Origin of the sequence: Sinorhizobium sp. BJ1 (assembly GCF_002531555.1) — a bacterium.
GTDB lineage: Bacteria > Pseudomonadota > Alphaproteobacteria > Rhizobiales > Rhizobiaceae > Sinorhizobium > Sinorhizobium fredii_B.
Genome location: NZ_NWTH01000019.1, coordinates 1 through 57252, shown reverse-complemented (window position 1 = coordinate 57252; position 57252 = coordinate 1). Strand labels below are relative to the sequence as shown.

Genomic DNA, 57252 nt, shown 5'->3' with positions numbered 1-57252 from the left:
AACCGGGACGCGCGGCGAGGTCTTGCGGACGTCAATCGGGAGCAGGAGGTCTGGCCAAACAAGTAGCAAGCGGCGCCTCCGATTGCGGTCCCCCTGGGCTTCCCCGCCAGCTGCCCTACTTGCTTAGCAAGGCTTCTCCCGAATGAAGGTTGCGCCATGCTCAAGTGGGCTCTTATTTTCCTCGTGATATCGCTGATTACGGGTTTTCTCGGCTTTTCCGGCGTATCCGCCGCAACGGCAGGCATCGCCAAGATCCTCTTCTACTTGGCACTGGTCATATTCCTGATCTTCCTGATCCTTGCCCTCATGGCCGGCAGCGCCGTGGTGTAGCCTCATCTTGCCCTAGACCCCTTCGGAGAGGCACAAGGGCGGTCTGAAGGTGCGGGGCATAGAGGATAAGATGCTGAGGTTTTCAAGGAGAGCTGGCCAGGACCAGGACCAAGCCGCGGGCCGATCGATGCAGATCGCACTCGCGCCGGGATCGGCAGCGATCGCGCAGCCTTCCCGGCTTCCGACGCTTGCCGCAACGGCCGCCACGGTTGCCGTTCTCTATTTCGCCAGCGAAGTGTTTCTTCCATTGGCGATCGCCCTTCTGCTCACCTTCGCACTGGCGCCCGTGGTTTCGCGGCTGCGGAGAGCCGGTTTGCCCCGCTCGGTCGCCGTCATCGGCACGGTCGCGACAGCCTTCCTGTTCCTCTCCGCATTCAGCGTCGTCCTGGCCGTGCAGGTCAGCGAAGTGGCGCAGAACCTCCCCACCTACCAGTACAACATTATCGAGAAGATCAGGGTTCTGAAGGAGGCCGGATCAGAAAGCCAGATCTTCGAACGCCTCAGCCGCGTCGTGGAAAGGATCAGCACGGAAATCAGCCGGCCCAAGCCCGAAACGCCCGTATCGCCCGCTCCGGAACCCGAGCAAGAACCGCTTCTTGTGGAGATATTCTCTCCTCAGCGCCCGCTCGAAACCCTGAGGAACATCATCGATCCGCTGCTTGGTCCTTTGGCCACGACCGGTCTCGTCATCGTCGTCGTCATCTTTATGCTCTTCGAAAGGGAGGACCTGCGCGACCGCTTCATCCGGCTGGTCGGCTATGGCGACCTGCACCGCACGACCGAAGCCCTGCAGGACGCCGGCGCGCGGGTCGGCCAGTATCTGCTCATGCAGATGGTGGTGAACATCACCTATGGGATACCGCTTGCCATCGGCCTCTGGTTGCTTGGCATACCAAATGCGGTCCTCTGGGGAATGCTCGCCATCGTGCTCCGCTTCGTCCCTTATATCGGCCCCGTCATCGCGGCAGTCCTTCCCCTCTTCCTCGCCTTCGCTGCGGCTCCCGGTTGGAGCCTGCTGGTGTGGACGGCCGCCCTGTTCATTGTCCTCGAACTCCTCAGCAACAATGTCGTCGAACCCTGGCTCTACGGTTCGCGGACCGGCCTTTCGCCGCTTGCGATCATCGTCTCCGCGATTTTCTGGGCCTGGCTCTGGGGTCCGGTTGGACTGGTGCTGTCGACGCCGCTGACCGTTTGCCTCGTGGTCCTCGGCCGCCATGTCCCGCAGTTCGAGTTCCTCGAAATTCTTTTGGGCAACGAGCCGGTGCTCGATCCCAAGGAGCGGCTCTATCAACGCTTGCTGGCCGGCGATCCGGATGAGGCGACCGACAACGCCGAAGAAATGCTCGAGGAGAAATACCTCGTCGAATTCTACGACACGGTCGCAATTCCCGCCCTGCTGCTCGCGGAACACGACCGCGCCCGCGGGGCTCTTATCGATCCGCAGGTGGCTCAGATTGCCCAGAGCGCACGCACGCTCGTCGCCAATCTAGAGGAAATCGCCAGCGAAGAGGAAGAAGAGGAGGAAGAAGACGAAGACGCCGGCGAAAATAACAGCGAAGCAGACGATCAGACGGACGACTATGACTTGCCTCTTGGAGATGGAAAATCCGTCCTCTGCATCGGCGGACGCGGCGATCTCGACGATGTGACGGCAGCAATGCTCGCCCAGGTCATCCGGATCCAAGGGGCGGACGTGGCCTCCGCGAGCCATAAGGACCTGAAGCCGGGCACGATCCGAACCCTTCCCTTCCCGGGGCGCAACGCGATCGTCGTGAGCTTTCTCGATCAGGATTCGCTGCGTCATGCCAAGTTCATCGTGCGACGACTGAAACGCATTGCGCCGCTGGCGCGGATCGGCATCGTGCTCTGGCGGGAGGACGGTGCGTCAAGAGCCGACCTGGTCGAAGAGTTGCAGGCGGATTTTGTTGTGCCTGCAATCGCCGAGGCCGTACGTGAGGCCCTTTCCGACGCGGTCGCCCGGCCATTGAAGGCAGTGCGCGCGAAGATTGCCCCGCGTCACCATACGCGCAGACGGCGGGGCTCGGCAGCAGCGAAAGGGGCTCCCGCCGACCAGGACGCGGTATAGGACGCCGCGTTTCAGATCAGGGCATCAGGCAGCGCAGGCGGCCGCGTCACGCGAGGCGGGCAGGCCGGTGGCGCGGGTTCGTTCCATCAGCGCTTCCAGTATCGCGCGGTCCTGGAATAGCTCCTGGCCAACGAGATACTCGAGCGGTCCGCGAAGCGTCTAATCCAGCGAGGTGACCTGCTGCAGTTCGTCTGACACCCCGCCGGAAAGATGGCTCCAAAACTCAGCGAAAAGCCTAATTGAGCGCGGCCGTCTCCAGGCTTTCACACCGAAACTCGCATCCGCAGGGCAAAAAGCGTATAAAGTTCATAGCTATGTCCCGGGAGCGTCCAAACGCCCGGAACGTTCCGACAGCGCTGGAGTTCTGGGTACTCGGGGTAAGAACCTGGAGTGAAGTCATGGAACAGATGAACGCGCGCAAACTTGCAGACGAATATCTGCGTCTCGGCGGCCACCGTCGCGTGGTCATCGACGATAACGAGACGTCGATCAGGAACTGGGAGCCCGAGCCTGACGAGGCCGAGGCATTCTGGAAGACCAATGTGGAAACGCTCAGCCCTGAGCGACAGCGCGAAGTAGAGCTCCTTCTGCCGACGATCAATCGTGCCTGAGCAACGCTGTCTTCGAAGTCCTTCCTGGCAGTTGGAACCGAAAAACTTCGTTCTGAATTGTAGCTGAAGAACCGCGTGCATCGAATGCGACGGACGCGGCGGCCGGAACCATGGACATGAACACAGCTCGGGAAGCCAATTTCGATCTGACGCTCCCTGCCGCCGGCGAATGGTGGACGCAGCACCGCGGGCTGTCGCCGGTCGTCGCGACCGCCATTCACAACGGCCACGCGATGCGCGATGCGGTGAAGCGGCTCTGTAGACTCAGCGAGGAAGAGCGCCTTCGCGAGGAGGATCCGTTTACCGAGTTCATCATCCGCGATGTGCCGAACCGTATCGTCGTTCACCGGTCGCGCTTCGAGGTCGATATCAACCGGCCGCGCGACGGCGCGATCTATCTGCGGCCGGAACAGGCCTGGGGTCTCGACGTCTGGTCGGGCGAACTGCCCGGCGAGATCACTGATGCGTCGCTCGCTATGCACGACGAATACTATGCGATGCTGAAATCGTACCTCCGCAGCATCGAACGCTGCCACGGACCTTTCATCGTCCTCGACGTGCACAGTTACAACCACCGCCGGGCCGGTCCCAAAGCCGAGCCGGCGCTCATCGCCGAAGCGCCGGACGTCAATATCGGCACCTTTTCCATGGACCGGCGGAAATGGGCACCGGTGGTCGATAGTTTCGTGGAAGCGGTGCGGTCCTTCGACTTTCCCGGCGGGCCACTCGATGTGCGGGAAAACATCGCCTTTCAGGGCCGTGGCTACCAGGCACGCTTTATCCACGAGCATTTTCCGGAAACGGGCTGCGCGATCGCCGTCGAATTCAAGAAGATCTTCATGGAGGAATGGACCGGAGAACCATTCGCCGAAACACTCGGCGCCCTCAGAAAGCTGCTCGCGTTGACGCTGCCAGTGCTCGCCGACACATTGGAGTCGGCACGATGAAACAGGCAAGCGCAGGTGTCTCTGCGGCACGGAGCAATCTGGATTGGCTGGCCGACGTGCTCGTGTCGATCGAAGAGGGCAAGGCGGTGCGGCAGGAGCTGCCGAGCGGCGGTCGCCTCCACATCGATCGGGCCCTGCCCTTTCTCTGCGTCCATGTTTCGGATGACGACCGTGCTCTCGTCGCACGCGAGATAACCCAGGCGAACGCTTCCTACCTGATCGCGCAGGACAGAGCTACCGCAGCGGCGATCGTGGAAGCCGTCGGAGCACTGCTCGAGCGCCGCTTCGGAGCGTTCATGGTGATCGAAATGGGGGAACTCGCCTCTGACGAATTGCTCACCGACAAGGCGCCTTTCCTTCCGCCTTTCACAATCGAAGTCACGGCAGGAAAAGACGCGTCCATCCGTGCAGCCGCACGAGCCTTCATCGCGGCCTTCGAGGCGATCCAGGTCAAGTTCCGCACGCCGCGGGTCGAAATCCGCTACTGGTCGGAAGAACGGAGAGCTGCGGGCGAAGCGCTCGATATTCCGTTCCCGTTGATGCGCGTGCGCTTTGCGCCGGTGTACCGCCAGCAGGAGTCGGACAAGATCTATCCTGAGCTTCGCGAGCGCTTGATCGCTGCCCTCTTCGATGCAGGCCTGCGGGCCTTTGCGGCATTCGCCAGCGCAACGGGGAGCCTCGCCACCTCCACGCATCGCGCCCTGGGGCGAAAGGCCTTCATCGACGCCGTCGTGCGCACCGACCGTTGCATCGACGAAGTTGCATCCACCTTCGATTTCCTGCTTGCCGTGACGCCGATCAACGCCCAGGCCGCATGGACAGAATTTACCGCAAGCGGTTGCGGCCGCGCGCCGCGATTTCTTTATCGGCCTCTGACCCTGGAGGTAGAGGCGGCGAAGCGAAAGCTCTTTTCCATTCCCTTCGAGCACCTCGAGGATCCGGTGCTTTACCAGCTTTACCGCGAGAAACAGCAGGAGCTCGATCTCCAACTCTCGATGCTTTCCGCGCGGGAGACGGCAAAATTCATCGAATTCGGCCGTGCGCTTTACGGTCCAGTAGAGGCCACACTGCTGCGGGCGGCAGGTGAAGTCCTCGCCCGCACCGACAAAAGCGGTACCGAGGCCGGCGGTTCCGCGTCGTCAGTCCGGGTGTGCGCCGATTGCTACTTCGTCGAACGCCGGGCGCGCGAAATGATCGCCGAATATGCGCGCCGTTGCAGTGACTTCGAGGCGCGCGTTGAAGTGCGGGACGATCTTCCTTCAGGCTTGCTCGTATCGGGCAGACGATTGCTGATCGCTCGAAGCACACTCATGCCGGTCGATCGTGTCGAGGCGATCCTCAGCCACGAGATCGGCGTTCACCTGCTCACCTATTTCAACGGCTCCGCGCAGGGGCTGCGCCTCTTTCGCTCGGGTCTCGCCGGATATGAGGGCATGCAGGAAGGCCTGGCGGTCTTTGCAGAGTTTCTGTCCGGCGGAATGACGGGCGAACGACTTCGCCTGATCGCCGCGCGGGTGATTGCCTGCGCCGCCATGCTCGACGGCGCGGCTTTGCCGGAGGCCCACCGGCTTCTCGTCCACGAGCACGGATTGCCGGAGACGGATGCCTTCAATGTTGTGCTGCGGGTCTACCGCGGCGGCGGCCTCGTCAAGGATGCGATCTATTTACGGGGGCTCCTGCAACTGCTGGACCATCTGGCAGATGGTGGGGTTCTCGAACCTTTCTGGATGGGAAAGATCGCGGCCTCGCACTTCGGGGTCATGCAGGAACTCAGTGCGCGCGGCCTGCTCGGCGGACCGGCGGTGCGTCCCATGTTCCTCGACCATCCGCAAGCACCGGCGCGGCTTGCGAGAGCGCGAACCGGAATGTCTCCCCTCGACCTTTTGGACAATTAGGAGCCGTCCATGCGCATCGCCTTTTTCGTCAACTCCATCGAGGGCGAGACGACCTATTATACGACGACGTCGCTGGCGCTGGCGGCACTCTCCCGCGGGCATGAGGTTTGCTACGTCACGCCCGGAGATTTCGTGCTTCGGCCGGACGACAGCCTGCTCATCCGCGCGACCACCTTGAGCGGCGCCAAACCGAAGAAGCCTGAAACGTTGCTCACGAGCCTCAAGAGTACGCAGGAGAAGGCCACCATGGACATAGGCGAGATCCAGGTGCTGTTTCTTCGAAACGACCCATCCGAGGACGCGGACCGGCGCCCTTGGGCGGTCTATGTCGGCACCAATTTCGGACGGTTGGCCGCGGCTCGGGGTGTCATCGTGGTCAACGATCCAGACGGCTTGGCGCTGGCGCAGAACAAACTCTATTTTCAGGAGTTTCCGGAGACCGTTCGGCCAACGACGATGATCTCCAGGAGCATCGAGGAAATCCGCAGCTTCATCGAAGACCACCCGGACGGGGTCATCCTGAAACCGCTGCAGGGCTCCGGTGGCAAGAATGTCTTCAAGATCCAGTCCAAGGGCGAGGCCAATCTCAACCAGATCTTCGAAGCGGCGAGCGGGGCCGGATACCTGATCGCCCAGACGTATCTCCCCGACGCGGTCGGCGGCGACATCCGGCTTTTCCTGATGAACGGGCGACCGCTCGAGCGCAAGGGGGTCCATGCTGCTTTCCGCCGCGTACCGGCGAAGGGAGACGTTCGCTCGAACATGCATGCCAGCGGCACGGCCAAACCGGCCACCGTCACGCCGCAGATACTCGCCATCGCTGAAAAACTCCGGCCCAAATTGATCAAGGACGGCATGTTTTTAGTCGGGCTCGACATCGTCGGCGATCACGTCCTCGAAGCCAACGTCTTCACCCCTGGCGGGCTGCCCGAGATCGCAGCGATTCACGGCGTGGATTTCAGCGAGGACATCATCGGAGCACTGGAGGAAAAGGTACGGATCCAGCAGCTCTATCGGGGTGCCATATCCAACCGAACGCTGGCAACGCTTTGATACCCAGCGCCGTGACTACCCTCCGTAGAGTTTGAGGCGGAATTTTTCGTGGATGAACGCCGGCGCCAATAAATGTGAGTTTACAAAAGTAATATTATATGATTTTTTCTCGACAGCTGCATGGAAAGCAGCTTTCTTTGGGAGGAAATCATGAAATTCGTGAAGGCACTTGCTAGTGCAACGATCCTTGCTGCCTGCACCTTTGGCAGCGCCTCGGCCGCCGACCTCGTTGTCGGATTTTCCCAGATCGGATCGGAGTCGGGCTGGCGCGCCGCCGAGACGACGCTGACGAAGCAGCAGGCCGAACAGCGCGGCATCGACCTGAAATTCGCCGATGCGCAGCAGAAGCAGGAAAACCAGATCAAGGCGATCCGCTCCTTCATCGCCCAGGGCGTCAACGCAATCCTTCTCGCGCCGGTCGTTGCCACCGGCTGGGACGAGGTCCTGCAGGAAGCCAAGGACGCCGAAATTCCGGTGATCCTGCTCGACCGCACCGTCGACGCATCGAAGGACCTCTACCTGACGGCGGTGACCTCCGACCTCGTGCATGAAGGCAATGTCGCCGGCAAGTGGCTGGTCGATACGGTGGCCGGCAAGCCCTGCAACGTCGTCGAACTTCAGGGCACGACCGGCTCTTCGCCGGCGATCGACCGCAAGAAGGGCTTCGAAGCGGCGCTCGCTGGCAAGGACAACCTGAAGATCGTCCGCAGCCAGACCGGCGACTTCACCCGCACCAAGGGCAAGGAAGTCATGGAAAGCTTCCTGAAGGCGGAAGATGGCGGCAAGAACATCTGCGCGCTCTACGCCCATAACGACGACATGGCCGTCGGCGCCATCCAGGCGATCAAGGAAGCCGGCCTGAAGCCGGGCAAGGACATCCTCGTCGTCTCGATCGACGCCGTTCCGGATATCTTCCAGGCCATGGCCGCCGGTGAAGCCAATGCCACGGTTGAACTGACGCCGAACATGGCAGGCCCTGCCTTCGATGTGCTCGCCACCTACCTGAAGGACGGCAAGGAACCAGCCAAGTGGATCCAGACGGAATCGAAGCTGTATACCCAGGCTGACGATCCGATGAAGGTCTACGAGGAAAAGAAGGGGCTCGGTTACTGATCTCGTTTACGGCTCGCGCGGCACACCCGCGCGGGCCCCCTGTTTCGCGGCGCCGGTTTCGACCGGTCGCCGCGGAAAGAACGCCTGATCCTTGGCGAGGAATGGTGCGCATCCGTCCCAACGTGCGTTTGCGCCGCCTTCCAATGCAGAGACGGTTTCCATGCAGACCAGCAACGACAATATCCTTTCGGCCGTCCGGATCGAGAAGGGGTTTCCCGGAACGAAGGCTCTCGACAAGGTCGATTTTCACCTGCGGCGCGGCGAGGTGCATGCGCTGCTCGGGGAAAACGGCGCCGGCAAATCCACGCTCATCAAGTGCCTGACCGGCGCCTATCGGCGAGACGGTGGCAGCATCCTGCTCGACGGCGCAGAAGTCGATCCGCGCGACACCTTCGAGGCCCAGAGGCTGGGCATCGGGACCGTCTATCAGGAGGTCAACCTCCTGCCGAACCTTACGGTCGCCGAAAATCTCTTCCTCGGACGCCAGCCGCGCCGCTTCGGCATGGTCGATACGCGGACCATGAACCGCAAGGCCCGCGAACTGCTCGCCGAATACGAACTCGATCTCGATGTGACGCGGGATCTCGCGACCTATTCGGTGGCAATCCAGCAGGTCGTGGCGATCGCCCGCGCCGTCGATCTCTCCGGCAAGGTGCTGATCCTCGACGAGCCGACTGCAAGCCTTGACGCGCACGAAGTTGCAATGCTCTTCCGCATCGTCCGGCGTCTCAAGGCCCGCGGGCTCGGCATCATCTTCATCACCCACTTCCTCGAGCAGGTGTACGAGATTTCCGACCGCATCACCGTATTGCGCAACGGTCAGCTCGTCGGCACGCGCGACACGTCCGACCTCAACCGGCGCGACCTGATCGCCATGATGATCGGACGCGAGCTCGCGGCCGAGATCCATTCCGCTCGCGCAACCACTGCCGAAGGCCGGCTGCGCTACCGCTTCAGGAATTACGGTCGCCGCGGCCGCATCAATCCATTCGATCTCGACGTTCGGGCCGGCGAGGTCGTCGGCATCGCCGGCCTGCTCGGCTCGGGACGCACGGAAACGGCCGAGGTGCTTTTCGGCGCCCACCGCGCCGACAGCGGCACTGCGGAGATCGACGGCCAAACGATCGATCTGTCGTCGCCGCGGGCGGCCATCCGCCGGAAATTCGGCTTTTGTCCGGAGGACCGCAAGACGGCCGGTATCGTCGGCGACCTGTCGGTCCGCGAAAACATTGTGCTCGCCCTGCAAGCGAGACGCGGCTGGACGCGGCCGCTCTCGCGCGCCGAGCAGAACCGGCTGGCAGACCACTATATTCGCGCGCTCGACATCCGAACTGCAGACCGCGAGAAGCCGATCAAGCTGCTCTCCGGCGGCAACCAGCAGAAGGCTATCCTCGCCCGCTGGCTTGCGACCGAACCCGAATTCCTGATCCTCGACGAGCCGACGCGCGGCATCGACGTCGGCGCGCATGCCGAGATCGTCAGGCTGATCGAGACCCTGCGCGAGAAGGGCCTGTCGCTGATCGTCATCTCATCCGAAATCGAGGAGCTGGTCTCCTACAGCACGCGGGTCGTCGTGTTGCGCGACCGCAGCCATGTCGCCGAACTCGGCGGAGACCGTATTACCGCGCATCAGATCGTCGAAGCGATTGCCGCGGCCAACGAGCGGGAGGCATCGTGACATCGACCGTCCGGACCTATCTTACCCGGCTGCTGCCGCAGCTGATCGCGCTGGCGATCATTCTCGCCGCAATTTCAATAATTTTCCCCGGTTTCCTCAACCTTCAAATTCAGAACGACCGACTTTACGGCAGCCTGATCGATATCCTCAACCGCGGCGCTCCCGTCGTATTGGTGGCGATCGGCATGACGGTCGTCATCGCCACCAAGGGCATCGACCTCTCGGTCGGTGCGGTCATGGCGATCTGCGGAGCGGTGTCCGCCTCGCTGATCACCTCCGGCCATTCACTTGCCGAGACGCTGCTCGTCACGCTTGCCGTCGGCATTCTTTGCGGCATCTGGAACGGCATACTGGTCGCCGTCCTCGATATCCAGCCGATCATCGCGACGCTGGTGCTGATGGTCGCCGGCCGCGGCATCGCCCAGCTCATCACCGAGGGCGCCATCCTCACCTTCAACGATCCCGGCCTCATCTACATCGGCAGCGGTTCCTTCGCTTGGCTGCCGATGCCGGTCATCATCTGGCTGGTCTTCGGGGTCCTGGTCGCGCTCGTCGTCCGGAAGACGGCGCTCGGGATGCTGGTCGAGGCGGTGGGCGTCAACAGGCAGGCGAGCACGCTCTCGGGCGTCCTCACGCCGGTACTGCTTGTCGCCGCCTATGTTCTTTCCGGCCTGTGCGCAGCAATCGCCGGCGTCATCGCCGCCGCCGACATCAAGGGTGCCGATGCCAACAATGCCGGGCTCTGGCTGGAGCTCGATGCAATCCTCGCGGTCGTGGTCGGCGGCACATCGCTGCTCGGCGGACGCTTCAGCATCGCCGCCTCGGTGCTCGGCGCCATCATCATCCAGTCGATCAACACCGGCATTCTCCTTTCGGGATTCCCGCCGGAATTCAACCTGATCATCAAGGCGGCAATCATCGTCTTCATCCTGGTGCTCCAGTCGCCGCGTTTCCGCGCCGCCTTCACATTCGTGAGCATTCCCCGCGCCGCCGGCAAACCGACCGAGCGAGAAGCAAAATGAAGCAGAAATATCTTCCGCTTACGGCAACGATCCTCATCTTCCTTCTGAGCTACGCCCTCTGCGTCGCGCAGTACCCGAACATGCTTTCGACGCGAGTGATCGGCAACCTCCTGACCGACAACGCCTTCCTGGGCATTGCCGCCGTCGGTATGACCTTCGTCATTCTTTCGGGCGGCATCGACCTCTCGATCGGTTCCGTTATCGCCTTCACCGGGGTCTTCCTGGCGGTGCTTCTGGAACACACCAGCATGCATCCGCTTGTGGCCTTCGTTTTGGTGCTCGCGATCACGACACTCTTCGGAGCATTGATGGGGGCGATCATCCATTATCTCGAAATGCCGGCCTTCATCGTCACCCTTGCCGGCATGTTCCTCGCCCGCGGCATGGCCTTCGTGCTGTCGATCGATTCCATCCCGATCAAGCATCCGTTCTATGCGACGCTGAAAGGCCTCTATTACAAGCTGCCGGGCGGCGGGCGGATCACCCTCATCGGCGGTCTGATGCTGCTCATCTTCGCCGCTGGCATTCTCATCGCCCACCGGACCCGTTTCGGCACGAATGTCTACGCGCTTGGCGGCGGCACTGCGACGGCGAAACTCATGGGCGTGCCGGTCGCCAGCACGACGGTCAGCATCTACGCGCTTTCGGGACTGCTTGCGGGTCTCTCCGGCATCGTCTTCTCGCTCTATACGTCGGCTGGCTATTCTCTTGCCGCCGTCGGCGTCGAACTTGATGCGATCACCGCGGTTGTCATCGGCGGAACGCTTTTGACCGGCGGGTCCGGCTTCGTCGCGGGGACATTGGTCGGCATCTTCATCCAGGGCCTCATCCAAACCTACATAACCTTTGACGGCACGCTTTCGAGTTGGTGGACCAAGATCCTGATCGGCCTGCTTCTCTTTGCTTTCATCCTTCTGCAGAAGGGGATCATCCGCCTGTCCCGCCCAGAACGGCAGCACGCATGACGAGGTGGAGGGCCGCCTAGATGCCGTCGTCGGGTTTCGGCAATCAGCCGGGCAAGAGGACCAGCCACCGGCTCGTCGTCGACGAGCTTGGCCAGGCGATGGTCTCCGGCCAGTTTGCCGTCGGCGAGACGCTTCCCGGCGACACCGACTTAGCCGCGCGCTTCAACGTCTCCCGCACGGTCCTGCGAGAGGCAATGAAGACGCTCGCCGCCAAGGGCCTTGTCGTGGCGCGGGCGCGGATCGGCACGCGCGTCATGCCGCGGGCCAACTGGAACCTGTTCGACGGCGATGTGCTCACCTGGCATTTCAATTCCGGCGTCGACGAGGAATTCCTGCGCCATGTCAGCGAAGTGCGCCTCGCGCTCGAGCCCTATGCCGCAAGCCTTGCCGCCCGCCGCGCGACAGATGCGGATATTGCCTGGATGATGCGGCTTGCCGTAGCCATGGCAGACGCCGGTCACAGCGGCCAGACACTCGCAAAAGCCGACCTCGATTTTCACCTGCGCCTGCTGGAGGCCTCGCTCAATCCGTTCATGCGGTCTGTCGGCAGCTTGATCGAGGCCGCGCTTGTCGGCGTCTTCAGGCTCACCAGCCCGTCGGCGGATGACAGCGAAATCGACCGGGTCGCCATGGCACATATCCGCATCGTCGAGGAGATCGGCCGCCGCAACGAGCAAGGCGCGCGCAGCGCCATGGAACACGTTATCCGGGTCGGGCAGGAACGGCTGATCTTGAACCTGAGGGCGCGAGAGTCGTCCTCATAAGCTCTGCAGGCTTGGTCGCCGCGCCCGTGTCGGCAAGGCCGCGGCGACCGGCGCCCTTTCCGCCTCGATCCGATTCCCCGTCGCCGCATCGAACAAATGCAGTTGCTTCGGATCGATCGCAAGGCCGATGACGTCGCCGCTTTTCACCTCGCCGCGTCCGGTCTCGACCACGGTCAGTTCAGGCTGCGTCGCCGAGGTGACGTAAGTGGCAGAGCCGGTCGACTCGACGACGCCGACGGGGATATCGAAAGCCCCCTCGCCGGCGGCGACGATCCTCACATGCTCCGGGCGGATGCCGACCGCGACGGCGAGACCGGGCGGCAGACGAGTGGCAAGCGCCAGCCTGGCGCGCGTCCTGTCAAAATCGAGGATCACGTCTGCCCCTCCCTCACCGACGACAGCCGGGATGAAATTCATTGCCGGCGAACCGATGAAGCCTGCGACGAACCTGTTGGCAGGTTTGTCATAGAGGTCGAGCGGCCGTCCCTGTTGCTCGATGACGCCATCGCGCATGACGACGACGTGGTCGGCCATGGTCATCGCCTCGATCTGGTCGTGCGTCACATAGACCGAAGTGGCGCGCAGCCGATCGTGGAGCGCCCGGATCTCTTTGCGCATGTGCACGCGAAGGGCGGCGTCGAGATTCGAAAGCGGCTCGTCGAACAGGAAGGCCTTCGGATGGCGGATAATGGCGCGGCTCATCGCCACCCGCTGGCGCTGGCCGCCGGACAGTTCGCGCGGATAGCGTTTCATCAGATGCGAGAGGCCTGTGGTCGCGGCCACTTCTTCGGCAGCCTTGCGCGCCTCCGCCTTCTTCACGCCGCGGATGCGCAGGCTGTAGGTGAGGTTCTCCTCGACGGTCATATGCGGGTAAAGCGCGTAGGACTGGAAGACCATCGCAACGTCGCGCTTGCGCGGCGGCACATTGTTCATCAGGGCACCGGCAATCTTCATCTCGCCGGTGCTGATCTTCTCGAGGCCCGCGAGCGAGCGAAGCAGCGTGGACTTGCCGCAGCCGGAGGGACCGACGAGGGCGACGAAGGTTCCCTCCTCAATCGCGAGGTTGATGTCCTTCAGCGCGTGGAACGCACCATAGTATTTGTTGACGCCGTTGAGCTCGATCTGAAGGGTCATTTGAGGGCTCCCGATGTGAGGCCGGAAACGATGCGGCGCTGCAAGAGGACGAAGGCTGCGAGAACGGGCGTCACGTAGATCGTCGCGTAAGCCATGATGTTGTTCCATTCATTGGTGTTCGGTCCCATGAAGGAGTTGAGGCCGACGCTTGCGGGCTGCAACTCGACCGCCTGGATCATCGACTTCGAATAGACGAATTCGCCGAAGGCCTGCATGAAGATCAGGATGGCGCTGACCAGGATGCCGTTTCTCGCAAGTGGCAGGACGATATTGAAGAAGGCACCGATACGCGAATTGCCGTCGACGAGGGCCGCCTCTTCAAGCTCCATCGGGACACTCATGAAGGTCGCCCTGACGAGCACGACGAAGAAGGGCATGCTCTTTGCGGCGATCGCCAGGATGACGGCGAACCGAGGCGTGTCGAGCAGGCCGAATTGCGAGAAGCCGACGAAGATCGGAGTCACCATCAGCGAGGCGGGCAGCACCTGAAGCATCAGGATCAGGAACAGCCCGACATCTACCCAGACATTGCGGTAGCGCGCCAGTGCATAGGCGCAGCCGACGCCGAGCACCGCGATGAGCGAGACGGCGCCAGAGGCGATGACCAGCGAGTTCCAGAGATAGCGTCCCATGTTGCGGCTTTGCCAGACGTATTCGTAGATTCCCCATTGCGGTTCGCTCGGCAAGAACTTCGGTGGTGTCGCGAACATAGCCGATCCGGTCTTCAGCGCGGTGATGTACATCCAGTAGAGCGGGAACAGGTAGATGGCCGCGAGCACGAGCGCGACGGCGAACATCAGCCGATTGCGGAAGGTGTCACTCATCCTCGTACCTCGTGGCGGGTGGAGCGCACATAGACGACGGAAGCGAGCATCACGAAGACGATCATGATCACCGAGATCGTTGCGCCCTTAGCGAAATCATATTGGCGGAAGGAGAGGTCCCAGGCCCAATATTGCGTAACGTTGGACGAGTTGTTCGGTCCGCCGGAGGTGATCGCGGCGAACAGGTCGAACTGCTGCAGGGTAAAGATCAGGCCGAGCGCGATGATCGCGCCGATCGTCGAGCGCATCATCGGCAAGGTAATCGTCCGGAAACGTTGCAGCGCGTTGGCTCCATCGAGCTCCGCCGCCTCAAAGAGATCCTTCGGTATGCCCGAAAGCCCGACCGAAAGCAGGATCATGTTGAACGAGGTACCGAGCCAGATATTGGCGATAATTACCGCCCAGAGCGAATAGTTCGGATCGGAGCGCCAGAAGATATTGCCGCCAGTGACACCGATTTCCCGCAGGAAGAAGTTGAGGACCCCGAAATCGCCAGAGAGGATCCAGTTCCAGATCGCGCCAACAACGAGGCCCGGCATCACCCAGGAGACGAGAAAGAGGCCGCGCAGCCAGGAAGCGCCCGGAAAATTCATCCAGAAGAACAGGGCAAGGCCGAAGCCGATGACGAATTGGCCGGCAATCGAGGCGCCGACGAAGAGCGCCGTATTAAGGAGAATTGGGCGGGTTTCGGGCTGCGAGAAGAGGTCTACATAATTCTTCAAGCCGACGAACGGCCGCGAGAAGCTGCCGAGGCTGAACATGTCGACCTCCTGGAGGCTCATCACCACGTTGTAGACGAGCGGCAGCCCGGACATGATGAACAGGAAGGCGAGCGGCAACAGGACGAGACCGATGTCGAAACCTTTGCCGTCCGTCACGCTGGCTAGAATTCTCTTCATGGGCTATCCCCGCAGGCGATCCCGGCCGCGGCCGGAGATCGCCTCTCTCGGGAGGAAATTCAGGCGGATGTGAGAACCCGCCGGTGAATGGCGTCGCCGGCTTGCAGGCGACGCCTTCTCAGCCTAGGACCGCCTTGATCTTCTCGGCCGCCTGATCCAGCGCTTCCTTGGAACTCATCTGGCCGGTCAAGGCCGCCTGGATAGCGTCCTGGATCGCTTTCGAAATCTTCGGCCATTCCGGGTGCGGGCCGCGGGGCTTGGCATATTTCAGCTGCTCCACAAAGACCTTGAGAGCGGCATCCTTCAACGGCACGCCGGCCGGCGGGATGGAGATGTCGGAGCGGGCCGGCAACTGGCCGAAATCCTTGAACATCCGGTCGTCCTGCGAGACGAAATATTCCAGCACCTTGAAGGCCTCCTGCGGGTGCTCGGTGTTCGAGAAGATCGCCCAGTTGAAATCCCCCATCGCCGAGGAGCGTTCCGCGCCCGCTTGCGGCACGGGGAGCAAGGCGACACCCCAATCGAACTTCGCCTCCTTTAGCATGCGATCGAGTTCCCAGGGACCGGAGATCGCCATTGCGGCATTGCCGGAATTGAAGGTACCGGTCGAATCCCATTGGCCGCGCGTCAGCGAATCCGGCGAGGCGAGCTTCTCGTCGAGGATCGTCTTCCAGATGTCGAGCGCCTTGACCGCACCTTCGGAATTGATGTGGTCGTAGCTGCCACCCGCCATCTGCGCCCAGGGCAGGAACTGGAAGGTGCCCTCCTCGTTCGCCTTGGCCGAGAAAGCGAGACCGTAGACATTCGCGGCCGGGTCCGTCAGCTTGCGCGCCGCCTCGACGAGTTCGTCCCAGGTCTGCGGCGGCTTGTTGGGATCAAGACCCTTCGCCTTGAACAGGTCCTTGTTGTAGTAGAGCGCGATGGTATTTGTCGCCTTCGGGATGCCGTACAATTTTCCGTCCCACGTCACCGAGGCGAGCGGCCCCGGAAAATAATTCTGCGGCTTCACCACCGAGGACTTCGAAATCATGTCGGTGAGGTCGAGAAAGGCGCCGCGCGAGGAAAACAGCGCGTGCTCCGGATTGTCTACGGCGATGATGTCCGGTGCTTGGCCGGTCGAATAGGCGCGCATCGCCTCGCTGACCACGTCGTCGAACTGTATCTGCCGATACTCGACTTTAATTCCTGTGTTGAGCTTGTTGAAATCGTTGATCAAGTTCGGCGCTGGCTGAATATCTCTGTCGAGCGACCAGACGCTGATCGTCACGTCTTCCGCGCTTGTGGAAAAAGCCGGCAACGAAAGGCTGGCAAGGGCGAATGCGCCCAGCATTGCATATCTGCTGATACCCATGGACTCCTCCTCTCATGGTTTTCCCGCAGCCGGCATCCTCCATGCCGGCCGTCAGGCATGTCACGTCTCAAGCAGGGTCGACGACGAAGTCACCTCCCCGGCAGGTCTTCAGATAGTTGAGCGCGTGCACCTGGCCGGTCATTTCGAGCGCGTCGCGATAGACCGGATCGTGCCAGCCTTCGATGTCGATCGAGCCGGACCAGCCGGCGAGCCTCAGCTCGGAAATGATGTCGGTCCAGTTGCTGTCGCCGAAACCCGGCGTGCGCATGAAGACGAACTTCTCCTTGCCGAAAATACCGTGCTCGCGGATGACGTCCCAGCGGATCGTCGCGTCCTTGCCGTGCACGTGGAAAATCTTGTGTGCCCATTTGCGGATCTGCGGCAGCGGATCGATGAGATAGACCATCTGGTGGCACGGCTCCCACTCGAGCCCGATGTGATCGTCCGGCGTCTCGTTGAAGATCAGCTCCCAGGCGTCGGGATTGTGGGCGATGTTCCAGTCGCCAGTCTCCCAGTTGCCGTCCATGGCGCAGTTCTCGAAGGCGATCTTGACGCCCTTGTCGGCGGCACGCGCAGCGAGCTCTCGCCAGACCTTGCGGTAACGCGGCAGGCTGTCGGTAAGCGGCCGGTTGCGGATGCGGCCGGTAAAGCCCGCGACACAGGTCGCGCCGAAATGGTGAGCATTGTCGATGCAGTCCTTCCAGCCCTGAAGCGTCTGCAGGTCGATATCGGTCTCCTCGAGCGGATTGCCGAACATGCCGAGGGTCGAGATGGTGATGTCACGGCCGCCGATCGCCTCGCGGCAGCGTTTGCCGAGCTCGGCAAGGTTCTGCCCGTTGGTGGTCTGCCAGAAGAACGGCTCGAAGCTTTCGAAGCCCAGGTCGGCGATCTCGGCGATGCGTTTCGCCGCCTCGCCCTTGGTGGCGCTGGCCATCGTGCCGATGCGGATGGACTTGGCGGGATTGCTCATCGGATGCCCCATTCAGATTGTCACGCGCTGCCGGGTACGGGCGCTCTCGATCGCCGCGAACACCATGGCAAGGCTGTTGATATTATCGTCGCTTGCCGTCTCCGGCTTCTGCCCGCTGCGGATAGCCGCGACAAAATCGGCAATGACGCTGGCGTGGCCGTGCGTTTGCCGCGGGTCGGCGGGCTCCGGAATTTCGAGTGGAACCGGTTCGCGCAGCAGGCCGTCGCCATCGGCGACCGTATTGGCACGAAAGCTTTCAGCGCCGTCCCAAAGCAGGGTGCCTCGCGTTCCGGTGATACGCCACGCGCTCTCCCAGCTCGTATTGGCGCCCTCGGCGCACCAGGAGCCGCGATAGGTGAAAGTGACGCTATCCGAGAGCTCGAAGATCGCGGTCGCGGCTGCGCCGTGCCGATACCAGGAGCCGCGCGGGTTCTCCTCATGGCAATAGACGGCGAGCGGCTTCTTGTCGGCGATGAAGCGGGCGGCATCGAAGGTGTGGATCGCCATGTCCAAAAGCAGCACATTGTCCATCTCTTCGCGAAAGCCGCCGAAATGGGCACCGACGAAGAAGTCGCAATGAAGGCCGGTCAGTTCCCCGAGCCCACCCTCTTCCACGAAACGGCGGATGCGCCGGACGCCGGAAATGAAGCGGCGGTTCTGCACCACCGCGTGCAACCTGCCCGCCTCGTCGGCGAGGCGGATCAACTCCCAGCCGGCATCGAGCGAAGCGGCCATCGGCTTTTCGCTGAGCACGTGGCAGCCATGCCTGAACCCGGTGGCGACCACGTTACGACGGGCGGCCGGTACGACAATGTCGAAAAGAATGTCGGGCGTCGTTTCGGCAAGCACCGCGTCGAGATCGGATCCGATAACGACTTTCCCGAGGTCGAACTTGGCAGCTAGCGCGAGGGCGACCTCCGGCTTCACGTCGACAAGGCCAACGATCGCGATCGCCGCCTGAAGGTCGGGGTCCGCGGCGATCGCCTTCACCCACCCTCTGGCCATGGCTCCGCACCCGCACAGAACAGCGCGCAATATCACGATTCTCCTCCCACAAACCTACATTTCGCCTTGTTTTGGCGTCCGTAAACGTTTACGGAACTATGCGGAGTTTCCGAAACATGTCAATAGGAAATTCGGAACCGCGCGTGGGCAGAGGAGGAAACGCTCCGAAATGAAGGGCATTCGACGGCTTGCGCAGCATCTCGACATCTCGATCGGAACGGTCTCCCGAGCACTGAACGGTCGTCCCGACGTCAACGAAGAGACGCGCAAGCGGGTGCTGGCGGCCGCCCAGGAACTCGGCTATGTGCCGAACCAGTCGGGGCGAAGCCTGCGCCAGGGTACGACCAACATCATCGGCTTCATGATGCAGACCGGCGCGGAGATCACCGGTCAGGGCGATACCTTCTTCATGAGTGTCTTCGATGGGGTCCAGGCCGTCTTCGCCAGGCACAAGCTCGATCTCGTCGCCCTGCTCTGCTCATCGCAGGAGGACCCGGCCGACTACCTGCGCCGCGTCGTGGCCCGCGGCTTTGCCGACGGGGTGATCCTTTCCGCCACGCAACGGCACGATCCCCGTGTCGAACTGCTTTCCGAGTGCAACATTCCCTTCGTCACCCTCGGCCGAACCCTGACCGATGCCGGCCAGCCCTGGCTCGACCTCGATTTCGAGGGCATGGCGCAGGCTTCGATCGATCGGCTCGTCGCGCGCGGGCATCGGCGCATCGCCATCACGCGGCCGCACGACGACGTCAACCTCGGCTATGTCTTCGTCGAACGTTGCCGCGAGGCACTGGCGGCGCACGGCCTCGCCCTCGATGAGGACCTGATCTTTCGTTCAACTCCCAACGAAGCCGGCGGATATGAGATCGGCCGCGACCTTCTGGCACTCAACGAGCGTCCGACCGCAATCGTGCTGATCAACGAAACGATCTCGATCGGCTTTTACCGAGCCCTGTCGGAGGTCGGCGTCCGACCCGGGCGCGATATCGCGGTCATCGGGCGCTACAGCCCGCATGCCCAGTTCCTCTCGCCGTCACTCACCTGCTTCCGGCTGTCGCTGCGTGACCTCGGCGTTGCGCTCGCCGAAACGCTGCTGTCGACCATGCCCGCCTTCAGGCATCACTATCCGCATACGACGTCGAGCAGGCTCTGGCCAATGGAACTCGTCGAAGGCGCAAGCGATGCTCTCGACGCCGGCCCTGAGTAGCCAAGCGGCCCGCCCTGCAACTCAAAATTGTTTTCCATCATGCGCAGCCGGCAAGACGTTAATTCGCCAGATTTGAAATGTAACGCCGGCTGATGCGGATCATTTTTGATGATCCAGCCGTTTGTAAGCATCAATGAACGTTGCCCGCCCCCAGCCCTGTCTCGCGTTGAGAGAATTGGCGGCCGTGCCTTGTCGATCACGATGTTCCGCGTTGGTTCGACCGAAATCGGGAAAGTAATTCGATTCCAAACCATTAGCGCGGATTTCGAATGTAGTGTCTTCTCTTTCGACTTCCGCTGTAGCAGGAGATCGCAATGCGCGGATTTTTCTTTTTGCTGGTCGGATTGTCGATAAACACCTTTGCTTATGCTCATGATGCACCGAGCGGCTGGAAATATCCGAACTCCTGCTGCTCGAATTTCGACTGCCGTCACGTCAACCAGACGGCGGTAAGCGAACGCCCGCAGGGCTACATCATCAACGCGACCGGCGAGGTCCTTCCTTATTCCGACAGACGAGTGCGCATATCGCCGGACGGCGAATATCATTGGTGCTCGGCGGCGGGCGAAGACCACGGAAGAACGATCTGTCTGTTTGTCCCGGCGAGGGCCTATTGAGAGCTCCGAGCACCTATCCGACGAGTCAGAAATACATCGTCATGACGATGTCCTGATCGAAGTCGCCGAAACCTTTGCCGAAGATGTTCAGTCCGCCGGGGTTTTCGGCCTTTTCATCGATGCCGATGCGGAAGCGAATGGAATGGTGGTCGGCGATGCCGAGCGACGTGATCGTTTGGGTCGACACCAGGGCGCCGTCGATCCAGGTGCCCCGGTCGTCGATGCTCCAGGTCTTGAGCTTGCCATATTGAGAGCCGCTGAGTTTCCACCAAGCCGGTGAATAGAGGCCGCGGCGGTCGCCGTAATCGCCGGGCGAAGTCCAGTGACCGGCCTTGATGCCATTGATCCAGATCGAGATATCGGAAGGCCAGTTGGCGTTGGTGGCAGGTGTTTCGGAACTCAGTTCGGCGGAGAATTCTATTCTGCGGACCGGTCGCCCGGTTACCTTGGCGTTGTTCGGAAACTTGTATTCCACATAACCGCGCGTGAACCAGAGGAGGGCCGCCTGCATGCGCTGCGGATCGAGAAAAACCTCCTGGACATCGAGCATGCCGATGACATTGTTGACGGAGCAAAGGCCGCAAGGCGCTTCCGCTTCGAATTCGGTGAAAAGGCCGATCGGCATGCTGACAGTCACCACGTCGTCCGAACGGCTGGTCCGATCGTCGAACCGGATCAGGATCTCGCCATAGATGCTCGAGCAGAGCTTCTGGTTGCCCTTGGACGCCTTCATCGTATGCGTCTGGATGAGGCCGGCGCTTTCCAGCGCCTTGAGGTTCGTCGCGGTCGTCGACTGCGGCAGACCCATATGGGCCGCGATATCGTTAACGTTCAGCGGCCCCTTCTGACGCAACAGATTGAGAATTTCGATACGCGTCGCCGAACCCAGCGCCTGGACAACCTCGACATCCTTGATCGGGTCCACTGTTAGAAGCTTCGTCTCCATTCTCTGCTATTGCTGCTCCGGTTCAGGCGCTGGCCGATCCCTGTAGATAACACGCCGATCCGCCAATTGTCGCATTGTTTTCATTTCGGAAACGACGCCGACAAGCCATGTCGCATGCGCCGAAAACCAGCTTCATCCCTTTATGCCCGATGACAGCATCAGCGCCTGCGTCACCCGTTTTTGAAACAGGAGATAGGCAAGCGCGACCGGCATTGCCGCGAGAATGGCGACTGCCATGTCGCGCGCATACTTCACGCCAAAGGCATCGTCGACCTGGGTGATGCCGACGGTGACGGTCATCATCTCTTCCGAATTCGTCACCAGGAAGGGCCAGAGAAAGGCGTTCCAGGCCATGATGTAGGTGATGATCGCAAGCGCCGTGGTGATGCCCCAGTTGAGCGGCAGGTAAAGCCGGAATAGGATCTGGAAATCGCCGCATCCGTCGAGCTTCGCCGCCTCGCGCAGCTCCTTCGGCACGGAGTCGAAGAACTGCTTGTAGACGATCACCACCACGGGAATGATCAGCTGCGGCAGGATGATGCCGCCCCAACTGTTGATCAGCCCGAAACGATACATCAGCACGAATTGCGAAACGACGAGCGCCTGCGAGGGAACCATGAAGCTCGCGAGAATGATGCCGTAGAGGAGCCTCCGCCCGGGAAAGACGATCTGCGACAGCGCATAGGCGCACATTACGCTGATCAGGATGACGATGATCGTGACGCTCACCGAGGTGACGAGCGAGTTCACGTACCAGGCCGCAAGATTGGTCTCGAACAGGGCGAAATAATAGGCCGAGAAGTTGAAGACATCCGGAATGAAGGTCGTCTTGGAGACGACCTCGTGCTCCGGTTTGACGGAGGTCACCACCGCCCAATAGATCGGGAAAGCCCACATGCAGGCGACGCACAGGGTGAGCGCCAGAAGCAGGATATTGCCAATGCTCTTGCGTTGCATAACCTAGCGTCCCCTAACGCGCAGAAGCTGATACTGCAGCACCGAAACGGTGACGATGATCAGGAACAGGAAGACCGCCACCGCCGAACCGAGACCGCCATGGTTCAGGCGGAACGCCTCGCGATAGACGAGTTGCAGCAGTACATAGGTCGAGTTGAACGGACCGCCTTCCGTCATCAGGTAGACCTGATCGAAGATCTTGAGCTGCAGGATGAGCTGTAGCGTGAGCACGAGGGCGGTAACGGGCCAGATCAGCGGCCAGGTGATACGCTGGAAGCATTGCCAGCGTGTCGCGCCGTCGAGCGTTGCCGCCTCGTAGTAATCCGCCGGAATGTTGCGCAAACCGGCAATGAAGAGCAGCAGGTTGAAACCGTTGGTCCACCAGATGGTGACCAGCGCCACCATCGGCATCGCCCAGATGGGATCACGGAAAACGCTGATGCGCCGGCCGGTGAAGAACTCGATCAGATATTGGGCGATGCCGAATTGCTGATCGAGCACCCACTCCCAGATCTGCGTGACTACCGACACCGGCAGGATATACGGCAGGAAGAACAGGACCAGCACGAGGCTTTGCAGCCAGCCCTTGAGGCGGACGACCATCAGCGCCAGGCCAAGACCGATCAGCGTGTTCGGCACGACGGTCAGCACGACGAAATAGCCGGTATTCCACACCGACGTGAAGAAGAGTTTCTGATTGAGCAGTTTGGCGTAGTTGTCGAAGCCGACCCACCGGCCTTCGCCGATTAGCGGCGCGTCGGTGAAGCTCAAGGCGAACATATTGTAAACCGGATAGGCAAATACCGTCAGGTAGGTGATCACGAATGGCGCGATCATCAGAACGGCGGTCGGCGCCTTGCTCCGTCTCTCTTTCATCAACACCGCAATCGTCCTCCACTGCCGCCGGCAAGACCGACCGGGGTCGCTCCGATCGGTCTCGCGCACCATCGGCCCTACATCTGGCTCTTCAGTTCCTCGCGCAGCTGCTCGATGGCATCCTGCGGGTCGAGCTGGCCGTTCAGGGCGGGCACGATGAAGTTCTGCGTTGCCTCGTAGATCGGCCCACCGACGCCGGCGAGCGGCGAAACGGGGTCGAAGACAGCGGTGTCGGCGAGCTTGGCATAGGTTGCATTCGGTTGCATCGCCTTGAACTCGGCGCTTTCGGTCACCGGCTTGTAGGCCGGGATATGTCCGGCGCCTGCCCAGGAGAGGCTATGCTCGTTCATCCAGGCGACGATCTCGAGCACGGCCTTTAGTTTTTCCGGCGCAATCGGCCTGGCTTCGCTGTTCGGCACGGCAAAGGCATGCGAGTCCGCCCAGGTCGACTGTTGCCCCATCAGTACCGGAATTTGGACGGCGCCCCATTCGAAGCCGAGATTGCCGGTCTTGGCGAGGTCCACCATCGTCGGCACTTCCCAGACGCCGTTGATGTGCATCGCCGCCTTGCCCGAGGTGAAGAGCGCGATGGAGGCCTCGTAGGAAATCAGCTGCGGCGAATATCCCGACGACACCCAATTGGCCATCGTCGTCAAGGCCTTCACCCCGGCATCGCCCGGCAGGATCTCGTCGCCTTCGATGAATTTGCCGCCCTGCTGGGAAAGCAAGGTGTAGAACACCCGCCACATCGAACCGCCCTCGTCCGTGTGCAGCGAAAGCGGATATTGGACCTTGCCGGTCGCCTTGATCTTTTCGAGCGCGGCGTTGAAATTCTCCAGACCCTCGAGCCCCTTCGGCAGCCCGTCCTCGCCCAGCAGGCCGGCCTCTTTCAGGATTGTCTTGTTGTAGTAGAGAACGATGGAATGAACGTCGAAGGGAATGCCGTAGACCTTGCCGTCGGCCGTCGCCGACTCCCAGCTCGCCTCGACATAGTTCTCCTTCTTGATGCCCGCCGCGGTGAGCTCCTCCGGCGCGAGAGGCCGCAGGATTCCCGACGGGATCGCCAACGGAAAGCGCGACAGGTGATAGGTCATGACGTCCGGCTGCTGGCCGACGGCCGCCGAGGTCTGGATCTTGCTGTAGAACGGAACGCCCCATTCGAGCGTCGTCGCCTTGATCTTGATGTCGGGATGGGTGTCGTTGAACTCCTTGATCAGCGCCTTCATGCGAACACCGTCGCCGCCGCTCAAGAAATCCCACCAGGTGATATCGGTCTGCGCATAGGCGGCTGCGGAAGGCAGGATCGCCAGGGCACTCGCAACGGCAAGTCTCAGTAGCTTTTTCACGTTTCTCTCCTCCTTTTCATGCCCAGTCTGGCGGCTCACGCCGCATTGCTCATCGCCCGGACTCCTCCTGTCCGAATGACACGCCGCATTATTGGTGTCGCGCGTGTTCGCTGTGTATCTGATTTTCGGATATCAACGCAGGCGTTCACCCCGCTGGCTGAAGGCGAACATCTCCTTGGGGGCGAGGCTCAGGCGGATCGCCTGCTTGGGATGCGGCCGCTCTTCGCCGCGGCATTCGACGGTCATCTCCGCGCCCGTCGCCGTCAGCGCATGCAGGTAGCCGGTTCCACCCAGTTCCTCGATGAACTCCGCCGTCGCCTTGAGAGGGACGCCTTCCTCCCTGTCACCAAGCGCGATATGTTCCGGTCTTACGCCCAGGAAGATTCCCTCGCCCAGGGGAACACCGGCGCGCGCCGGAATGTCGAAGGGAACGCCGGGAGCATCCTCAAGCTCGACCGTCAGCCGGCCGGCTGCTGCAGACGTGACCCGCGCCTTCAGGAAGTTCATGCCCGGGGAGCCGATGAAGCCCGCAACGAACATGTTGTCGGGATTGCGGTAGAGTTCGAGCGGCGCGCCGACCTGCTGGACAATTCCCGCCTTCAGGACGACGATCTTGTCTGCCAGCGTCATCGCCTCGACCTGGTCATGGGTGACGTAGATCATCGTTGCGCCGATCTGGCGATGCAGGCGGGCGATTTCCATGCGCATCTTCACCCGGAGTTCCGCATCGAGATTGGACAGCGGCTCGTCGAACAGGAAGACGCGCGGCTCGCGGACGATCGCCCGACCGATCGCCACACGCTGGCGCTGTCCGCCGGAAAGCTGGTTCGGCTTGTGGCTCAGATAATCTTGAAGCCTGAGGATATCCGCCGCAGCCCTGACCTTCGCCTCGATCTCCGCCTTGGGACGCCGGGCAATCGAGAGACTGAAGGCCATGTTGTCGAAGACGGAGAGATGCGGGTAGAGCGCATAGGACTGGAAGACCATGGCGACACCACGCTTCGACGCCTCCCTTCGGGTGACATCCTCGGCCTCGATCCTGATCTGTCCGCCCGTCGTCTCCTCGAGCCCGGCGATCATGCGCAAGAGCGTCGATTTCCCGCAGCCGGACGGGCCGACGAAAACGGCGAACTCGCCCTGCTCTATCTCGATATCGACATCATGGATCACTTTCATGGCGCCGAACGACTTGCTGACGCCGGTCAATTTGATTCCGGACATTGAACCTCCCCGATGGTTACGTCAGGTCCAGGGCAGTTCCTCCAACCGCCCCGGGCCAAAGCCGGCTCATGCCGAAGCGATGGACAACAGAACGAAGTGATAGGATCTCGGCGGCAGCGATCCGACGAGGGAGCCGGCCTCGTCAACCGCAAGCTCCCTCCCCGGTTTGGGCACGATCCGGTTCTGATCGCCGACCGAATTGCTCGCCTTGAGGTCGTCTCCCTCAAGCATGTGATGCTCAAGAATCCTGGCCTGCTTGAAGCCTTGAAGGTCGAGCGTGATGCCAAGCGGCTCGTCGAGGCTGCGATTGACGGCAAAGACCGCGATCGACCTCCCATCGTCCTGCAGCACTGCGGAAAGATCCAGGAACGGCACGTCCTGCGCCACATCGCAGTCGTAAGTGGGACCCGAGGTCGATACGTTGAGCGCCGTACCGCGGCCGTATTTCGAGGCATATTGCAGCGGATAGTAGATCGACTGCCGCCAGGCCGGCCCGCCGGCCTTTGTCATGATCGGTGCGATGACGTTGACGAGCTGCGCCATGCAGGCGATCTTGACGCGGTCGGAGCGGCGAATGAAGACGTTGAGCAATGAGCCGACGAAGATCGCATCCTCGAGATTGTAGAGCTCCTCGAGCAGCGGCGGCGCCTCTGGCCAATCCCAGCTGGCGATCCTTTCACCATCCTCCTTGCGATTGTGATACCAGACATTCCACTCGTCGAAGCAGATCTTCACATCGCGTTTCGAGCGCTTCTTGGCCTTGATGTAATCGATGACGCCGCCGATCGTGACGATGTAGCGGTCGAGGTCGATCGCCTTGGCGTAGTAGTTGAGGGTGTCCTGCTCCTCGTTGCCGAAGTATTTGTGCAAGGAGATGTAGTCGACGCTGTCGTAGCTGGCGTCGAGAACCGTCGCCTCCCATTCCGGGTAGGTTTTCATCTTGTCGTTCGATGAGCCGCAGACCACGGTCTCGAGGGTCTTGTCGAAATATTTGAAGGCCTTGCTCACCTCGTTGGCGAGATGGCCATATTCCGCGGCGCTCTTGTGCCCCACTTGCCAAGGACCGTCCATTTCGTTGCCGAGGCACCAGATGCGGACGTTGTGCGGGTCCTTGTAGCCGTGCTTGGCGCGCAGGTCGCTCCAGAAGGTGCCGCCCGGATGGTTGCAGTATTCGAGGAAGTTGCGCGCCTCATCCAGGCCCCGCGAACCGAGATTCATGGCGAGCATCATTTCAGTGCCCGCCAGCTTCGCCCAATCGGCAAACTCGTTGACGCCGACCTGGTTGGTCTCACGCGTCCGCCAGGCGAGGTCGAGGCGCACGGGACGTTCGGCTTTTGGACCGATGCCATCCTCCCAGCGATAGGCGGAGACGAAGTTACCGCCCGGATAGCGCACGATCGGCATGTCGAGATCGCGAACCAGCCCCAGAACATCCGACCGAAAGCCCTGCTCATCCGACTTCTCGTGTCCGGGTTCGTAGACACCGGTGTAGACGGCCCGGCCCATATGCTCGAGGAAGGAACCGTAGACGCGCTTGTCGATGGTCGAGATGGTGTATTCGCGGTTGACGGTCGCTTTCGCTCGCATGGGTTTCCTCGTTCATTGAATTCGATTTTCTGCGAAGCTATCCTGTATGATTTTTCATTTCAACTATTTTGTTTTATATCGTTATATATGATATAAAAACCGCGATAGGCGAGTTTCGCGAGCCGCTGCGGAACGATCCCGCTGGCAATTGATTGTCCAGATATCCTCGTGTGCGCTGGCCGCGTCGCACTTCGTCAATCGAGGCGATGTGAAAGCAGCCGCTGGCGGCGTACAGTCGATCTCGGCATAATTTGCCGCGGCGCTATGAAGCGCCGGAACTGGAGGGCAGGCACGGCAGGAGCGTTTCGCACATGGGTTGGTCCTTCAGGATTGGAACGATCGCCGGGACGGCACTTCGCGTGCACGTGACCTTCGCGCTGCTCCTCGTCTGGATATGGGTGATGCACTATAGAGCGGGCGGCACGGCCGCCGCGCTAGAAGGCATCGCATTCGTCCTGGCCGTCTTCGCCTGCGTCATTCTGCACGAATTCGGCCATATCGCCGCGGCGCGCCAATTCGGCATCAAGACGCCGGATATTACTTTGCTTCCGATCGGCGGCGTCGCCCGGCTTGAACGCATGCCGGAGGAGCCGGGGGCGGAGTTCGTGATTGCGATCGCCGGACCGCTGGTCAACGTGGCGATCGCCGGCGTCATCATTCTCTTCCTCAGGACCTCCGTGGGAATGGAGCAGCTTGCCGGTATCGAGGACCCGCATATGAGCTTTCTGTCGCGGCTCGCCGGAGTGAATATCTTTCTGGTGCTTTTCAACATGATCCCGGCCTTCCCCATGGATGGCGGCCGCGTCCTGCGTGCCGCGCTTGCCTCGCGCTTGAGCTGGTCGCGCGCCACGCAGATCGCTGCCATGATCGGTCAAGGTCTCGCCTTCGTCTTCGGTTTCGTCGGCCTGTTCTACAATCCGCTGCTGATCTTCATCGCAATCTTCGTCTATCTGGCAGCGACTGCTGAAGCGCAGAATGCCCAAATCCGCGAGGTCTCCGGCAGCGTTCTCGTGAGCGACGTGATGATTACCGAATTCGCGACGCTCGATCGGACTGCAAGTATCGACGAGGCCATCGAAGCCCTGCTCGCGACGACGCAGCGCGAGTTCCCCGTTGTCGATGCCTTCGGCCATTTCGAGGGCCTGCTCACGCGAAACGATATGATCCGGACCTTGAAGGAGAAGGGTGCGGCAACGGCGGTCGTCCAGGTGATGCGCCGTGACGTGCCAAGGATTCACTACCGTAAGCGCCTGGAGGAAAGCCTGCGGCTCATGCAGGAGGCGAGTTCGCCCGCAGTCGCGGTCGTAGACAGCATGGACCGTCTTGTCGGACTGATGACGCATGAAACCATTGGGGAAATGATGATGGTGCGTGCGGCCGCGGACGGCAGGTTCCGCTTCGGCCACTTGCGGCGACCCAAGCCCGAAAGCCGCACCTGAGCAATCCGCAACGCGCTACTGCATGTTTCCTCAAATCGCAGCCGATTTACGGACAAAAATACGCAGCAATCCAAGAATGCTACGCTGTAGGCTAGTTGGTCCCCGCAGGTAGGCGAGGCGCCAGGACGGCGACGCATATAGAGACAAAACCGATCAACTTCGCGGCGGCCACCGTCATGTGGCCGGCCTCCCAGCGGAGCCGTACGGCGGCGAAATCCGGCGGAATGGGACCGGGTTTCCAAGTCGCCAGTAGCGCATTGGCCGGCGCGACGATCGTGAACCACGCGCCCAGACCGGCGGCGAGCAGAACGGCACCGCCCAGTGCGAACCAGAATGCCGGCCTCTCATTTGCGAGAAGATAGGTCAACAAGAAGGCGATCAGGATGGACGCAACGTCGAGCGGTGCGCCGACTTTCGCGAACAGGGCGAACTGGCCATTGAAGACCGTCGCCTCCCGCCAGAGTTCCGGTGACCATACGGTGAGCCGCGGCGGCGCTTCGAGGACGTGAGCGAAGGAAGGACCCAAACTCAAAGCGGAGAGAAGGAGCGACGCGAACGCTGTCAGGTAAAGGACCATGACTTCAATCCTCTAGTTCAAATCTCTGCTGCGAACCCGAAACCTCATCGCGCCATGGTTGTTCCAATGAGGGGTCAGAACCCCCTGGATGACCCCTTCACGGAATGTTGTTGAAGGGAGCCTCGATCCGGGGGCGGCTTTGCGGGTACTCTTGGCCGGAAACGGAAACATGGTTTCGAGAAGTGAAGACGTTCGGCCCCCTGCCCTTCGCGCTCCTGCTCTTCCTCGCACCGGCCGAGGGCTTCGCTCTGGATATGCCTCGTTCCGGCCATGCGGTGTTTGATCGCGCCGTCGAGCTCGTCGTCGATAATTTCTATGACGCATCCGCGCTCGATCGTTTCAGCGCCGCGGTCCGCAAGCAAATGGAGGATGAGCGCGGGTCGCTGACAGCCAAGAGCTCGGAGGGTCGTGTCGACGCGGCGGTAGAGAGCGTGCTCGCCAGTCTCGGCGTGTCGCATACCGGCCGCTTCACCTCCGACACGATCGACTATTACGAACTGGCCGACATATTCCGCTTCGCCATCCGCAGCGATATCAAACGGCTGTTCCCGCCGGACGGCGAGGTTCGTTATGCCGGGATCGGCATGGTCACCCGGCACGAAGACGGGCTGCATTTCGCCAGCGATGTCTATGATGGGGCGCCTGCCGACCGGGCAGGTATTCGGGTGGGCGACGAGATCCTCTCGGTAGACGGCCTGCCTTACCGCGAGATCGCATCTTTCCGGGACAAGGTCGGGCGCACCGTCGACGTCCGGCTGCGCCGGCATCGGGAGGCGCCGCCAATCACCGTCACGGTCGCCGTCGAGCGGCTGCAGCCGCTGCGCACCTTCGAGAAGGCGATCGAGAGCAGCATCGCAGTCACCGGACCGGAGGGCCGGCGCATCGGCTATCTCCGCCTCTGGACCCTCTCCACCCGCGACGGTCTGGACATCGTCGCCCGCGAGCTCGCCAGCGGCCGCCTCAAGGACGCCGATGGCGTCGTCGTCGACCTGCGCGGGCGCTGGGGCGGCGGCCCGCCGGACGCGGCAGACCTTTTCGTCGGCGGGGTGCCGACATTCCGGCTGATCTCGCGGGACGGCAAGGACATGCTTGGCACCGTGCGCTGGCGCCGGCCGGTAGTGGCGATCATCGATGGAGGATCGAGAAGCGGCCTCGAACTCTTCGCTCATGCCCTGAAGGTGAATGGCATACCGCTTGTCGGCTCACGTACGGCCGGCGCCCTGCTCGCCGGCCGGGCCTTTCTTCTTCCCGATGACAGCCTCCTGGAAGTGGCGGTCTCGGATGCGGTCATCGACGATGGTCTGCGCCTGGAAGGTCGCGGCGTCGATCCGGACATCACCGTGCCCTTCAGCCTGCCCTATGCGGACGGGCGCGATCCGCAGGTCGACGCCGCGATGGAGGAGATGCAGCGCATTCTCGCCAAGGGCTGATGTGGCTCCGCCATCCGTAGAGCCGCTATTCGCTCTGACGGAAACTGCGGATGCGATCGAACAATACGGCGAGCACCGTCGCGCCGCCGATGAAGGTCCCCTGCCAGAAGGCGTTGATGCCGAGCAGGCCGAGACTGTTGCGGATCACCTCGATCAGCGCCGCGCCGATCAAGGCGCCGGAAGCGGTGCCGAGCCCACCCGCCAGGTTGGCGCCGCCGATGACCGCCGCGGCGATGACCTGAAGCTCCATACCGGCGCCGATATTGGTGGTGACGGCGCCGAGCCAGCCGGTCTGGATGATGCCGGCAACGCCCGCCGAAAGCGCCGAAATCATGTAGACGGTAACCTTGATCCGGCGGACCGGAACGCCGGTCAGCGTCGCGGCGTGCTCGTTGCCGCCGATCGCGAAGACGTAGCGGCCGAACTTCGTCCAGCGAAGAACGAAGCCGGTGAGAAGCGCAAGCACGATCATGTAGATCACCGGATTGGCGATGCCGAAGAACCAGGCACCGCCGCCGAGCGCCAGGAGCGTGTCGTGATCCGGGCCGAACTGGAAGACGACGGTGTTGTTGGAGGCGACCATAGCGAGGCTTCGGGCGATCGACAGCATGCCGAGCGTGATGACGAAGGGTGGAAAACCAAGATAGGCGATCATGACACCGTTGAAACCACCGATGAGGAGGGCCGTGCTGATCGAAGCGGCAATGCCGACCTCGATGCTGTAGCCGGCATTCATGACTACCGCGAGTACCATGCTACAGAGACACAGGACCGAGCCGACCGACAGGTCGATGCCGCCGGTGATGATCACCAGCGTCATCCCGAGGGCAATGATCGCCACGAAGGTGAAGTTGCGGGTGATGTTGTAGAGGTTCTTCGGCGTCGCGAAAGTATCCGTCGCGACGGACAGGAAGAGGCAGGCCAGAATGACGGCGATCAGCACCCAGAACGTCTGACTGGACAGAACCGAGGTGACCCAGCTCTGCTGTCTCTGCCCGATCGCCCGATCCAAGGTAATTGCCATGACCGACCTTCGCTTTCCCCGCGCTGTCTAGATTATACCTGTTCGATCGCGCCGGTGATCAGACCGGTGACCTCTTCCGGTGAACTTGCCGCAATCGCCTTGTCGGCAACCTTTCGGCCGCGCCGCATCACGATGACACGATCGGCAACGTCGAAGACGTCCGGCATGCGGTGACTGATCAACACCACCGCGATGCCACGGTCGCGCAAATGGCGGATCAGATTTAGCACTTCGGCCACCTGGCGGACGGAGATTGCCGCAGTGGGTTCGTCCATCAGCACGATCTTCGCTTCCGAGAGCATGGTGCGGGCGATCGCCACCGCCTGCCGCTGACCGCCGGACATCTGCTTGACCAGATCGCGTGGGCGGGTCTCCGACTTCAGCTCCATGAAGATCTCACCGGCGCGCCGGTACATCGACTTGTAGTCGAGTACGCGCAACGGACCGACTCCGCGGCGCAATTCACGTCCGAGAAATACGTTCGCCGCCGCAGTCAGATTGTTGCAGAGCGCCAGGTCCTGGTAGACAATCTCGATGCCATGCTGGCGCGCTTCGATGGGGCGATGCATGACAAGTTCGGCACCGTTGAGACGCATGGTCCCGTGGCTCGGTCGATAGTTGCCGGCGATCATCTTGACGAGAGTGGACTTGCCGGCGCCATTGTCGCCCATGAGGCCGACGACCTCGCCGGCCTGAAGCGCAAACGAAACGTCGTTAACCGCCTGGATGGCGCCGAAATGCTTGGAAATATTGGCGAGCTCGAGAACCGCCACGCTAGCCTCCCGATACCTGAATACCGCCGTGCCCGGGTCTCCTCCCCCAGGTTAGTGCGATTCCATTTACGCAAATGCGCGGAACAGCGTCAATCGTCCTACAAATAAAGACGTATATGCGCGCGAACGCATATTGTATTACAAATATTCGTTGACGCGCGAAGCGCGCGGATATTACCTATCAGCAGGAGGAGAGCATGCTGATCCTTGTCACCGGGGCAACGGGCAAGGTCGGACAGCATCTCATCGCTGGGCTGCTTGACGATCCTCGTTTTCCCAAGGCGCGCATCCGTGCGCTTTGCCACAACCGCCTGCGTGCCGAAACAGACCGTGTCGAAGTTGTCCGCGGAACGATCGCCGAGCGCGGTGTCGCCGCCCGGGCGCTCGCCGGGGTAACGCATGTCGTCCATCTCGCCACCTGCAAGGAAACTCCGGACAGCGTCATGGACGTAACGGTCAAGGGGTTGTTCTGGCTGCTCGAGGAATTCCGCGCCAGCGAGACCGCCCGCCAGTTCATCCTCATCGGCGGCGACGCCGGCGTCGGCCATTTCCACTATCGGCACGACGGGCCTGTCACCGAGGCGACGCCGCATCGGGCCTATCCGGGCTGCTACGCCCTGTCGAAGGTCCTCGAAGAGGTGATGCTGGAGCAGTATGGCATTCAGTACGGCCTCAACGGCTGCTGCCTGCGGGCACCATGGATCATGGAGAAGGATGATCTCAGGTTTTCTCTGTCCTTCGGCGACGATGTGTTCGGCGGCCCGGTCTGGAAGGACCTCGTTCCGGAAGCCAACGCGAGACGCTATGCGAAGGACGGCACGGTGCCGTTGCTGCTCGACGCCGACGGGCGACCGCTGAAGCGCAACTTCGTCCATGTCGACGATCTTGTCTCGGCGATACTGGCGGCGATCGATCATCCCCGGGCGGTTCGGCAACTCTTCAACATCTCGATGGATCGACCGGTCGATTATGGCGACGTCGCCGCCTACCTCGCCCGCACGCGCGGTCTTGGCTCCGTCGACATTCCGAGCCGCTTCCATTCCAACTGGATGGACAACAGCAAGGCTAAATATCTGCTGGGCTGGCAACCCGCCTACGATCTCGAGAAGCTTATAGATTCGGCCTGGCAATATGAGCGCTCGGAGGAGAATCCGCGCATCGTCTGGTATCCGGGCTGATTGGTGTCGCGGACACGGGGTGTCCGTGCGTTGCAAGGGAGGAAAGCATGAGGAAGGCATTATTGCTAGCCGCAGCCGTCCTGGCGTTCAGCGCCGGAACCGCTCTGGCCCAGAAGAAGCAGCTTGTCATTGTCGTGAAAGGCCTCGATAACCCGTTCTTCGAGGCGATCAACCAGGGCTGCCAGAAGTGGAACAAGGAAAACCCGGATTCGGAATACGAATGCTTCTACACCGGCCCTGCCTCGACATCCGACGAGGCCGGTGAGGCGCAGATCGTCCAGGACATGCTGGGCAAGGCGGATACGGCGGCGATCGCCATCTCGCCCTCAAACGCCAAGCTCATCGCCCAGACACTCAAGACCGCGAATCCGACAGTCCCGGTTATGACGCTCGATGCGGATCTCGCAGCCGAAGATTCGGCGCTGCGCAAGACCTATCTCGGTACGGACAATTACCTGATGGGGTACCGCATCGGCGAGTACATCAAAAAGGGCAAGCCGAATGGCGGCAAGATCTGCACCATCGAAGGCAATCCCGGCGCCGACAATATCCTGCGCCGCGCCCAGGGCATGCGCGACGCGCTGACGGGTCAAAAGGGGCTGACGGAGCTCAAGGGCGAAGGCGGCTGGACGGAAGTTGCCGGCTGCCCGGTCTTCACCAATGACGACGGCGCCAAGGGCGTGCAGGCAATGACCGACATTCTTGCCGCCAATCCCGACCTCGATGCCTTTGGCATCATGGGCGGGTGGCCGCTATTCGGCGCGCCACAGCCTTACCGCGACCTGTTCAAGCCGATGGCCGACAAGATCGCCAAGAATGAATTCGTGATCGGTGCTGCCGATACGATCGGCGACGAGGTGGCAATCGCCAAAGAGGGTCTGGTGACCGCCCTCGTCGGGCAGCGTCCCTTCGAGATGGGCTACAAGGCGCCATCGGTGATGATGGACCTGATCGCCGGGAAACCGGTCGAGGATCCGGTCTTTACCGGTCTCGACGAATGCACCAAGGACACGGTGGACACCTGCATCCAGAAATAGAGCTTAAGAGGGAGGCCGGCGGCGTGACGTCGGCCTCCCTAAGCCCGCTCAGATCTGCCAGTCGGCGTCCAGCTGATAGGCCTTGATATAGTCGATCTTCATCTGAGACCCGTCGACGAGCCCGTCACTCGGCGTGCCGGCGATACCCCCGACCGCCAGGTTGACGAGCATGTACATCGGGTCGTGCATGTCCGAGGGTGTGTCGGCACGGGCAATCGCCGCATCGTCGAAGTACCAGACAATCTCGTCCTCGGTCCAAAGCACGCCGTATTTGTGGAAGCCGCTGGTGTCAGGCACCTTCACTGCGCTCGCGATGCTGGTCTGCGAGCCGGTCTCGTTGGAATGCACGGTGGCGATGATGGTATTCGGATCCTGCCCGCGCATCTCGACGACGTCCAGTTCCGGTGGCCAGGAGCCATCGGCGGGCAGAAGCCAGAAGGCCGGCCATACGCCCTGGTCGTCCGGCATGTCGGCGCGGACTTCGAAATAGCCGTAGGTCTGGGCAAAGGACGCATGGGTCGTGAGCAATCCGGACGTGTAATCATAGCCATTAATTTGGGCTTGGATGGCTTCGGACGCCGGCGCGGCCTTGATCGTCAGAACGCCATTGCTGACGGAAAACGGGTTGGCGGAAGCGGTCGGCTGGTAGGTCGGATTGATATACCATTGCAGTTCGCCGTTTCCGGAAAGCGTGCTTCCCTTCTCCGGCGCCCACCAGAACTTTGGATCCCAGACGCCGCTATCGCCGCTACGCAGCTGAAGCGTGTTGAACTCGTCCGAGAAAGTCTGCGTCAGCGCGGAGCGATCGAGGCTCAGCCGGAACTGGTGCGCCTGCAACTGATCGGCAGTGGTGTTGGCGAACACCAGGCTCTCGCCGTCTGCCAAAGCGAGGCGCAAATTCGACCCCTCCTGGCTCGCATTGGCCAGAATCTGCTGGAAGGAGGTAAACCCATAGCCGTCCAGACGAACGGTGTCGTCGAAGTTGAAATCGGTAATGAGGTCCGTGCCATTGCCGCGCGCGAACACGAAGGTGTCGGCGCCACCTGCGCCGATCAGCACATCGTTGCCGCCGCCGCCATCGAGCGTCTGGGTTCCCGAGCCGCCCTTAATGATGTTGTCCGTGTCATTGCCGAAGGCAAACCGGCCGCTGCCGGTGACGGTCAGGTTCTCGAAATTCTGCGGAAGCGTGTAGCTCATCCACGTATTTATCGTATCGACACCCTCGCCTGCCGCCTCAGAGGCCCGATTGATCCCAGAATAGAGATAGTAGATGTCGTCACCCTTGCCGCCGATCATGGTGACATTGACGGAACTGTCGCCCCACATGGAATCATTGCCGGCGGTCCCATAGAGCGTAGGCCCCGATCCGGTTGCGGAAAACCAGGCCGTCGAGCTCCCGCTGTAATAAAGCGGCTTGCCCACGGCATTCAGCACAGTTCTGCTCATCGCATCTCTCCAGGTTTGATTGGACTCCTCCTCCGCAAGGCCCAAGGGCCATGCCCTCCTCCGGCGAACCTACCACCAGCGGTGGGGCTCCACACCCCTACGTCTTTTAGGGCGTTTTGGAACAATGCTCCGATCAGCGGCGTTGTTTGGCGTTATGCGGCGTGCGGAGGGAACTATGTGCAGTGCGGAGACGCTGCCCAAAATCGCTTTGGGCGATCTTAGTATCTTGCGGTCATCGGATTTTCGTGCAGCACTCGATGCACTGGCCGTGGCCGTCTACACCACGGATGCGGACGGCTTCGTCACCTATTGCAACCCAGCCGCAGTCAGTCTCGCGGGGCGCGAGCCGGAACTCGGCCAAGACCGCTGGTGCGTTAGCTGGAAGCTTCGCCGGCCCGATGGCACACCGCTGCCGCACGACGAATGCCCGATGGCAATGGCGCTGAAAGGGCGACAGCCCATCCGGGGAGAGGAACTGGTGGCGGTTCGCCCCGACGGGTCGACCGCGTTGCTCCTCCCGCATCCGACACCGATCTTCGACGAGTCTGGTGAACTTACCGGCGCGGTCAATCTCCTCGTCGACATCACCGACCACAAGAGCGCAGAAAAGGACTCCCGCTATCTGGCCGCAATTGTCGAATCCTCGGACGACGCCATCGTCGCCAAGGATTTGAACGGCATCATTACGAGTTGGAACAAGGGTGCCGAACGGCTGTTCGGATATACGGCCGACGAAGTCGTGGGCAAGTCGATCACCATTCTCATGCCGCCGGGTTATGAGAACGAGGAGCCCAACATCCTCAGGCGCATCCGCTGCGGCGAGCGCATCGATCACTACCAGACGACGCGCCGCCGCAAAGACGGCAGTCTCGTCGATATTTCGCTGACAGTCTCGCCGGTCCGAGACGCTCTGGGGCGGATTGTCGGCGCGTCCAAGATCGCCCGCGATGTCACCGAACAACGGCGAGCCAGCGAGACGCTGGCGGCGCGTTTGCGCGAACAGGCGGCGCTCTACCGCCTCACCGAGAGGCTGCACCGGGCCCAGGACATCTCAGAGGTCTACGAGGCGGCGCTGGATGCCATTCAGGGCGCGCTCTGCTGCCACCGGGCCTCCATTCTGCTTTTCGAAAGCTCCGCAAAGATGCACTTCGTCGCCTGGCGCGGTCTTTCGGCTGAGTATCGGAACGCCGTTGACGGGCACTCTCCCTGGACCTGCGAGGAGCGGGACCCGGAGCCCATCTTCCTCCAAGACGTTGCACAAGCTGAGGCCCTGACCGCCCTTAGGCCGACCATCGAGGCGGAAGGTATCGCAGCACTCGGCTTCATCCCACTCGTCGCAGAAGGCAGGCTCATCGGCAAGTTCATGACCTATTATGATCTGCCGCATGCTTTCACCGACAACGAGATCGACCTGGCATTGACGATTGCCCGGCAGCTCGGCTTCAGCATTCAACGTATGCGAGCCGACGAGGCGCGTTGTCTTGCGGAGCAGCAGTTGCGGCGCAACGAGGCAAACGAACGGGCACGCGCCGCCGAATTGATGGCAATCATGGAGGCCGTGCCGGCCTCCATCTGGATCTCACGGACGCCCGATTGCCGTGTCATCAGCGGCAACCGAGCCGCCTATGAGCTCCTTCGGCAGCGACCCGACACGAACCTGTCGCTGTCGGCCGCGCCCGGCGAGCGCCCCGACAGCTTCCGTGTCTTCTCCATGGGAAAGATGCTATCGCCCGACGAGCTCCCGGTGCAGCGTGCGGCGCGCGGCGAGGTCGTGCCGAACTTCGAGGAAGAAGTCCGCTTCGAAGACGGGACGTCGCGTCACCTGTTCGGGAATGCGACGCCGCTGCGGGACGCCGCCGGCGACGTGATCGGCGCGGTGGCGGCATCGGTGGACATTACCGAGCGCAAGCAGGCCGAAGAAGCGCTGCAGGAGAGCGAACGCCGGCTGCAAATCGCCCTCGGCGCCGGCCGGATGGGGGCTTGGGAATGGAACATCGGCACCGGCAAGGTCGTATGGTCGCCGGGCCTCGAGGCGCTTCATCATCTCGAACCGGGAACTTTCGGTGGTACGTTTGACGATTTCAAGCGGGACATACATCCCGATGACCTTTGCCTCGTCGAACTGGAGATCGCCAGGGCGATGGAGTCCCGCCAGGATTATCATGTCGTCTACCGGATCAGGCTCCCTGACAGAAAGATCCGCTGGATGGAGGCGTTCGGGCAGTTTTCGCCTCACGGTGCCGCGAAGCCAAGCAAGCTGGCCGGCGTCTGCATGGATATCACCGAGCGCAAGGAAGCCGAGTCGCAGCGCAACCTCCTGGTCGCCGAGCTCAGCCATCGCGTCAAGAACACACTTGCAATCGTAAGCTCGATCGCGCGCCAGTCCTTCTCCACCAATCCGGATGTGCATGACGCGCATCGGTCGTTCGATGCCCGCATCAGGGCCCTGGCGCAAACGCATACGCGTCTCGCCGAAGCAAGCTGGTCAGGCGTCTCGTTGGAAACGGTGCTTTTCGACGAGTTGGCTCCCTATCATGATGACGGCAAGAACAACGTGATGCTCTCGGGCCCGCAAACGATGCTGCCGCCGAAATACGCCCTTACCCTCGGCATGGCGGCCCACGAACTAGCCACCAACGCCGCGAAGCATGGTGCGCTTTCCGCGAAGGCCGGCAGCGTCCGCATAGAATGGTCGGCGGACCGGGAATCCGATCGGCTCAAAATCCGCTGGAGCGAATCGGGCGGCCCGGTCGTCGTCGCCCCGAAACGCAACGGTTTTGGCCGCTTGCTGCTGGAACGCGTGCTGGCCTCCGACCTTGGCGGCGAAGTCCAACTCGAATTCGCGCCGCAAGGCCTGGTCTGCATGATCGATGTCCCCTACCCTCGCGAACCCTTCCCATGACAGCCACGCAGCCATGTCGGGTCTTCGTCGTCGAAGACGAATTTCTGGTGGCACTGCAAATCGAGGACGATCTGATTGCCGCCGGATATTTGGTGGTCGGCCCGTTCACCAGCCTCAGCACATCGATCGCTGCCTCGCGCGCCGAGAGGTTTGACGTGGCGACACTGGACCTCAACCTGCGCGGCGAGTTGGTCTACCCGCTCGTCGACGAGCTGCTCGAACGCCGGGTACCAGTCCTGCTTTTGACCGGCTATGCCGTGTCGGATCTGCCGGAGCGCTTTCGCTCCCTGCCGCGCCTGACCAAGCCATTCGACGGCAGCGAGCTCATCAGCAGAGTCAGAAGCCTTGTTCCCGCTGCATGAGTCCCGGTAGGAAGCTAGCGTCGAACAGTTCGCGCGCATAGCTGTCATGGGCGACGCCGTGCTGCAGTTCGTTCTTCGTCAGTTCGTCAACGAATATCCCGTCCTTCATCACAAGCACCCGATCGCACATATGGGCAACGACGGCGAGATCGTGACTGACCAGCACGAATGTCAGGCTCCGCTCCTCGCGCTGGTCCGCCAAAAGGTTGAGGACTTCGGCCTGGATCGAAACGTCGAGCGCGGAGGTCGGCTCGTCGAGCAGCAGGATCGGCGGGGAGAGGATCAGGGCTCGGGCGATCGCCACGCGCTGCCGCTGGCCGCCGGAGAGCTCGTGCGGGAAACGATTGGCGAAGTCGGCCGGTAGACCCACCTGCCGCAAGGCCTGCAGCACCCTCTGCCGATCGTCGCGATATCCCATCGCCCTCAAGGGCTCGGCAAGCGCCATGCCGATGCGGTGGCGCGGATGGAGCGAACCGTAAGGGTCCTGAAACACCATCTGCGCCAGTTTGAGCTCTTCGCGTCCGCGGACCTTTTCGACTTCGCGCCCTTCGAACCAGATGCGCCCTGTCCAGCCGCGTTCAAGCCCGGCCAGGGAACGCAGGAGCGTGGACTTGCCGCAGCCGGACTCCCCGACGATGCCGAGGGTCTCGCCCCGCGCCACCGAAAGACTGACCTCCCTCACGACGTGATGGCGGCTCTCGCCGTGGCCGAAGGCGACATCGAGCTTCTCGACCCTGATCACGCTATCTTCTCCCCGATGCTGTCGAGCGCCTGGCGGTCCATAATGGCGAGCCGCCGCACGGGATGCCGCGCGTCCGGCATGGCCGCAATGAGGGCCCGGGTGTAAGGATGCTGCGCCTTGTCCAGGCTAGTCAGTTCCTCGACGATCCGGCCGCGATACATGACGATGATCCTGTCGCAGAAGCTCGCGACCATCCGGATGTCGTGGCTGATGAGGATGAGGCCGGAATTGTTCTCGCGCACCAGTTCGTCGAGCAGAAGGAGGACGTCCTTGCGCACGCTGACGTCCAGTGCGGAGGTCGGTTCGTCGGCGATGACGAGTTTCGGCCGCGCGATCAGCATCATCGCGATCATGACGCGTTGGCCCATGCCGCCCGAGATCTGGTGCGGATATTGCCGCATCACCCGGTCGGGATCGCCGATCCGCACCCGGACCAGCATGTCGCGCGCCGCCTTGAGCGCGGCCTTGCCCTTGAGACCGAGATGCAGCCGGGCCGACTCGGCGATCTGCTTGCCGATCGGCACCACAGGGTTCAGCGAATAGCGCGGATCCTGCATGATCAGCGCCATGTCCTGCCCGCGCAGCCGGTCCATCTGCCGCTCCGTCTTGCCGAGGATCTCCTCGCCGCAGAAGGCCATCTTCCCGGCGGTCACCCCGGCCTTGGGCGGCAGGAGCCGCATGATCGCCCGGCCGGTCGTCGACTTGCCGGAGCCGGATTCGCCGACGATGCCGACGCGCTCGCGACCAACGTCGAAGCTGACATCGGTGACGGCAGCAATCGCGTCTCGGCCGAAGCGAACGTTCAGGTCGCGGATGGAAAGGATCGGCGAAGCGTCACGATCGGGCATGGCGTGGGTCCATGATGTCGCGGAGCGTATCTCCAACGACGTTGAAGGCGAGGCTCGTCAGCAGGATGGCAATGCCCGGCATCACCGCCACCCACCAGAAATCGAGCATGAACTTGCGGCCGCTCGAGATCATGGCACCCCATTCCGGCGCCGGGGGCTGGGCTCCCAGGCCGAGGAAGCCGAGCGACGCCGCCGTCAGGATGATGCCGGCCATGTTGAGCGTCAGGCGCACGATGACCGAGGGCACGCACATCGGAGCGATGTAAACGAAGAGGATCCTGAGCGGGCTCGCCCCATAGAGACGCGCGGCCGCGACATAGTCGGCATTTCGCACCACCAGCGCCTCGGCTCGGGCAAGGCGGGCGATCGGCGGCCAGGCGGTGAGCGAAATCGCGATGATCGCCGTGGAAAGGCTGGCACCGAGCGCCGCTGCGAAGGCAAGTGCCAGGATCAGCGACGGGAAGGACAGCACGATATCGGTGGCGCGCATTAGAATCGCGTCGGTCCGCCCGCCGAAGAAGCCGGAGACGATGCCGATGACCAGCCCGATCGGCCCGACAATGATCGAGACGAAGAAGATCGTCTGGATGGTGATGCGGGAGCCGTAGAGAAGACGGCTGAAGATGTCGCGCCCGAACTCGTCGGTTCCTGCGAGATGCGCGAGGCTCGGCGGTTGCAGCGCGTTCGACAGCGCTTGGGCGGTTGGATCATAGGGGGCGAACAGCGGCGCGAAGGCGGCCACCACCAGGAGCAAGCCGATAGTTGCGAAACCGACAAGACCGAGCGGCTCTTCGGCAAGCTTGCCGACGGCGCCACGGAGAGCGGAAAGCATGCGCGCCATAATGCCCGGCGAACGCAGCACCTCGGCATCGGTCTGGATCGCGTCACTCATCGCGCCACCTCGCGGGTCCGCGGATCAAGAACTGCATAGGAGATGTCCGCAATGAAGTTGAGCAGCATGAAGACGAAACCGACGATGATGGTTGCCGCCAGCACGGCGTTCATGTCCCCGATCATCAGCGCGTTCGTCATGTATTGGCCGATCCCCGGCCAGGAGAAGACGATCTCCGTCACCACAGCTCCCTCGAGAAGATTGCCATAGGAAATCGCGAGCACGGTGATGAGCTGGACGGCTATGTTCGGCAGCACATGGTGGGCGACCGTGCGGGCCGGTCCCGCACCCTTGGCACGCGCGGCGATGACGTAGTCCTGGCTCAACTGCTCCAGCGTGAAGCTGCGGGTCATGCGGGTGATGTAGGCCATCGCCATATAGGCGAGGATGGCGGCCGGCAGGATGATGTGCGAAAGGGCGTTCCAGAAAATCTCGGTTTCGCCGACCAGAAGACTGTCGACCAGGAGCATGCCGGTGACCGGTTCGACCATGCCTTCGTAGAAGACGTCAATCCGGCCCGGGCCGCCGACCCAGTTGAGCGTCGCATAGAAGATCACCAGTCCGACAATCCCGAACCAGAAGACAGGAATGGAATGGCCGACCAGAGCCACCACGCGGGCGAACTTGTCGATGAAGCTGTCCCGGAACAGCGCGGCCGCCAGTCCCAAGGGCACGCCGGCGACAGCCGAGATGATGATCGCCAGCGTCGCCAGCTCGAAGGTTGCCGGGAAAGCCTGCAGCATGTCGCTGGCGACCGAGTTGCCAGTGAGAATGGCCTGACCGAAGTCGCCCTGGAACAGGCCCTTCAGATAGATGAAGAACTGCTGGTAGAGCGGCAGGTCGAGGCCAAGCCGCACACGCATCGCCTCGTAGGCGGCCGGATCCGCCAGCTCGCCGACGATCGCGCCGACCGGATCGGCCGGCAGGACACGGCCGATGACGAAGGTGAAGCAGAGCAGGATGAACAGGCTGACAATGAGGTGCAGGACGCGCCGTGCCAGCTCGATTGCGGTGAGTTCCTTCATGGCCGTGCCCCGACGCCGTTAGTCGGATGTCTTGGTGACGCCTTCGAGGCGCGTCAGCTGGTTCGGATGACCGACGTAGTCCTTCACCCGCGCATTGACGACGATCGGCTCGAAGCGCTCGAAAAGCGGCAGCACGGCCGGCTTCAGCTCCACGAACTTTTTCTGCATCTCGACATAGAGTTCGCCGCGTTTTTTCGCGTCCGGCTCGAGCGAGGCCTTGGCCGTCAGCGCTGTCAGCTCCGGAATGTCCCAGGCCGAGCGCCAGACGAAATTACCGGCGTTGTTCGCTTCCTTCGAATTGTCCGGATTGCTGGAGAACTGTTCCATGGAGCCGAGCACGTTGGGCATGTAGGCCCCCGTTTGAGGAATGAGCAGGTCGAAATTGCGCGCCCGGTGATCGGCGATGATGTCCGAGCCGTTGCCCTGCTGGATGTCGATCTTGATCCCGACTTGCCCGAGCGACCCCTGGATGGCGGTCGCAAGGTCGATGCGCGGCGTTTGCGCAATCGTCTTCAGCGTCAGCGAAAAGCCGTCCGGATAGCCCGCCTCCGCCAGCAGCGCCTTGGCCTTCGCTGCATCGAAGTGCCAGTCTGGATTGGGGACGGCATATTCGTAATCTTCCGGCACCGGCACGTTACGGACGCGGCCATAGGGCCCCATGATCGTCTGCTCTATGCCCTTGTAGTCGATGCTGTAGGCGATCGCCTCGCGCACCTTGGAATTGGCCAGATATTCGTTGCCGGCATTCATCGACAGAACGTAGAAACCGCCGGTCGGCACCCGCTGGACCTCGAAGCCCTGCTGGCTTTCGAAGGTCTTCAGGTCCGCCGCGCTGAGTGCGCTGGCGACGTCAATGTCGCCGCGCTCGAGCATGAGGCGCTCCACCTGGCTCTCCGGCACGTGACGCACGATGACGCGACGCATATGCGGAGCGCCGCCCACATAATCCGCGTTCGCCTCGAGAATGACCATTTCATTGGGCGTCCAGCGCTTCAGCGTGAAGGGGCCGGAGCCTGCCGAATTGGTGCGCAGCCAGGCATTGCCGTAGTCGTTGTTTTCGACGTGGTTCTTGACCTCGACGCTGTCGACAACGCTCGCGACATTCATCGCCAGCCGGTAGAGCAGCAGTTCCGCGGTGGTTTCACCGGAAAGGTCGATGCGCACCGTCTTCGGGTCCACCGCTCTGACGAGCTTGTCAACATTGTCGGCCTTGTAGCCGATGCGCTTGAAATTGGCCGCCGCCGCCTGATCCATCTTGAGCAGTCGCGCCAGCGAATAGACCACATCGTCGGCCGTAACCGGGTTGCCGGAGGCGAAAGTCGCCTCGCGTAGATGGAAGGTGATGCCCTTGTCATCGATCTCCCAGCTCTCGGCGAGTTGCGGCAGGATCTTGCGGGACCTGTCCGTCTTCACCAGCCGGTCATAGAGATTGGACATGATCTCGATGGCCTTCGCTTCGGTCGCCTGCTGCGGATCGAGCGACAGAACCTGGGCAAGCGACGTGCCGATGACCAATTGGTCGTCGGGAGTTGCAGCGTTTACGCTCGGCGCAGCGAAGCCCAGGACGATTGCCGCGGCCCCTGCAATGAGGCCCTTCGAAAAATGCTTCATTGAATCTCCTCCCTGACTTAATATAGAAGACGTATTATGTCGCTCCTATGTCATATGATGACTTAGCGAAATTGTGCGGCATTGGCAAGCGCCTTACGACTGCGGGTGTGAAAAAGCAGGGTACATGACGAGGGGACGATGACGGGCGGAAGACAGCGACTGGCGCAGCAGGTGATCGATGAGTTGCGCCGGCAGATCGAAGCCGGCCGATTGAAGGAGGGCGACCAGCTGCCGACCGAGCCGCAATTGGAGGCGAACTTCGGCGTGAGCCGCACGGTGGTGCGCGAAGCGATCGCCGACTTGCGCGCCGCCGGCTATGTCCGCCCCATCCAGGGCAAGGGCGTCTTTGTCAGCGATCCCAAAGCGAACCAGCGCTTTACGCTGACCCCCGTGGAGATAAGAAGCATCCCGGAAACCCTTGAACTCCTCGAGTTCAGGCTGGCCACCGAGAGCGAGGCCGCGGCGATTGCCGCCTATCGCCGGACTGCCGAACAAGAAGCGGCCATCGCCGCCGCCAACAGAAAGATGGCTCAATTGATCGACGAGGGGAAGCCAACTGTCGAGGCCGATTTCGAATTCCACATGGCAATCGCCGCTGCCACCAACAACCGATTCTACCTGGATGTCATGCGGCAATTCGGGCCGCGCGCCATTCCCCGTAGCCAGTTCACGACGCTGCCCGAAGCCGCAGACAAGGCCTATCTGCTTAGCGTCCACGCGGAGCACGGCGAAATTCTCTCGGCCATTGAGGACCAGAATCCCGAACGTGCCAGGCAAGCGATGCGCAACCATATCATCGGCAGCCAGCGCCGCTATCGGCGTCTCGCCGAGCAATAATCCGCTCGACAGCTCTAGCAAATTCATATTATGTCATATGACATCATGGAATTAGCATGGAAGGAGGTCTGTCCGTGTATGTAGGAACGCAGGTCGCTGCCCGCGACGACGAGGATTACCGGGTCTACGCCCAGCTTGGCGTCAAGAACATCTGCGCCGACCCGCCGGGTCCACCGGCAAGCTGGACCCTGGAAGACCTTGAAAGGCACCGCGACCATGTCGAGAGCTTCGGCCTGGTGCTCGACATGGTTCAGCTTCCCCTGCCCTCGAAACCCATCGAGAAAGCCTCCTATCCCGACATCCTGCTGGCAGGACCGGAGCGCGACCGCCAGATCGACGCCGTCTGCCGCATGATCGAGAACTGCGCCCGGGCCGGCATTCCGTCGGCAAAGTACAATCTGAACCTGATCGGCATTCCCCGCAGCGAAATGGAGCGCGGCCGCGGCGGCTCGATGAACGAAGCCTTTCGCTGGGAGCGAGTCGACCAGAGCGCCGCGCCGGGACTTGCCGGCGTGCTGTCGGAGGACGAGAACTGGGAGCGCATCGACTATTTCCTGGAACGGGTCGTGCCGGTTGCGACAAGCAACCGGGTTCGCATCGCCTGCCATCCGCACGATCCCTACACGCCGCCCGGCTATCGCGGCGTGACGCGCGTTCTAGGGACGGTCGAAGGTCTGAAGAAGTTCGTACAGATGCACGAGAGCCCCTATCATGGCCTGAATTTCTGCCAGGGCTCGATCGGCGAGATGCTGGACAATCCGCGTGAGGAGATCGACGAGATCATCCGCTGGTTCGGCACGCGCGGCAAGATCTTCAACGTGCACTTCCGCAACATCAGTGGCGGCAAGCTATCTTTCATGGAAACCTTCCCCGAGGAAGGCGACATGGATATGGTGCGCTCGCTGAAGATCTATCGCGAGGTCGGATACCAATATATGGTGATGCCCGACCACGTCCCGACGATCAGCGGCCGCGACCCGACCGGCGTCGCCTTCGCCTTTTGCTACGGTTATATCGCGGCGCTCATCCAATCGCTTTCCGCCTCATAAGTTGCAAGCCGTCCCAAGCTCATTCCTAAGCGGCATTCTCGGGAACGGCTCTTCCGACCGGCAGATAGCGTCCCCTATTTTGGGGATGCACCATGCGGCGTTCCCTGCTGACACAAGCGTTCCTTCGTGATAATATGGTATCCCATAATACGTCGCGAGCGGAAAGGGAACGTCCCATGAGCGTGTCTGATCAGCCGATGCGGGTTCTTCGTCCAGAGAAGACACTTCGCGAGCTTGCGCTGGAAAAGATGCGCGACGCTATCGTCAACATGCATTTCAGGGCGGGCGAACGGCTTGTCGAGCGCGACCTGTGCGATCAGCTCGGCGTAAGCCGGACGATCGTCCGCGAAGTGCTGCGCCATCTGGAATCGGAAGGCCTTGTCGCCATCCAACCGAATCGCGGCCCGATCGTCGCCGAGACCACCCCGGAAGAAGCCCGGCAGATCTACGAAATCCGCGGCGTGCTCGAAGGCATCGCTGCCAAGGCCTGTGCCACGCAAAAGGACCCGCGCGTGGTGGCCGAGCTCGAGCGCATCCTTGCGCGCATCCGGACAGCCTATGCCGCAAATGAGCTGCCCGCGGTCCTCACCGCCACGACGGATTTCTACCGCACGCTGTTCGAAAATTCCGGACGCCATGTCGCCTGGGGTATCGTCAATTCGATCACGGCAAGGATCAATCATTTGCGGTCGATGACGATCAAGACACCCGACCGCAACAAGCAAGGGCCGGCCCAGATGCAGAAGATCATCGACGCGATCAAGGCCGGCGATGGCGCGGCGGCCTACGAGGCGGCCAACGTGCATGTCACAAATGCCGCGGCGATTGCCGAGGCGCTTCTGGCCGAGCAGCAAGGCGGGAACAGAGGATAGAGCGATAACTGAGCTGATTGGGTTGTTGCTGAGACCACCGGCTATTACGGCAGTAACATCTCGGCCCACCCGGGTTGCACCCCTCTGCCTGCCGGGCATCTCCCCCACAAGGGGGGAGATCAGCGAGCGGCGAGCTCCCCCATCCTTTTTTCTCGAAGGAGTTAACTCATCGCAGCAACAGGCCCTGGCGCACAGCGGTCCCACCTCCGCTCCCCCCTGTGAGCCCACAAGGGGATGGCCGGCTGGGCAGAGGGAGGTGTTAACACCCGCTTTCCGGAATTTCCGCCGTTTTAGCAGAAGACGTGCGCCGTCGCCGGATCGAAGCCAAGCCAGACCCTATCACCGCGGTTGAGGCTGGAAATCGCCTCATGACCGAACGGAAGGCGGACCGCCAGAGCGTCACCCTTCGCAGTCTGAGTCGCGACATGAATGTTGTTGCCGAGAAAGGTGATGTCGCTCACCGTGACGGGAACCGCGGTCGAGCCGCCCGGCGCCGATCTCGTCAGGCTCAGGCGTTCCGGTCGCAGCATCAGCGCCGCCTTGCCTCCGGCGACCGGCCGGCCATGAACCGGTACGTTTGGAATGACCGTCGCTCCGGCCAGCGCGATATCCGCCTTGCCATTTGCGGCCGTCACCAGATCGCAGGGCAGGAAATCGCTATCGCCGATGAATTCGGCGACGAAGCGGGTCGTCGGATTGGCATAGAGTTCCGGCCCCGTGCCGATCTGGTCGATGATACCCTTCGAAAAAACGGCGATCCGATCGGAGAGCCGCAGCGCCTCCTCCTGGTCATGCGTGACATAGAGGATCGTCACTTCCGTCTGCTGGTGGATGCGGCGGATCTCGTGCTGGATCTCCTCGCGCAGTTTCTTGTCCAGGGCGGAAAGCGGCTCGTCCATCAACAGCAGCGGCGGGTCGTAGGCAAGCGCGCGCGCCAGCGCGACGCGCTGCTGCTGTCCGCCGGACATCTGCGCCGGCTTGCGGTCCTCGAAGCCTTCGAGCCGCACGAGCTTCAGCATGTCGCGCACCTTGGCGTCGACCTCCGCCTTTGGAAGCCGCCTGACCTTCAGCGGGAAGGCGATGTTCTCGCCGACGGAGAGATGCGGGAACAGCGTATAGCGCTGGAACACCATGCCGATATTGCGCTTGTGCGACGGCGTCGACAGCAGCGACTTGCCGTTCAGCACGATGTCGCCGCGGGTCGGATCCTCGAAGCCGGCGAGGATATAGAGCGTCGTGCTCTTTCCCGATCCGGATGGCCCGAGAAAGGTCAGGAATTCCCCCTGCGCCACGTCGAGATTGACGTCGTGGACGGCGGTAACGGGTCCGTATTCCTTGCGGATGCCGCGGATTTGCAGGAAAGGTTTGCTCATGATTTCAATCCTTTGCGAACGAGGGCGACAAGCACCATCAAGAGCACGGTGAGCAGGATGAGAAGGGTGGAGGCGGCGGCGACGACAGGCGTCAGGTCCTGCCGCAAGGTCGCCCAGACCTTGACGGGAAGCGTCTGCAGCGTCGGGCTCGCCATGAAGATTGCGACGACCACTTCGTCCCATGAGGTGAGAAACGAGAAGATCGCCGCCGAGAAGATGCCGTGGCTGATGGCCGGCAGCGTCACGCGGATTTTCGCCTCGAATGGGGACGCACCGCACAGCACGGCGGCGTCCTCGATCGATTTGTCGAAGCCCTCGAGCGCATTGGTGATCGACAGGATCGAGAAGGGCAGCGCCAGCACCAGATGGGAAATGACGAAACCGGTCAGAGTTCCGTTGAGGCCGATTTGCAGGAAAAAGGCGTAGAGCGCCACGGCGAGAACGACGACGGGCAGGATCATCGGCGTCAGGAACAGGGCTTTCAGCGCCTCGCGAAACATGAAGCGCCCGCGCGTCAGCCCAAAGGAAGTGACGAGCCCGAGGAGGACCGAAAGAACCGTGACGATGATTGCGATCTGGAAGCTCGTCCAGGCGGACTCCAGCCAGCGCGGATCGGCGAGAAGCTCCCGGTACCATTGGAGCGTCCAGCCGGGCGGCGGAAAAATCAGCCATTGCGACGAGCCGAAGGACAGCGCCGCGATGAACAGGATGGGCAGGAGCAGGAAGGCGGCTGTCAGCACCGTGATGCCGATCAGAACCAGCTTCCACCAGCCGAGACGATCGAAATTCAGGAGCATGTCAGCGTCCTCCCATCCGGTCTGTGCCGAAGAAGCGGAGCTGCACCGCATAGAGCGCCAGGGTGACGACCAGCAGCACCAGGGCCGCAGCACCACCCATGCCCCAGTTGACGAGCGACTGGACGAATTGCGCGATGAGTTCGGCCAGCATCATGTTCGCCGTGCCGCCGAGCAGCGCCGGGGTGACAAAGTAGCCGAGCGACATGACGAAGACCATCAGCGCGCCGGCCGCCATTCCGGGCATCGCCAGCGGCAGGAGAACGCGCACGAGCGCCTGCCAGCGGTTGGCGCCGCAGAGCGCCGCCGCCTGCAGGATAGCCGGATCGATCTTCCTGATGACGCCATAGAGGGGCAGGATGACGAAGGGCAGCATGATGTAGGTCATGCCGATCGTCACGCCCGTCAGATTGTTGACGAGCGGAAGCGGTGTGTCGATGAGGCCCAGACCGACCAGCAGCTTGTTGACGACGCCGGTGCGCTGCAACAGCACCATCCAGGCATAGGTGCGCGCCAGCAGGTTGGTCCACATCGACAGAAGCAGGATGGCGAAGATCACCGAAGCGAAGCGGCTCGGCATCACCGCTAGCGCCCAGGCGACGGGAAAGCCGATGACCAGCGAGACGAAGGTGACCAGGCCGGAAACCAGGAACGTGTTCGCGAATATCTTGAGATAGGTGGAGGAGCCCAGCAGTTCGGCATAGTTTCCGAAGCCCGGCACGGGCTCCGAGACGCTGCGCGCCAACAGAATGGCGACCGGCACGACGAAAAAAAGGACCAGCAGGCCGAGCGCCGGCAAGGTCAGATCGAAGTCGGTGAGCGTCAGGCGTGCAGGGACGTTCGATCCTGCCGCCTTCGCGTCGGTGCGCGACAACATGGCTGTCTCTCCCATTAGCGGGCACGAGGGACGCTCCTCGCGCCCTCACGCCAGATCGGCGGGAAGGACGCCTGGCCCCTCCCCGCCTTTTCTATTTATTTCGCCTGCCAGGCGTACCAGCGCTCGCCGATCGCGTCGCGGTTCTCCGCCCAATAGTTCATGTCGGCATTGACCTGACTCGCCGTCTGCGCATCCGGCAGCGATTTCGCCAGTTCCGCGTCCATCAGCTTCGGGGATTCGAGATTGATGGGCGCGTAGCCGGTGGCCTTGGCGAGATCGGCTTGCGCCTGGGCAGACGTGGCGAGCGCGATGAACTGCATCGCTGCTTCCTTATTCTTCGCGCCCTTGGGCACGACGAGCGAGTCGGCGGCGGTGATGTTCTGCTCCCAGGAGGTCTCGACATTGATGCCGCTCTGCGCCAGCGCCGTCATGCGGCCGTTCCAGACACTGCCGAAGGGCGCCTCAGCGGAAGCGAGCAGCTGCTGCGACTGCGCTCCGCCAGCCCACCAGATGATGTCCGGCTTGATCGTGTCGAGCTTTTTGAAAGCGCGGTCGAGATCGAGCGGATAGAGCTTGTCGGCAGGCACGCCGTCGGCAAGCAGGGCCGCCTCGATGACACCCGGCGCCGACCACTTGTAGAAGGCGCGCTTGCCAGGGAACTTCTCCGTGTCGAAGAGATCCGCCCAAGTCTTCGGGCAGGCATCGACCGCATCCTTGTTGCAGCCGATCACGAAGGAATAATAGAAGCTGCCGACCGAATAGTCGGTGACGAAGCGCGGGTCGAGCTTAGACTTGTCGATCACCGAGAAATCCAGCTTCTCCAGCAGGCCGTTCTTGCCGGCCTGAGCGGCGTAGTCGCCCTCGACATCGACGACGTCCCAGGTGACGGCGGCCGCCTCGACCATGGCCTTGAGCTTGCCGTAGTCGGTCGGTCCGTCCTGAAGCACGTTGATGCCGGTCTTTTCGGTGAATTTCTCGGCCCAGGCGATCTTCTGCGCGTCCTGCGTCGTGCCGCCCCAGCTCGAAAAGACAAGATCCGCGGCCGTCGCCGGCATTGCTGTTGCAATTGTCGCGGCAGTGGCCGCCAAAACGAATATCTTCTTCATGTTCCCTTGCTCCGTGGTCCGGTTTTGCTTGGTTGTTCTATGACGCGCTGCCGCCTGTCGGCGAAAAGCGCGCCGCCTTCATGATCTTGTTCTCCGCGACTTCTATGATGTCGCGTATCTTGGGGAGGAACGCCCGCCAATCCGGGTCTCCCATGAGTGCAGCGCGACGCCTCTCGCGATCGTCGAGGCTCACATAGGCCCAGATGTGGACGATCTCGTTGATCGGCCCGATCTCGGAGAAGAAGTAGGCGACGAGTTCGCCGAGATGCTTCGTCTGGATGGCGATGCCCTCTTCCTCGACCACCTTCAGGTAGGCGGGAATCGCGCCGTTCTTCAGCCGATAGGTGCGGATCTCGTAGAACATCGCCGTCACCGCATCACGAAGGGATCGGGGATGGGCTCGTCCGACGTCCTGAGCCAGACGGTCTTCGTCCTTGTGTAGTCGAGGGCGGCGGCCATGCCGCCCTCGCGGCCGTGACCGGAAAGCCCGAACCCGCCGAAGGGCGCGATCGGCGACACTGCCCGGTAAGTGTTGACCCAGACGATCCCGGCGCGGATCCCCTTCATCAGGCGGTGCGCCCTGGTGAGATTCTGCGTGAAGACCCCCGCCGCTAGGCCGTAGCTGCTATTGTTGGCGAGGGCGAGCGCCTCCGCTTCCGTTTCGAAGGACAGCACCGAAAGGACGGGTCCGAAAAATTCCTCCTCGAGCGAGGGCGAGGCGCTGCCGTCGCAATCGAGAATGCTCGGCCGATAATAGTAACCGGCACCTTCGAGTGCGTTGCCGCCCGTGATCAATTTGGCGCCGGCGGCGAGCGAGCGCGCGACCAGCGCCTCGATATGGTCGCGTTGACGCCGTGTCGCGAGTGGCCCGACTTCCGTCGCCATGTCGAGCGGGCTGCCGATGCGGACCGCTTCCGCCTTTGCTTTGAGGATTTCCAGGAAGTGATCCTTGACGCTTTTCTCGACGATCAGCCGCGAACCGGCGACGCAGCTCTGGCCGGTCGCGGCAAAGATGCCTGCGACCTGGGCATTGGCCGCACTCTCGAGATCGGCGTCCGCGAAGACGATGAAGGGGGACTTTCCGCCGAGCTCGAGCGAGGTCGAGGCGAGGTTCTCTGCCGAATTGCGCACCACATGACGGGCCGTTTCCGGCCCCCCGGTAAAGGCGATATGATCCACCTTGGGGTGACGGCTGAGCGCGGCGCCGCAGGAGGGGCCGAAACCGGTGATGATGTTGACGACGCCGGCCGGAAAGCCCGCCTGGTCGATGAGCCGGGCAAATTCGAGGAGCGGCGCCGGCCCGTCCTCCGAGGCCTTCACCACCATGGTGCAGCCGGCAGCCAGGGCCGGGCCGATCTTCACCGCCGACAGGAACAGCTGGCTGTTCCAGGGCACGACCATGGCGACGATGCCGATCGGTTCGCGGCGCAGCCAGACATCCATGTCCGGCTTGTCGATCGGCAGATAGGAACCCTCGATCTTGTCGGCGATCCCGGCATAATAGCGATAATACTCGGCGACATAAGCGATCTGCGCCGAAGTCTCGCGGATGATCTTGCCCGTGTCCCGCGTCTCCAGTTCAGCAAGTTTCTGGGCGTTCTCGGCGACGAGATCGCCGAGCTTGTAGAGAAGCTTGCCTCGCTGCGTGGCGGTCAGTTTGGACCACGGCCCTTCGTAAAGAGCGTTATGCGCGGCCTCGACGGCGCGATCGACATCGGCTTCCCGCGCCTCCGGCATCTCCGCCCAGGCGGCGCCGGTCGCCGGGTCGATGCTTTCGAACCGGGCTTCGCCATCTGAAAATTCGCCACCGATGTAAGACTGGAACCGCTGCATGTGCCCTACTCCGCAAATGCCGGCATGACCTCGGCGATGAAGCGCTCGAGCGAGGCCTTCTTGCGCTCGAAGCTCATGCCCGTATCGATCCAGAAGGAATATTCGTCGTAGCCCAACGCCTCGTAGGCCTTCAGCCGAGCGATCACCTGATCGGCAGTTCCGACGGCGAGGTTCTTGCGCATCACCTCCGGTGAGACGATGGCGTTTTCCGCCATCTCCTCTTCGGTGATGGTTTCGATGAGGCCCTGTCGGATCGGCCTTTCGTTTTTGAACCAGGCAAAGAAGTAGTTGTAATAGACGCTGAGCTCCTTGGCCGCCTGCTCGAGATCGGCTTCGTCGGTGCCTACATAGGCATGCTGCAGCAGCATGATCTTCGGGCGCTCGATCTCCGGCTTCTTGGCGCAGGCCGCCTCGAAGCGCTCCATCAGGCTGGCGATCTCGCCGTCGCCGTTCCAGAGCGGCGTGACCTGCACGTTGCAGCCGTTGGCGACCGCGAATTCATGGCTGTTGGGGTCGCGCGCCGCAACCCAGATCGGCGGATGCGGCTCCTGCACGGGCTTCGGCGCCGAGGTCGTCGACGGAAACGTCCAGAACTCGCTCTCATGCGCGTAGTCGCCTTCCCAAAGCCCCTTTATGGCAGGAATGAGCTCGCGCATCCGCTGGCCGGCGCCCCAGGCGTCGAGCCCGGGGGCGAGCCGATCGTACTCGAAACTGTAGGCGCCACGGGCGATGCCGATATCGAGCCTGCCCTCGGTGATGATGTCGGTCATCGCTGCTTCGCCGGCGAGCTTGATCGGATGCCAAAATGGCGCAATCACCGTGCCGGTACCGAGCCGGACATTCTTCGTGCGGCGGGCGAGATCGGCGAGGCTGAGGAACGGATTGGGCGCGATGGTGAAACTCATGCCGTGATGCTCGCCGGTCCAGATGGCCGAGAAGCCGCCACGGTCGGCGATCTCGCAGAGCTGGATGAACTCGCGGTAGAGGCTCTCGTCCGTCTGCCCGGGGTTGAGGCGCTCGAGATGCACAAAAAGCGAGAATTTCATGGGTCAGGCCTTTCTGGCGAAGGGGTGAACCTTGCCCTGTTTCTCATCGCCGACATAAACGCCGAAATTGCCCAGCGCGCTCTCGGCTGCAAAGCGCCTCAAGAGATCGGCGGTGGCCGGATTGTCCATGTTGTCGAGCGGCAATTCCGCAAGGGGAACAAAGCGTCCGGCCTGGGTTTCGCCGGGTTCGGCGCCGGCGCGATAGACGATGTGCTGGTGACCGGTCGTCTTGTTGTCGTAGACCGAATAGAGAAAGCCGACCTCGATCGCCAATCCCGTGGTGGCCGTCAGATAGTCCTGCAGCACCGCCAGTGCCTCACCGCCCTTGAGGGCCATTTGCGGCAGGCGCCAGCGGCCGTCGGCCTCCGGAATCAGCAGGACCGCGCCGTCGCGCTCGACGACGGCGGCAATCAGCGGGGCGCCCTCGGCGGCGGCCGAGACCGCCTTGCCGGACAGGCCCGGCGTGATGTAGCTGCCGCGCGCAAAGCCGAGCCCGGCCATGGCGCCGTTCTCGAAGGCCTCCACGCGGCCGATCAGGATGGCGTGGTCGCCTGCGTCGACAATCTCGTTCAGCGAACAATCGAACCAGGCGCTGACGCCGGCCAGGATCGGCGCACCATGCGGACCGCGCTTCCATTCGACCGCCGCGAACCGATCCTCCACCGGTTTGGCAAAGGTGTTGGACACGGCTATCTGCTTTTCCGAAAGAACGTTGACCGCAAAACCATTGGCTGATGTCATCGTCGCGAAATTGCGTGAGGTCTTGGCGATGCAGACGAGCAGAAGCGGCGGGTCGATCGACACCGATGCGAAGGAGTTCGCGGTAAAACCGATCGGATTTCCGGACGCGTCGTTCGCTGTGACGACCGTCACCCCGGTCATGAATGACCCGAAAGCGTCGCGCAGTGTGCGCGGGTCCCAAGAAGCTGCTGTCATGACTTCTCCCCTTCCCTTGAGAGCCAGTCCGCGAGAATCGCATTGACCGTATCCGGCGCCGTCAGATTGACCATGTGGCGGTGCCCTTCGATGATATGCGCCCGGCCGCACGGCGCCGCGACGGCCATGGCAAGCGCCATTTCCGGCGTCGAGTTCGGGTCCTCCGAACCGGTCAGGAACAAGGCCGGACAACGCACCTGGGGCCAGCGCGCAGCGTAAACATTGTCGCCATGCGCAAAGGCATTATAGGCGGTCGCATAGCCTTCAGGGTCGACCGTCTGCAGCCAGCTTCGCGTCAACTCATAGAACGGCGCAGTTTCGCTGCCCTCGCCGAACCAGCGCTTCAGCGGCCCATCGACATCGGCCGCACGCTCGCCGATCGTCCGGGCCCGGGCGATGACGGCTGCCTTGGCATCAGCGTCGCGTAGGTAGACGCCATTGAGAAGCGCCACGCGGCGGATGCGTGCACCAAATGTGGCCGCCGCACCGCCAGCGATCAGCGCGCCCATCGAATGGCCGGCGAGATTGACGCGGTCCAGCTTCAGATCGTCAAGAAGGACGCCCAGCCAGGCGACGAAATCTTCGAGCTTCGCGTCAGCATCCAGCCTGTCGCTCTCACCATGGCCGGGCATGTCGACGGCAATGACGCGGTGCCGGGCGGACAGGGCGACAACCTGCGGCGTCCAGGCTTCGAGCCGCATGCCGACCCCGTGGATGAGGACAAGCGGTTCGCCATGACCGATCTCCACATAGGCGGTACCATGCGCCGTTCGAGCTCGCCTGGCACCGAGACCCGTGAATTCTGTTCGCTCAGATTGAAGCATCGTCGTGGTCCAGGACTACGGCGTCAAACGCCGGCCGGGTTGGCGACATCCTGCCCGAGATCCTTAAGATCCTGGTAGCGGTCGCCAATGCGGTGATGCGGACGTCCGCCCACCGAGGCGCCAAGCGCAACGACGATCTCGTTTGCCGCCGGCGCATCGGCGACGGAGGTCTGGATGGTCAGGTAGTGCGAGCGACGCCCTTCATCATTCTTGTCCATGAGCGGGATCATCAAGGCGGCGTTTGCCGGACCGCGTGTATTGCAGAAGGCGAGGTAGGATTTGGCGCCGACGGCTTGGCGGTAATGATTGCCGAAGCGCAGCGTGTGGATCAGCGCCGATGCATGCTCGACCTCGCCGTCGAGACCGACGATCGCCGATTTTCCATAAGCCTCGACCGCCTCGCCCGACCCGACCGCGTCGATGATCATCCTCGTCAGTAGTTCACCAAGAACCGGCGCAGCGGCATGAATTTCCGGCTTCAGGTTCTCGACATAGCCGGCACCGGCCCAGGGGTTCTTCACCACGGCTATGGCCGAATAGAGTTTCAGCGGCACCGGCGCAGTCTTTCCGCCTTCGATCAGCGTCGTCTCCACCTGCAGCAGCGTCTTACGGATTTCGATGGGCATCGCCGTCTCCTCAATCTCTATTACATAGTATGGGATGCCATAATACTGGCAAGTCAAGCGGCGTTTTTGAGGATGCAGAAAGGCGAGGGAATTCAGCGTCATGAAATGAAAAAACCCCGCTCGGGGGCCGAGCGGGGCTGTCGATTAACGGTATTTTTTGAAGCTTCAGCCCATCCGTTCCGAAGCGTAGGATCCCGGGCTCGGCGGGAAGACCACGACGCGGTTGCCGTTGATGAAGCAGCGGTGGTGGATATGCGCATGGACGGCCCGGGCCAGCACCTGGCTTTCGACGTCGCGGCCGATCGACACATAGTCCTCGGCCGACTGTGCATGGGTGATGCGGGCGATGTCCTGCTCGATGATCGGCCCCTCGTCGAGGTCGGCGGTGA

Annotated in this window: 54 protein-coding genes and 1 pseudogene (1 of these 55 only partly in view); 23 read left to right on the top strand and 32 right to left on the bottom strand. The window is 62.1% G+C overall.

The features are described 5' to 3' along the window. The 12 genes from CO676_RS21980 to CO676_RS21925 all read left to right on the top strand — a co-directional run. On the top strand, positions 1–66 hold the end of the coding sequence (locus CO676_RS21980; RefSeq protein WP_097522636.1) for a tetratricopeptide repeat protein. The gene continues 2088 nt to the left of window position 1, outside the view; 66 of the gene's 2154 nt are visible here — the last part of the coding sequence; the start codon falls outside the window, past its left edge; the stop codon is at positions 64–66. 90 nt (positions 67–156) lie between these two features. Then, positions 157–330 (top strand): DUF1328 domain-containing protein, encoded by a 174-nt coding sequence (locus tag CO676_RS21975; RefSeq protein ID WP_014761973.1) that lies wholly within the window; start codon positions 157–159, stop codon positions 328–330. Positions 331–400: 70 nt separating this feature from the next. Then, the gene (locus CO676_RS21970) at positions 401–2416 is read left to right on the top strand and encodes an AI-2E family transporter (RefSeq protein ID WP_097522635.1); all 2016 of its coding nucleotides are present in this window, start codon (positions 401–403) and stop codon (positions 2414–2416) included. Positions 2417–2814: 398 nt separating this feature from the next. After that, a complete protein-coding gene (locus CO676_RS21965) occupies positions 2815–3027 on the top strand; it encodes a hypothetical protein (protein ID WP_041413943.1) in 213 nt (70 codons plus the stop codon). A gap of 110 nt (positions 3028–3137) precedes the next feature. Continuing rightward, on the top strand, positions 3138–3974 hold the full coding sequence (locus CO676_RS21960; protein ID WP_179875584.1) for an N-formylglutamate amidohydrolase: 837 nt from the start codon (positions 3138–3140) through the stop codon (positions 3972–3974). Next, on the top strand, positions 3971–5869 hold the full coding sequence (locus tag CO676_RS21955) for a flavohemoglobin expression-modulating QEGLA motif protein (protein ID WP_097522634.1): 1899 nt from the start codon (positions 3971–3973) through the stop codon (positions 5867–5869). Before CO676_RS21960 ends, CO676_RS21955 begins: the two co-directional genes overlap by 4 nt. Positions 5870–5878: 9 nt before the next feature. Then, positions 5879–6922: a glutathione synthase gene (locus tag CO676_RS21950; RefSeq protein ID WP_097522633.1), complete on the top strand. Its 1044-nt coding sequence runs from the start codon at positions 5879–5881 to the stop codon at positions 6920–6922. Positions 6923–7072: 150 nt separating this feature from the next. Next, complete coding sequence (gene ytfQ / locus CO676_RS21945) at positions 7073–8035, top strand: galactofuranose ABC transporter, galactofuranose-binding protein YtfQ (protein WP_014761979.1); 963 nt, start codon at positions 7073–7075, stop codon at positions 8033–8035. A 160-nt stretch (positions 8036–8195) separates the two neighbouring features. Then, a complete protein-coding gene (ytfR, locus tag CO676_RS21940; RefSeq protein ID WP_097522632.1) occupies positions 8196–9713 on the top strand; it encodes a galactofuranose ABC transporter, ATP-binding protein YtfR in 1518 nt (505 codons plus the stop codon). Continuing rightward, a complete protein-coding gene (locus CO676_RS21935; protein WP_014761981.1) occupies positions 9710–10735 on the top strand; it encodes an ABC transporter permease in 1026 nt (341 codons plus the stop codon). The genes ytfR and CO676_RS21935 overlap by 4 nt, the downstream gene beginning before the upstream one ends. After that, positions 10732–11700 (top strand): galactofuranose ABC transporter, permease protein YjfF, encoded by a 969-nt coding sequence (gene yjfF, locus CO676_RS21930; protein ID WP_097522631.1) that lies wholly within the window; start codon positions 10732–10734, stop codon positions 11698–11700. The genes CO676_RS21935 and yjfF overlap by 4 nt, the downstream gene beginning before the upstream one ends. Before the next feature lie 20 nt (positions 11701–11720). Further along, positions 11721–12464, top strand: a complete 744-nt coding sequence (locus CO676_RS21925; protein ID WP_014761983.1) for a FadR/GntR family transcriptional regulator — start codon at positions 11721–11723, stop codon at positions 12462–12464. Here the strand turns inward: CO676_RS21925 and CO676_RS21920 are convergent. From CO676_RS21920 to CO676_RS21895, 6 genes are all read right to left on the bottom strand, one after another. Further along, the gene (locus CO676_RS21920) at positions 12459–13598 is read right to left on the bottom strand and encodes an ABC transporter ATP-binding protein (RefSeq protein ID WP_097522630.1); all 1140 of its coding nucleotides are present in this window, start codon (positions 13596–13598) and stop codon (positions 12459–12461) included. The genes CO676_RS21925 and CO676_RS21920 overlap by 6 nt on opposite strands. Next, a complete protein-coding gene (locus tag CO676_RS21915) occupies positions 13595–14422 on the bottom strand; it encodes a carbohydrate ABC transporter permease (protein WP_014761985.1) in 828 nt (275 codons plus the stop codon). Before CO676_RS21915 ends, CO676_RS21920 begins: the two co-directional genes overlap by 4 nt. Then, a complete protein-coding gene (locus CO676_RS21910) occupies positions 14419–15321 on the bottom strand; it encodes a sugar ABC transporter permease (protein ID WP_097522629.1) in 903 nt (300 codons plus the stop codon). Before CO676_RS21910 ends, CO676_RS21915 begins: the two co-directional genes overlap by 4 nt. A 118-nt stretch (positions 15322–15439) precedes the next feature. After that, complete coding sequence (locus CO676_RS21905) at positions 15440–16672, bottom strand: sugar ABC transporter substrate-binding protein (RefSeq protein ID WP_097522628.1); 1233 nt, start codon at positions 16670–16672, stop codon at positions 15440–15442. Between the two features lie 67 nt (positions 16673–16739). After that, positions 16740–17642 (bottom strand): sugar phosphate isomerase/epimerase, encoded by a 903-nt coding sequence (locus tag CO676_RS21900; RefSeq protein ID WP_097522691.1) that lies wholly within the window; start codon positions 17640–17642, stop codon positions 16740–16742. 12 nt (positions 17643–17654) lie between these two features. Beyond that, positions 17655–18686, bottom strand: coding sequence for a Gfo/Idh/MocA family oxidoreductase (locus CO676_RS21895; protein ID WP_097522627.1), 1032 nt, complete (start codon positions 18684–18686; stop codon positions 17655–17657). Positions 18687–18816: 130 nt separating this feature from the next. On the opposite strand from CO676_RS21895, the gene CO676_RS21890 reads away from it, so the two are divergent. Together CO676_RS21890 and CO676_RS21885 are read left to right on the top strand one after the other, a co-directional pair. Beyond that, a complete protein-coding gene (locus CO676_RS21890; RefSeq protein ID WP_097522626.1) occupies positions 18817–19854 on the top strand; it encodes a LacI family DNA-binding transcriptional regulator in 1038 nt (345 codons plus the stop codon). A 314-nt stretch (positions 19855–20168) separates the two neighbouring features. Next, entirely contained in the window at positions 20169–20471 is a 303-nt protein-coding gene (locus CO676_RS21885) for a hypothetical protein (RefSeq protein ID WP_014761991.1), read from the top strand. A gap of 25 nt (positions 20472–20496) precedes the next feature. Here CO676_RS21885 and CO676_RS21880 read toward each other — a convergent pair whose 3' ends face one another. The 6 genes from CO676_RS21880 to CO676_RS21855 form a co-directional block, all read right to left on the bottom strand. Next, positions 20497–21417, bottom strand: a complete 921-nt coding sequence (locus CO676_RS21880; RefSeq protein WP_097522625.1) for a transcriptional regulator — start codon at positions 21415–21417, stop codon at positions 20497–20499. A gap of 132 nt (positions 21418–21549) precedes the next feature. Continuing rightward, positions 21550–22374: a carbohydrate ABC transporter permease gene (locus CO676_RS21875; protein ID WP_097522624.1), complete on the bottom strand. Its 825-nt coding sequence runs from the start codon at positions 22372–22374 to the stop codon at positions 21550–21552. Between the two features lie 3 nt (positions 22375–22377). Then, positions 22378–23253, bottom strand: coding sequence for a sugar ABC transporter permease (locus CO676_RS21870; protein ID WP_097522690.1), 876 nt, complete (start codon positions 23251–23253; stop codon positions 22378–22380). 74 nt (positions 23254–23327) lie between these two features. Continuing rightward, positions 23328–24596 (bottom strand): ABC transporter substrate-binding protein, encoded by a 1269-nt coding sequence (locus CO676_RS21865; RefSeq protein WP_097522623.1) that lies wholly within the window; start codon positions 24594–24596, stop codon positions 23328–23330. Positions 24597–24728: 132 nt separating this feature from the next. Next, positions 24729–25817, bottom strand: a complete 1089-nt coding sequence (gene ugpC, locus CO676_RS21860; RefSeq protein WP_097522622.1) for a sn-glycerol-3-phosphate ABC transporter ATP-binding protein UgpC — start codon at positions 25815–25817, stop codon at positions 24729–24731. A gap of 66 nt (positions 25818–25883) precedes the next feature. Continuing rightward, on the bottom strand, positions 25884–27404 hold the full coding sequence (locus CO676_RS21855; protein WP_097522621.1) for an alpha-N-arabinofuranosidase: 1521 nt from the start codon (positions 27402–27404) through the stop codon (positions 25884–25886). A 311-nt stretch (positions 27405–27715) separates the two neighbouring features. Between CO676_RS21855 and CO676_RS21850 the strand changes: the two genes are divergently transcribed. Next, on the top strand, positions 27716–28843 hold the full coding sequence (locus tag CO676_RS21850) for a site-2 protease family protein (RefSeq protein WP_097522620.1): 1128 nt from the start codon (positions 27716–27718) through the stop codon (positions 28841–28843). Between the two features lie 91 nt (positions 28844–28934). Here the strand turns inward: CO676_RS21850 and CO676_RS21845 are convergent, their stop codons facing one another. Next, on the bottom strand, positions 28935–29420 hold the full coding sequence (locus CO676_RS21845; protein ID WP_097522619.1) for a hypothetical protein: 486 nt from the start codon (positions 29418–29420) through the stop codon (positions 28935–28937). A 254-nt stretch (positions 29421–29674) separates the two neighbouring features. Here CO676_RS21845 and CO676_RS21840 point away from each other — a divergent pair, with 254 nt between their 5' ends. Then, entirely contained in the window at positions 29675–30850 is a 1176-nt protein-coding gene (locus CO676_RS21840; RefSeq protein ID WP_245424392.1) for a S41 family peptidase, read from the top strand. Positions 30851–30875: 25 nt separating this feature from the next. Here the strand turns inward: CO676_RS21840 and CO676_RS21835 are convergent, their stop codons facing one another. Continuing rightward, a complete protein-coding gene (locus CO676_RS21835) occupies positions 30876–31874 on the bottom strand; it encodes an ABC transporter permease (protein ID WP_097522617.1) in 999 nt (332 codons plus the stop codon). A 32-nt stretch (positions 31875–31906) separates the two neighbouring features. Then, positions 31907–32647 (bottom strand): ATP-binding cassette domain-containing protein, encoded by a 741-nt coding sequence (locus CO676_RS21830; RefSeq protein ID WP_014762002.1) that lies wholly within the window; start codon positions 32645–32647, stop codon positions 31907–31909. A gap of 197 nt (positions 32648–32844) precedes the next feature. Between CO676_RS21830 and CO676_RS21825 the strand changes: the two genes are divergently transcribed. Together CO676_RS21825 and CO676_RS21820 are read left to right on the top strand one after the other, a co-directional pair. Beyond that, a complete protein-coding gene (locus CO676_RS21825) occupies positions 32845–33825 on the top strand; it encodes an NAD(P)-dependent oxidoreductase (protein ID WP_097522616.1) in 981 nt (326 codons plus the stop codon). Positions 33826–33872: 47 nt separating this feature from the next. After that, entirely contained in the window at positions 33873–34862 is a 990-nt protein-coding gene (locus CO676_RS21820) for a sugar-binding protein (protein ID WP_097522615.1), read from the top strand. 48 nt (positions 34863–34910) lie between these two features. On the opposite strand, the gene CO676_RS21815 is transcribed toward CO676_RS21820, so the two are convergent. Further along, positions 34911–36308, bottom strand: coding sequence for a family 16 glycosylhydrolase (locus CO676_RS21815; protein WP_097522614.1), 1398 nt, complete (start codon positions 36306–36308; stop codon positions 34911–34913). Positions 36309–36483: 175 nt separating this feature from the next. Here CO676_RS21815 and CO676_RS21810 point away from each other — a divergent pair, with 175 nt between their 5' ends. Together CO676_RS21810 and CO676_RS21805 are read left to right on the top strand one after the other, a co-directional pair. Next, positions 36484–39210, top strand: a complete 2727-nt coding sequence (locus tag CO676_RS21810; protein ID WP_097522613.1) for a PAS domain S-box protein — start codon at positions 36484–36486, stop codon at positions 39208–39210. Continuing rightward, positions 39207–39572 (top strand): response regulator, encoded by a 366-nt coding sequence (locus CO676_RS21805; protein WP_014762007.1) that lies wholly within the window; start codon positions 39207–39209, stop codon positions 39570–39572. Before CO676_RS21810 ends, CO676_RS21805 begins: the two co-directional genes overlap by 4 nt. Here the strand turns inward: CO676_RS21805 and CO676_RS21800 are convergent. From CO676_RS21800 to CO676_RS21780, 5 genes are read right to left on the bottom strand one after another with little or no spacing between them, the layout of a single operon-like run. Continuing rightward, positions 39547–40314: an ABC transporter ATP-binding protein gene (locus tag CO676_RS21800; protein WP_097522612.1), complete on the bottom strand. Its 768-nt coding sequence runs from the start codon at positions 40312–40314 to the stop codon at positions 39547–39549. The genes CO676_RS21805 and CO676_RS21800 overlap by 26 nt on opposite strands. Further along, entirely contained in the window at positions 40311–41162 is an 852-nt protein-coding gene (locus tag CO676_RS21795; protein WP_097522611.1) for an ABC transporter ATP-binding protein, read from the bottom strand. Before CO676_RS21795 ends, CO676_RS21800 begins: the two co-directional genes overlap by 4 nt. Beyond that, positions 41149–42054: an ABC transporter permease gene (locus tag CO676_RS21790; protein WP_097522610.1), complete on the bottom strand. Its 906-nt coding sequence runs from the start codon at positions 42052–42054 to the stop codon at positions 41149–41151. The genes CO676_RS21795 and CO676_RS21790 overlap by 14 nt, the downstream gene beginning before the upstream one ends. After that, positions 42051–43079 carry an ABC transporter permease gene (locus tag CO676_RS21785; RefSeq protein ID WP_097522609.1) on the bottom strand — a complete coding sequence of 343 codons (1029 nt, stop codon included), beginning with the start codon at positions 43077–43079 and terminating at the stop codon, positions 42051–42053. Before CO676_RS21785 ends, CO676_RS21790 begins: the two co-directional genes overlap by 4 nt. An 18-nt stretch (positions 43080–43097) precedes the next feature. After that, positions 43098–44690 (bottom strand): ABC transporter substrate-binding protein, encoded by a 1593-nt coding sequence (locus CO676_RS21780; protein WP_097522608.1) that lies wholly within the window; start codon positions 44688–44690, stop codon positions 43098–43100. A gap of 138 nt (positions 44691–44828) precedes the next feature. On the opposite strand from CO676_RS21780, the gene CO676_RS21775 reads away from it, so the two are divergent. The 3 genes from CO676_RS21775 to CO676_RS21765 all read left to right on the top strand — a co-directional run bounded on the left by CO676_RS21775 (position 44829) and on the right by CO676_RS21765 (position 47448). Next, the gene (locus CO676_RS21775; protein WP_097522607.1) at positions 44829–45527 is read left to right on the top strand and encodes a FadR/GntR family transcriptional regulator; all 699 of its coding nucleotides are present in this window, start codon (positions 44829–44831) and stop codon (positions 45525–45527) included. 74 nt (positions 45528–45601) lie between these two features. Next, on the top strand, positions 45602–46576 hold the full coding sequence (locus CO676_RS21770; RefSeq protein WP_014762014.1) for a mannonate dehydratase: 975 nt from the start codon (positions 45602–45604) through the stop codon (positions 46574–46576). Positions 46577–46752: 176 nt separating this feature from the next. After that, complete coding sequence (locus tag CO676_RS21765; RefSeq protein WP_097522606.1) at positions 46753–47448, top strand: GntR family transcriptional regulator; 696 nt, start codon at positions 46753–46755, stop codon at positions 47446–47448. Positions 47449–47738: 290 nt separating this feature from the next. On the opposite strand, the gene CO676_RS21760 is transcribed toward CO676_RS21765, so the two are convergent. The 11 genes and pseudogenes from CO676_RS21760 to purU all read right to left on the bottom strand — a co-directional run. Continuing rightward, positions 47739–48821, bottom strand: coding sequence for an ABC transporter ATP-binding protein (locus CO676_RS21760; protein ID WP_097522605.1), 1083 nt, complete (start codon positions 48819–48821; stop codon positions 47739–47741). Next, positions 48818–49618: an ABC transporter permease gene (locus CO676_RS21755; RefSeq protein WP_097522604.1), complete on the bottom strand. Its 801-nt coding sequence runs from the start codon at positions 49616–49618 to the stop codon at positions 48818–48820. Before CO676_RS21755 ends, CO676_RS21760 begins: the two co-directional genes overlap by 4 nt. Position 49619: 1 nt before the next feature. Continuing rightward, positions 49620–50492 (bottom strand): ABC transporter permease, encoded by an 873-nt coding sequence (locus CO676_RS21750; protein WP_014762018.1) that lies wholly within the window; start codon positions 50490–50492, stop codon positions 49620–49622. Between the two features lie 95 nt (positions 50493–50587). After that, positions 50588–51598, bottom strand: a complete 1011-nt coding sequence (locus CO676_RS21745; protein WP_097522603.1) for an ABC transporter substrate-binding protein — start codon at positions 51596–51598, stop codon at positions 50588–50590. A gap of 37 nt (positions 51599–51635) precedes the next feature. Continuing rightward, a complete protein-coding gene (locus tag CO676_RS21740) occupies positions 51636–51962 on the bottom strand; it encodes an NIPSNAP family protein (protein WP_097522602.1) in 327 nt (108 codons plus the stop codon). Between the two features lie 5 nt (positions 51963–51967). After that, complete coding sequence (locus CO676_RS21735; protein WP_097522601.1) at positions 51968–53431, bottom strand: aldehyde dehydrogenase; 1464 nt, start codon at positions 53429–53431, stop codon at positions 51968–51970. Between the two features lie 5 nt (positions 53432–53436). Further along, positions 53437–54477: an LLM class flavin-dependent oxidoreductase gene (locus CO676_RS21730; protein WP_014762022.1), complete on the bottom strand. Its 1041-nt coding sequence runs from the start codon at positions 54475–54477 to the stop codon at positions 53437–53439. A gap of 3 nt (positions 54478–54480) precedes the next feature. Next, positions 54481–55413, bottom strand: a complete 933-nt coding sequence (locus CO676_RS21725; protein WP_097522600.1) for a flavin reductase — start codon at positions 55411–55413, stop codon at positions 54481–54483. Further along, positions 55410–56237, bottom strand: a complete 828-nt coding sequence (locus CO676_RS21720; RefSeq protein WP_097522599.1) for an alpha/beta hydrolase — start codon at positions 56235–56237, stop codon at positions 55410–55412. The genes CO676_RS21725 and CO676_RS21720 overlap by 4 nt, the downstream gene beginning before the upstream one ends. 23 nt (positions 56238–56260) lie before the next feature. Next, positions 56261–56863: an amino acid synthesis family protein gene (locus CO676_RS21715; RefSeq protein WP_014762025.1), complete on the bottom strand. Its 603-nt coding sequence runs from the start codon at positions 56861–56863 to the stop codon at positions 56261–56263. Between the two features lie 165 nt (positions 56864–57028). Further along, positions 57029–57252, bottom strand: a pseudogene (purU, locus tag CO676_RS21710) (formyltetrahydrofolate deformylase); the annotation flags it as partial.

Bases quoted from the DNA above. Each gene is read 5' to 3' on its own strand.
- CO676_RS21975 (WP_014761973.1), top strand. From the start codon at position 157: ATGCTCAAGTGGGCTCTTATTTTCCTCGTGATATCGCTGATTACGGGT.
- CO676_RS21970 (WP_097522635.1), top strand. From the start codon at position 401: ATGCTGAGGTTTTCAAGGAGAGCTGGCCAGGACCAGGACCAAGCCGCG.
- CO676_RS21965 (WP_041413943.1), top strand. From the start codon at position 2,815: ATGGAACAGATGAACGCGCGCAAACTTGCAGACGAATATCTGCGTCTC.
- CO676_RS21960 (WP_179875584.1), top strand. From the start codon at position 3,138: ATGGACATGAACACAGCTCGGGAAGCCAATTTCGATCTGACGCTCCCT.
- CO676_RS21955 (WP_097522634.1), top strand. From the start codon at position 3,971: ATGAAACAGGCAAGCGCAGGTGTCTCTGCGGCACGGAGCAATCTGGAT.
- CO676_RS21950 (WP_097522633.1), top strand. From the start codon at position 5,879: ATGCGCATCGCCTTTTTCGTCAACTCCATCGAGGGCGAGACGACCTAT.
- ytfQ (WP_014761979.1), top strand. From the start codon at position 7,073: ATGAAATTCGTGAAGGCACTTGCTAGTGCAACGATCCTTGCTGCCTGC.
- ytfR (WP_097522632.1), top strand. From the start codon at position 8,196: ATGCAGACCAGCAACGACAATATCCTTTCGGCCGTCCGGATCGAGAAG.
- yjfF (WP_097522631.1), top strand. From the start codon at position 10,732: ATGAAGCAGAAATATCTTCCGCTTACGGCAACGATCCTCATCTTCCTT.
- CO676_RS21925 (WP_014761983.1), top strand. From the start codon at position 11,721: ATGCCGTCGTCGGGTTTCGGCAATCAGCCGGGCAAGAGGACCAGCCAC.
- CO676_RS21920 (WP_097522630.1), bottom strand. From the start codon at position 13,598: ATGACCCTTCAGATCGAGCTCAACGGCGTCAACAAATACTATGGTGCG.
- CO676_RS21915 (WP_014761985.1), bottom strand. From the start codon at position 14,422: ATGAGTGACACCTTCCGCAATCGGCTGATGTTCGCCGTCGCGCTCGTG.
- CO676_RS21910 (WP_097522629.1), bottom strand. From the start codon at position 15,321: ATGAAGAGAATTCTAGCCAGCGTGACGGACGGCAAAGGTTTCGACATC.
- CO676_RS21905 (WP_097522628.1), bottom strand. From the start codon at position 16,672: ATGGGTATCAGCAGATATGCAATGCTGGGCGCATTCGCCCTTGCCAGC.
- CO676_RS21900 (WP_097522691.1), bottom strand. From the start codon at position 17,642: ATGAGCAATCCCGCCAAGTCCATCCGCATCGGCACGATGGCCAGCGCC.
- CO676_RS21890 (WP_097522626.1), top strand. From the start codon at position 18,817: ATGAAGGGCATTCGACGGCTTGCGCAGCATCTCGACATCTCGATCGGA.
- CO676_RS21885 (WP_014761991.1), top strand. From the start codon at position 20,169: ATGCGCGGATTTTTCTTTTTGCTGGTCGGATTGTCGATAAACACCTTT.
- CO676_RS21880 (WP_097522625.1), bottom strand. From the start codon at position 21,417: ATGGAGACGAAGCTTCTAACAGTGGACCCGATCAAGGATGTCGAGGTT.
- CO676_RS21875 (WP_097522624.1), bottom strand. From the start codon at position 22,374: ATGCAACGCAAGAGCATTGGCAATATCCTGCTTCTGGCGCTCACCCTG.
- ugpC (WP_097522622.1), bottom strand. From the start codon at position 25,817: ATGTCCGGAATCAAATTGACCGGCGTCAGCAAGTCGTTCGGCGCCATG.
- CO676_RS21855 (WP_097522621.1), bottom strand. From the start codon at position 27,404: ATGCGAGCGAAAGCGACCGTCAACCGCGAATACACCATCTCGACCATC.
- CO676_RS21850 (WP_097522620.1), top strand. From the start codon at position 27,716: ATGGGTTGGTCCTTCAGGATTGGAACGATCGCCGGGACGGCACTTCGC.
- CO676_RS21845 (WP_097522619.1), bottom strand. From the start codon at position 29,420: ATGGTCCTTTACCTGACAGCGTTCGCGTCGCTCCTTCTCTCCGCTTTG.
- CO676_RS21840 (WP_245424392.1), top strand. From the start codon at position 29,675: ATGCCTCGTTCCGGCCATGCGGTGTTTGATCGCGCCGTCGAGCTCGTC.
- CO676_RS21835 (WP_097522617.1), bottom strand. From the start codon at position 31,874: ATGGCAATTACCTTGGATCGGGCGATCGGGCAGAGACAGCAGAGCTGG.
- CO676_RS21825 (WP_097522616.1), top strand. From the start codon at position 32,845: ATGCTGATCCTTGTCACCGGGGCAACGGGCAAGGTCGGACAGCATCTC.
- CO676_RS21820 (WP_097522615.1), top strand. From the start codon at position 33,873: ATGAGGAAGGCATTATTGCTAGCCGCAGCCGTCCTGGCGTTCAGCGCC.
- CO676_RS21815 (WP_097522614.1), bottom strand. From the start codon at position 36,308: ATGAGCAGAACTGTGCTGAATGCCGTGGGCAAGCCGCTTTATTACAGC.
- CO676_RS21810 (WP_097522613.1), top strand. From the start codon at position 36,484: ATGTGCAGTGCGGAGACGCTGCCCAAAATCGCTTTGGGCGATCTTAGT.
- CO676_RS21805 (WP_014762007.1), top strand. From the start codon at position 39,207: ATGACAGCCACGCAGCCATGTCGGGTCTTCGTCGTCGAAGACGAATTT.
- CO676_RS21795 (WP_097522611.1), bottom strand. From the start codon at position 41,162: ATGCCCGATCGTGACGCTTCGCCGATCCTTTCCATCCGCGACCTGAAC.
- CO676_RS21790 (WP_097522610.1), bottom strand. From the start codon at position 42,054: ATGAGTGACGCGATCCAGACCGATGCCGAGGTGCTGCGTTCGCCGGGC.
- CO676_RS21785 (WP_097522609.1), bottom strand. From the start codon at position 43,079: ATGAAGGAACTCACCGCAATCGAGCTGGCACGGCGCGTCCTGCACCTC.
- CO676_RS21780 (WP_097522608.1), bottom strand. From the start codon at position 44,690: ATGAAGCATTTTTCGAAGGGCCTCATTGCAGGGGCCGCGGCAATCGTC.
- CO676_RS21775 (WP_097522607.1), top strand. From the start codon at position 44,829: ATGACGGGCGGAAGACAGCGACTGGCGCAGCAGGTGATCGATGAGTTG.
- CO676_RS21765 (WP_097522606.1), top strand. From the start codon at position 46,753: ATGAGCGTGTCTGATCAGCCGATGCGGGTTCTTCGTCCAGAGAAGACA.
- CO676_RS21760 (WP_097522605.1), bottom strand. From the start codon at position 48,821: ATGAGCAAACCTTTCCTGCAAATCCGCGGCATCCGCAAGGAATACGGA.
- CO676_RS21755 (WP_097522604.1), bottom strand. From the start codon at position 49,618: ATGCTCCTGAATTTCGATCGTCTCGGCTGGTGGAAGCTGGTTCTGATC.
- CO676_RS21750 (WP_014762018.1), bottom strand. From the start codon at position 50,492: ATGTTGTCGCGCACCGACGCGAAGGCGGCAGGATCGAACGTCCCTGCA.
- CO676_RS21745 (WP_097522603.1), bottom strand. From the start codon at position 51,598: ATGAAGAAGATATTCGTTTTGGCGGCCACTGCCGCGACAATTGCAACA.
- CO676_RS21740 (WP_097522602.1), bottom strand. From the start codon at position 51,962: ATGTTCTACGAGATCCGCACCTATCGGCTGAAGAACGGCGCGATTCCC.
- CO676_RS21735 (WP_097522601.1), bottom strand. From the start codon at position 53,431: ATGCAGCGGTTCCAGTCTTACATCGGTGGCGAATTTTCAGATGGCGAA.
- CO676_RS21730 (WP_014762022.1), bottom strand. From the start codon at position 54,477: ATGAAATTCTCGCTTTTTGTGCATCTCGAGCGCCTCAACCCCGGGCAG.
- CO676_RS21725 (WP_097522600.1), bottom strand. From the start codon at position 55,413: ATGACAGCAGCTTCTTGGGACCCGCGCACACTGCGCGACGCTTTCGGG.
- CO676_RS21720 (WP_097522599.1), bottom strand. From the start codon at position 56,237: ATGCTTCAATCTGAGCGAACAGAATTCACGGGTCTCGGTGCCAGGCGA.
- CO676_RS21715 (WP_014762025.1), bottom strand. From the start codon at position 56,863: ATGCCCATCGAAATCCGTAAGACGCTGCTGCAGGTGGAGACGACGCTG.